The organism is Variovorax sp. Soil_C_39, assembly GCF_057656815.1.
Genome location: NZ_JBDGJQ010000004.1, coordinates 1 through 54883, shown reverse-complemented (window position 1 = coordinate 54883; position 54883 = coordinate 1). Strand labels below are relative to the sequence as shown.

Below are 54883 nucleotides of genomic sequence, written 5' to 3'. Positions count from 1 at the left end.
CTTCTGCTCCTTGTCGATGAAGCGCAGGAACTTGCCCGGAACAAGGAGAACGAGCTGATGGCAATGGCGCTGCGAACCGCCATCACCAAAAACAGTGACAAGCTGCGCGTGGTGTTCACCGGCTCATCGCGCACGCAGCTCGCCAACGTCTTCTCCAACAGCACCGCGCCGCTTTTCTCCGTGGGCGCTGCCGTTCAAGAGTTCCCGTTGCTCGGCAGGGAACTGGTCGAATTCGTCGCAAAGAAGCTAGAGGCCGCTAGCGGACGAACCCTGGACGTCGCCGCAGGGTGGGCGGCCTTCCAGGAATTCCACCAGCAACCCGAGCCATTCCTCTCGGTGGTTGTGGCCATGCTCATGGACCCATCGCTCACCCTGGATCGTGCCGTCGCAACTGAAAAGGCAGAACAGGACAAAGAAGAAAACCACGAAGGAACCTGGTCGTCGCTCGACGCGATGCAGCGCCAGCTTCTTTTGCTCTTCGCCGACGACCCACATGCCAAACCATTCGGGAAGGCAGCGCTTGCGAAACTCGCCAAGGCGCTCGGCGTCCCTTCGCTCGCGCCGTACGACGTGCAGTACTCGCTCAACAATTTGAAGTCCAAAGCCATCATTTCGAAGTCGCCAGGCGGTGTGCACACGTTCGAAAGCGCAGCGTTCGAGCGCTGGGTCAGGACGTTGGCGCCCGTCAGCCCTCGCTAACGCCTTTCCGGTGCCGGAAAGGCCTGCTGGATCAGCAGGCGCAAGGTGGCGGCAACGCCGTGGCGGCCCCCGCGGCGCCATGCCAGGTGCACCTCCACGTCCAGGCCCGGGGCATCCTGCAGCGGCCTGAAGACCACGCCTGCATAGCGCAGCCTGGTGGCGGAACGCGGCAGCAGCGCCATGCCGACGCCCGCATCCACCAGCGAGAGGATCGAGTGGGTGTGGCTCAAGGTCTGCACCGTTTCCGGAGCAACCCCTTCGGCGCGCAGCCGCCCGGCGACCAGCTCGTAGAGATAGCGCGACTCGGAGGGGCAGAATTCGATGAAGGGCTGCCCTTCGAGGGCCGCGAGCGGAATCGTCTCGTCTTGCGCCAGCGGATGTTCTGCGGGCAGCGCGAGCACGAAGGGTTCGCGGAACACGGCGGCCGATTCGGTGAAGCTGCGCGGCGCGAACGGCCGCACGATGCCCAGCTCGATGCGGTCGGTGCCGATGGCCTCGATCTGCTCGACCGTCTGCATTTCGCGCAGCACCACCTGCACGTCGGGCAGCTGCGCGCGCACGGCCGCCAGCAGCTGCGGCAGCAACGTGAAGCTCGCGGCCGGAATGAAGCCGACCGTCACGCTGCCGGCGTCGGCACGCACGGCGCGGCGCGCGGCCAGCGTGGCCGCCTGGCTGCGCCGCAGGATGTCCTCCGCCTCGCGCAGGAAGACGGCACCGGCCGGCGTCAGCCGTACGCTGCCGCCCGAACGCTCGAGCAGGCGCACGCCGACCTCATGCTCCAGCAGCTGGATCTGTCGCGTGAGTGGCGGCTGGGTCATGCTCAGTGACGTGGCGGCGCGGCCGAAGTGCAGTTCGGTGGCCACGGCCACGAAGCATCGAAGTTGGGTGAGCTGGAACACGATTCAATTCTTGAATGGCGGCATCCCGTGAATGGATTGGACGCTGTTGCCGGTGCCTCCTAGAGTAGCCGCTCCGGGTTCGCCCCTTCACACAGAAAGCAAGATGAGTTCTTTTCAAGGCCCTGCGCTGCGCGCGGCGCTCGATGGCATCTCGGGCATCCTGGTCACGCCGTTTGACGCGAACGACGCAGTGTGCGTGGCGCCGCTCAAGCCCCTGGTCGACCGCGCGGTCGCAGCCGGCGTGCATGTGCTGGTCGCCAACGGCAACACCAGCGAGTTCTACGGCCTGCAGGCGCACGAAGCGCAGCAGATGGTGCATGCGGCCGCCGAATGCGTGGCCGGACGCGTGCCGCTCTTGGCCGGCGTGGGCCGCAGCATCCACGAGGCCTGCGAACTGGCGGCCGTGTCGCGCCGCGCCGGTGCCGATGCCCTGATGGTGCACCAGCCGCCCGATCCGTTCGTGGCGCCGCGCGGTGTGGTGGCCTATGTGCAGAAGATCGCGGAGGCGTCCGACGGTCTGCCGCTTGTGCTGTACCTGCGCAACGACAACATCGGCCTGGCCGCCGTCGAGGCGTTGTGCCGCATCCCCCAGGTGGTCGGCGTCAAGTGGGCCTCGCCCACGCCGCTCGTGCTGGCCGAGGCGATCCGCCGCACCGCTGATCGCGGGCTGGCCTGGGTCGGCGGCCTGGCCGAGGTGTGGGCGCCCCCGTTCTACGCCGTTGGCGCGCGCGGCTTCACCTCGGGCCTCATCAACGTGCTGCCCGAACGCTCGGTGGCCATCTACAACGCGCTCGAGGCGGCCGACCACGCGCTGGCCATGCGCTTGATCGGCGAGATGCTGCCGTTCGAGGAACTGCGCGCCCAGGAAAACAACGGCACCAACGTCACCGTCGTCAAGACCGCGCTCCAGATGATGGGCAACGACTGCGGCGCCACCCGAGCGCCCTCGGCCTGGCCGCTGACGGACACGCAGCACACGCAGCTGCATGCGCTCATGGCGGGCTGGAGGCTGCTGCGCTGATTTTTCTCGTCTCTCTTTTCTCTTGCGCCTTCTGGTTCGAAGGCGCGATCGCTCCATAACTATCAAGGACAAAACCCATGAACCATCGCCGATCGCTGCTCGCACTGAGCCTTCTCGTTCCGCTCTGCGGCACCGCCGCCGCACAGGAGTTTCCTGCGCGGCCCGTCACCATCGTCGTGGGCTCCAGCGCCGGCAGCGCCACCGACGGGCTCGCGCGCGCCATCGGGCAGGAGCTGACCAAGGCGACCGGCCAGGCCGTGGTGGTCGACAACCGGGCCGGTGCCTTCGGCGGCATTGCGGCGCAGTTCGTGGCGCGGGCCCAGCCCGACGGCTACACGCTGTTCATGACCACGAACACGACGCAGTCGGCCAATCCGCATCTGCAGAAGAAGCTCTCCTACGATCCCATCAAGGACTTCGCGCCCGTCTCGCTGCTGACCAAGGGCTACCAGCTCCTGGTGGTGAACCCCCAGGTGAAGGCCAACAACGTGGCGGAGCTGATCGCGCTCGCGAAGGCGTCACCCGGCAAGCTCAACTACGGCTCGGGCAGCTCGTCGGCCCAGGTGGCGACCGAACTGTTCCAGCAGATGACCGGGACCAAGTTCAACTACGTACCGTACAAGGCCAATCCGCCCGCGGTGCTCGATCTCGTGTCCGGCACGACCGACCTGATGATTGCCGACCTGGCCACCACCTTGCCCCAGGTCAAGGCCGGCAAGTTGCGCGCGCTCGGCGTGAGCAGCCCCCAGCGGCTTGCGCTGGTGCAGGGCACGCCGGCCATCGCGGAATCGCTGCCGGGCTACGAGTTCGGCTACTGGAATGCGCTCTACGCGCCCGCAGGCACGCCGGCGCCGGTCGTGCAGCGGCTGAATGCGCTCATGCACCGCGCGCTCGGCACCCCCGTGGTGCAGAAGCTGGTCGAGCAGGCCGGCATGGAGGCCGCACTGTCCACGCCCGAGGAACTGGCGCGGTTCCAGCTTTTGGAGCTGAATCGCTGGGGCCAGATCATCAAGGCGGCGGGTATCGCCGCCGAGTAGGGCTGCACGCTCGGGATCACGAAGCGCCCGCGGCCGTCGGGCCGCGACTCGGTCTTTGACGAAGCAACGGCTGAGCAGCGTGCGGTGGCGCAAACAGCGGCCTAAGGGACAACCCCGAGTGACGCTGCCGCCAAAGTGCCCGAAAGTTACGGGAACGTTCCCGGTCTCTCATTCAATACCTCATGCCCAAAGCCCGCACCGCAGCAAATCGCCAGGTGACCATCCTGGACATCGCCCGTGAAACCGGGCTGTCCAAGTCGACCGTGTCGCGCGCGCTGAATGCGCCCCGGGAGGTCGCGGCCGAAACCCTGCAGAAGATCCAGGCGGCCATCCAGACGCTGAACTACATCCCCGACAGCCACGCGCGCTCGCTGGTCACTCAGCGCTCCTTCGCGTTCGCGGCCGTGGTCCCCACACTCGACAACGCCATCTTCGCCGCACTGATGCACGGCTTCCAGGCGGTGATGGCCGAGCAGGGGCGCCATGTGCTCGTGGCCGCGAACGGCTACAGCATCAAGGAAGAGCTGGACCAGCTGCGCACGCTCGCGCAGCTCAGCATCGGCGGCGTCATGCTGGTGGGCACCTCGCGCGATCCGGCCGCCTACCAGCTGCTCGACAGCCGTCGCATTCCCTACGTGATCACGTCGGCCTTTGATGGGAACGTTCCCAGTATCGGCTGGGACAACGAGACCGAAGCGCGCCGCCTGGCGGACCATCTGCTGGACCTGGGGCATCGGCGCCTGGCCGTGATTGGCGGTGTGACGCGCGACAACGACCGGGCGCTCGCCCGCGTGGTCGGCTATCACGCTGCCATGCGCGCGCGCGGCATCGAGCCCGACCCGGCGCTGACGCTCGAATGCGCCTACGACATTCCGTCGAGCCGCGCCGCGATGCGCCGCCTGCTCGATCTGCCGGAACGCCCGACCGCGGTGCTCTGCGGCAACGACGTGCAGGCCTTCGGCGCCATCCTCGAATGCCATGCGCGGCAAGTCCGCATTCCGCAGGACGTGTCGATCACCGGCTTCGACGACCTGGAGATGGCGGCGCACTTCCAGCCGCCGCTCACCACCATGCGCTCGCCGGCGGCGCAGATGGGCCGGCGCGCGGCCGACATGCTGCTGGCAGCCAACGCCGGCTTGCCGATGCCCGCGAGCACGCGGCTCGAGCTCGAACTCATCCTGCGCCGCACCACCGGGCCCGTGCCCGAACGTGCCGCGCATCCCTGACCAGACCAGAAAGGACATCCCGTGAGCGATTCTTCCGGCGAGCGAACCCCGCCCTCGATTCCCGCCCTGCAAAGTATGGCCCATGCGTTGCGTTGCGATGTGGTGCGCATGGTCGCTGCCACCGGCCAAGGCTACGTGCAGCAAGGGTTGGGTGCGGCCGACCTGTTCGCGGCGCTGTATGGCAACGAGCTTCGCTTGCGCGTGGGCGATCCGCGCTGGCCCGCGCGCGACCGCTTCCTGCTGTCGACCGCGCACAACTCGGCCGTCTTCGGCGCGGCGCTTGCGCACGCCGGGCTGATCGGTCGCGAGCTGCTCGACAGCTATTGCCATGACGGCTCGCCGTACGAGATCAATATGTCCGAGCGCCTCGGCCCCGTCGTCGAGGCCACCTGCGGCTCGCTGGGACAGGCGCTGTCGGTCGCCGTGGGCATGGCGCTTGCCGCCAAGCGGCAGGGCACGGGCGCGCGCGCCTACGTGATGCTCGGCGACGGCGAGCTGCAGGAGGGGCAGGTGTGGGAAGCGGCCATGGCCGCCGGCCACTACGGCCTGGGCAATCTCTGCATGCTCATCGACTGGAACGAGATGCAGGTCGAAGGGCACATCGACCAGGTCATGCGCATGCAGCCGGTGGCGGACAAGTTCCGCGCCTTCGGCTGGGCCGCGCTGGAGATCGATGGCCATGACATGCCCGCCATCGTCGAGGCATTGGCGCGTGCGCGCCAGACGGTCGAGCGTCCCACGGTGATCGTCGCGCGCACGCTGGTGGGCAAGGGCGCGCCGTGCCTCGAAGGCATCTTCGGCCACAACATGCGACTTCCCAGGGCAATGGCCGAGCAGGCCCTGGACGAACTCCGGGCACACGCCCCCGCGGAGGTATCGGCATGAGCGCTGCAGCCAATGAACTGAAGGTGGGCGATTTCATCTCGCGCGGCGCGGCGGCCGAGGAGATGCCGCGCGCCTACGGCGATGCCTTGCTCGAGGTTGCCGCGCGCGATCCGCGCATCGTCGCGCTCTGCGCCGATCTCACGGCCTCGACCGAGACCGACCGCTTTCGCGATGCCTATCCCGAGCGCTTCGTGCACACCGGCATCGCCGAGGCCAACATGATGGGCATGGCCGCGGGCATGGCGCGGAGCGGCCACATCGCGTTCACCCACACCTTCAGCGTGTTCGCCACGCGGCGCTCCTACGACCAGATCGCGATGCAGGTGGCCTACCCGCGCACCGACGTGAAGATGGTCGGCTTCCTGCCGGGGCTGACCACGCTGCTGGGCGTGTCGCACCAGGCCATCGACGACGTGGCGCTGATGCGTGCGTTGCCGAACATGGCCATTGCCGAGCCGGCCGGCCCGGAGCAGATGAAGGCCATCGTCGAGGCGGCCTGCGCCCGCCCGGGCCCGGTGTACCTGCGCATGCGCCGCGCCGCCTGGGCCAATCGGCCCGAGCTTCGCGACGCGCGCTTCGAATTCGGCAAGGGCACGTTGCTGCGCGAGGGCGACGATGGCGTCATCTTCGCCGCGGGACTCATGGTCGAGCATGCGCTGGCCGCCGCCGACCTGCTGGCGGCCGACGGCTTGCAGGTGGCTGTGGCCAACCTCGCGTCGATCAAGCCGCTGGACACCGCGCTGGTGCTCGCCGAAGCGCGGCGCAGCGGCATCGTGGTCACGGCGGAGAACCACTCGGTGATCGGCGGCGTCGGCAGCGCCGTGGCCGAGTGCCTGGCGGAGGCCGGGGTTCCGGCACGGCTCGCACGCATCGGCCTGCAGGACACCTTCGCCGAAGGCGGCACGTTGGCGTTCCTGCTGCAGAAGTACGGCATGGATGCCGCCGCCATTGCGGCCGCGGTGCGCCGGCTGCGTTCGGAGCGCGGCTGATGCGCATCGCCTTCCTCGGACTGGGCGCCATGGGCGCGCCGATGGCTGCGCGGCTCGCGGCAGGCGGTCACGACGTGCGCGGCTTCGACACCTCGGCTGCGGCGCGCGAGCGCCTGGCGCAGGGTGGCGGCACGCCTTGCGACAGCGCCGCGGCCGCGGCCGATGGCGCGGCCGCCGTGGTCACGATGCTGCCCGACGAGCGCATCGTCGAATCGGCGCTGTTCGGCCCCCAGGGCGCCGCGTCGACGATGAGTGGGCGCGCGTTGCTGCTGGAGATGAGCACGTCCGACGCCGACTGGATCGGCGTCTGCGCCGAGCGCCTCGCGCCCGCTGGCGTGCGCGTGATGGACGTGCCGGTGGCGCGCGGCGTGCGCGAGGCGGCAAGCGGCGAGCTGCTGGTGATGGCTGGCGGCAACCCTGACGACTTCGCGGCAGCGCGCCCGCTCCTGGACTGCTTCGCCAAGCCCGAGGACATCCTGCACGTGGGCCCGCTCGGCACGGCCATTCGACTGAAGCTGATCAACAACTACCTGTCGATGGTGAACATGGTGGTCGCGGCGGAGGGCCTGTGCTTTGCCGCCCTCGCGGGCATTTCGCGCGAGGTGGCCTTGCGCGTGTTCGGTGCCACGCCGGCCGGCAAGGGGCAGTTGACGACCAACTTTCCGCGCAAGGTGCTTCGCGGCGACATCGCACCCGACTTTCCCCTGCGCCTGGGCCTGAAAGACGTGGGGCTCGCGCTCAAACTGGGCGCGCAACTGGGCGCGCCGCTGTATTTGGGCGCCGCGGCCCGGCAGAACTTCGCCATGGCCGAGCGCTGGGGCCGCGCCGAACAGGATTGCACGGCCATGCTGCTGCTGCTCGAGGACCTCGCCGGCACCCCGCCCTTCGACCCTTCCCAACCCGCCGGCACACGCTGACCGGCCCACGACTCAGGAGACAGGAATGAGAGCTTTGAAGAAGAACTGGATCTGCGCGCCGATGGCCGCACTGGTGGCGGGCGCGACGCTCGCCTCGAGCGCATTCGCCGCCGACTACAAGAGCATGACGATCCGCGCCGCCACGTCCAGCCCCGCCGGCGGCGTGCACACCTTCGCGATCGACCGTTTCAAGGAGATCGTCGAGAAGGAGTCGGGCGGCAAGGTCAAGGTGCAGACCTTCTACGGCGGTGCCATGGGCGACGAGCAGGCCAACGTGCGCCAGCTGCGCAGCCAGGAAATCCAGCTGGCCGTGCTGGCGGTTGGCAACCTGACGCCGTTCGCGCCGCAGGCCAACATCTACTACCTGCCGTACATGTTCCCGAGCGTCGATGCCGCGCACAAGCTGTTCGGCAACGAAGCCTTCAACAGCAAGATCAACGACACCATCGCCACGCAGAGCGGGACGCGGCCGCTGGCCTGGTTGGCGGGGGGCTATCGGCACATCACCAACTCGAAGCGCCCGATCACCAAGATGGAAGACCTGCAGGGCTTGAAGATCCGCGTGCCCCCGGTGGAGGTGCAATTGGCCGCGTTCCGCAGCTGGGGCGTGGAGCCGCATCCGCTTGCATGGTCCGAAACCTTCAACGCCTTGCAGCAGGGCGTGGTCGACGGCCAGGAGAACCCCTACACGGTCAACCGCGACAACAAGTTCTGGGAGGTGCAGAAGTACGTGACCGAGCTGCCCTACATGCTGTGGGTCGGACCCATGCTGTTCAGCGAGCCCTGGTTCAAGAAGCTCGATGCGCCGACGCAGGCGCTGGTGCGCAAGGCCTCGCATGACGCCGCCAAGGCCGCCTGGAAGTATTCGCAGGAGCAGGAAGAGCAGGCCAAGAGGCAGTGCATCGAGCGCGGCATGGTCGTCAACACGCTCAGCGACGGCGGCGTCTGGCAGGAGAAGGCACGGTCGGTGTGGCCGAAGTTCCACGACAAGGTCGGCGGCAAGGCGGTGCTCGACGAGGCCATCGCGATCATGGGTTCGAAGTAACGTGACGCCCGCGACACCTGACCTCGCCAGGGGCCCGGAGCCCACGCCGGGACCGCTGCGCTGGTGCTACGAGCACTTCGAGGAACTGGTGAGCGTGGCCTGCCTGGCGGCCATGGTGGCGTGCCTGATGCTGCAGGTCGGCACGCGCTGGATCACGGGCGACGGCCTGGCGTGGAGCGAGGAGATGAGCCGCTACACCTTCGTATGGGCGACCTTCGCGGCGGCACCCATGCTGGCCAAGCGGGCGGCGCACGTGCGCATCTCCGCGCAGTTCCTGCTGATGCCGCCGCGCATGCGGCTGGGCTTTCGCATGCTGTGCGATGCGATCTGGGTCGTGTGCAACCTCGCATTCGCCTGGTGGTCGTGGCAGGTGGTGCGCGACGCGCTCGAGTTTCCAGAGATTTCGCCCACGCTCGGCTTCGCACGGGCCTGGGTCGAACTGATCATCCCGCTCAGCTTCGTCGCCATGAGCTGGCGCATCGTCGAAGACTACGTGCGCCGCTGGCGCCGTGGCGACCTGCTCGCGCTGGTGCGTGCGGATCACGCCCCAGTGGCCGAGTGAGCCTTTTTCCCGCAGAAAGCCATTCATGACGACTTCCCTGTTGGTGCTGCTGGCGCTGGGCATCCTGTTCCTGCTCGGCATGCCGATCTTCATGAGCCTGACGATCGCATCGGCGGTGGGCCTGGTCTTCGGCAGCGGCATGCCGCTGTCGATCCTGCACAACTCGATCTTCGACGGCCTCAACATCTTTCCGCTGCTCGCGATTCCGTGCTTCATCATCGCCGGCGTCATCATGGAGCACGGCAACATCACGCGCGAGATCGTGAACGTGGCCCAGCGCCTCGTGGGCCGCATGTACGGCGGGCTCGGCATCACGACGATCCTGGCCTGCACCTTCTTCGCGGCCATCTCCGGCTCGGGGCCGGGCACGGTGGCGGCGGTCGGCGCCTTGCTGATTCCTTCGATGATCCGGCAGGGCTACAGCCGCGAATATGCGGGTGCCGTGTCGTCTTCGGGCGGCACCATCGGCATCCTGATCCCGCCGAGCAATCCGATGATCATCTACGCGATCCTGGCCAACGTGTCGGTCACGTCGATGTTCGCCGCGGGCTTCATTCCCGGCTTCATGGTGGCCTTTGCCATGTCGTTCACCGCGTGGACGCTGGCCAGGCGCCATGGCTTCCGCGGCGACCCCGACACGCCGCCCTTCAGCTGGAGCGGCTTTCTGGGCGCCTGCCGCAAGGGCTTTTTCTCGCTGATGACGCCATTCATCATTCTGGGCTCGATCTATTCGGGCCTGTGCACCACGGTCGAGGCCTCGGTGCTGGCGATCGCCTATGCGCTCTTCGTGGCGGTGGTCATCAATCGCGCGCTGCGCTGGGCGCATGTGTACAAGGCGCTGCTGGAAGGCACCATGCTCTGCGGCGCGGTGCTGATCATCGTCGGCTCGTCGACGCTGTTCGGCAAGATCATGACCTACGAGGAAGTGCCGCAGCGCCTGGCCGAGTCGGTGATGGCGATTTCGCGCGATCCGCAGCACATCCTCCTGATGATCATCGGCGTGTTGATCCTGCTGGGCATGTTCATGGAGACGCTGTCGACCATCATCATCCTGGTGCCGGTTCTGATGCCCATGCTCATGCTCGTGGGCATCGACCCGATCCACTTCGGCATCATCCTGGTCGTCACCAACGAGATGGCGCTGCTCACGCCGCCGCTCGGGGTCAACCTCTTCGTGTCTTCGCGCCTGTCTGGCGTGCCGGTGGAGCGCCTGAGCCTCTCGGTGCTGCCTTACCTCGGCGCCCTCATGGTGGTGCTGCTGCTGATCACCTACTTTCCGGTCATCGCGACGGGGCTGCCGCGCATGCTGGGAATGGTCGACTGAGTGTTCCATGGGTTCGGCGCCGGGCGCCGGGCGCCGGACGCCGGTTCAGCTTTGCGTCTGCGGAACGCGCACGGTCAGGCCGTCGAGTTCGGCCGTCACCGTGAGCTGGCAGCTGAGACGGCTCGTCGCCCGCCGCTCGGCCGCCACGACCTCAAGCATTTCGCTTTCCATGTCGTCGGGCGGCGGCAGCCGCGCCGCGAAGGCCTCGTCGACATAGACATGGCAGGTCGCGCAGGCGCACGAGCCGCCGCACTCGGCATCGATGCCGCGCACGTTGCCGCGAATCGCGTTCTCCATGACGCTGGAGCCCGGCTTTGCGTCGACCTCGCGCGTGCTGCCGTCCTTGAGGATGTAGTGGATTGTGGGCATGGGTGGCTGCTCAGAACATGTCGAAGTACTCGCGGTGTTCCCACTCGCTGACTTCCAGGTTGAAACGCGCGATCTCGGCTTCCTTGATGCGGCAGAGGTAGTCGACGAAGCCGCGGCCCATCCGTTCGCCGAACATCTCGTCGGCGCGCAGGCAGGCGAGCGCTTCGGTCAGCGAGCGCGGCAATGGCTCGGCCGGGGTGTCGTAGGGCGCATCGGCCGAAGGGCCGGGGTCGGTCTTGCGCTGCATGCCGTCCAGCCCCGCGAACAGCTGCGAGGCGAGGTACAGGTACGGGTTGGCGGTCGGCTCGCCCACGCGGTTCTCGATGCGCGTGGCCTTCTGGCCCACGCCGCCGAGCACGCGCAGCATCGCGCCGCGGTTGTCGCGGGCCCAGATCGCGCGGTCGGGCGCGAGCGAGAACGGGCGGTAGCGGCGGTAGCCGTTGATGGTCGGGCTCGCGAGCGCGGCCGCGCCGCAGGCATGCGCCTTCAGGCCGCCGAGGTAGTGCAGGCCGATCTCGCTCAAGTCCTGGCCCTCGGCCTCGGGCATGAACGCATTCACGCCGTCGCTCTGGCGCCGCAGCGACTGGTGCAGGTGCCAGCCGCTCGACATCACGTTGGGAATCTTCGGGCGGCACATGAAGGTGGCGTGGTAGCCCGCGCGCTGGCAGATCTGCTTGATCGCGCTGCGCAGCAGCACCATGGTGTCGGCTGGCAGCACACCGGCGGTGGGGCCGAAGGTGAGCTCGAACTGGCTCGGGCCGAACTCGATCTCGAGCGAGCGCAGCGGCAGCCCGAGCGCCATGAGCTGCGAGCGCAGCAGCTCCATCACCGCATCGACGCGGTCGTAGCGCAGCTCGGTCAGGTACTGGTGGCCGTGCGTGAGCAGCGACACCTTCGGCGGCTCGCCGGGCTGGCCCGAGTCGCCGAGCGCCATGCGCGCATCGTCGAGCCTGAAGACGTGGAACTCCACCTCGAGCCCGGCGATGAAGTCGAGCCCGAGCGCATCGAGCTCGCGCACCGCGCGCTGCAGGATCTGGCGCGTGGCATAGGGGCATGGGCGCCCGTCGGTCATGTAGGCATCGCAGAGCACCCAGCCGGTGCGCGGCGCCCACGGCAGGATCTTGAAGGTCGACGGGTCGGCCACGATGGTGAAGTCGGCGCCGCCCTGCAAGCCTTCGATCTCGAAGCCGCCGCCGGCAGTGAACACCGGGAACACCGTCTTGTGCGAGGTGTCCTTGGCCAGCAGCGTGGAGGTGAGGTTGACGCCCTCGTACAGTGCGTCGCGGGCTTCGCTTGCCACCAGCGTCTTGCCGCGCAGCAGGCCGTGCTGGTCGGGCCAGGCGAAGCGCAGCACGTCGATCTCGCCGGCGTCGATGCGCCCGATCAATTCGCGCGCCTGGCGCTGCTGGTCGTCGGTCAAGAGACCGTGGCGTTGGGTGAACGATGTCATCGCGGCACCGTGTCCGGTCAGCGCGCGAGCCGGGCAGAGGCCCAGTCCGACTGGAGGCGCCGTTCGCGGTCGGCGCTCTGCCAGTAGCCCTCGGTGTCGCCGGTCTTGCCGATGCCGTCGATCGAGGGCGGACCCGCGAAAGCCGAAGCCTGCGTCGCGTCGATGAGCATCGGTGCGCCTTCGCCGGCCAGCGTGCTTTCGATGGCCTTCACCAGCATGCGGCGGTACGCGATGATGCCCTTGTCGGTGCTGCCCAGGTGCTCGCGCGTGCGGTCTTGAATGGGGCCTTGCGACTCCACGGCCCACTGGTCGTGCACATTGATGTCGTCGCCCATGCCGGTGTAGGTCTGGCTCAGCTGCTCGTCGACGCTGTAGCCGTAGTTGTTGCGCTTGTTCTTGCGCGAGGTGTAGCCGGGCAGCTCGTAGAGCTCGAGCCGCTGCGCGCGCATCTGTTCCTTGTCGACCGGGCCTGTGAAGCTCGTGAAGATCGCGAACCAGTAGCAGTGCGTGTCGTCCACCGGCACATGCCATTGCGAAATCGTCATCTCCGCGCTCATCGGGATCACGAAGGCCTGCGGGAAGACGACGTTGGTCACGCGCACGTGCGTGTCCTCTTCCGACAGCTGCCGCAGCGCGGTGAGGCGCAGGCCGTAGTCGGTCGGCTCGACGCCGATCTCGGGGCGTTCGAACTCGCGCAGCACCTTGGTGATCGGCATGTCGGAGTCGGCCGAGGCGCCGCGAAACTGCTTGCCGTAGCTGTCGGAAGTGTCGGCGTCCTCGAAGAAGCGGTGCAGGTACGACGCATGCGCGGGGTCGATGCCCACCTCGAGCGCCTGCAGCCAGTTGCATTCGAACAGGCCCATGAACGCGAAGGTGTGCGAGTCGGGTGCCACGAAGCAGTCGAATTCGGGAAACGCCGGCGGCTCGCCTTCGCCGATGTAAGCGAACACCGTGCCGGCGCGCTCGACCACCGGATAGGCCGACTGTTTGATGCGGCTGCACAGCTTGCTGCCCGCGGGTTCGGCCGGTGTTTCCAGGCACTGGCCCTGGCGGTCGAACAGCCAGCCGTGGAAGGCGCAGCGGATGCCGCCGTTCTCGAGCCGGCCGAATGCCAGGTCGGCGCCGCGGTGCGGGCAGTCGCGGTCGAGCATGCCGAGCTGGCCGTTCTCGTCACGGAACAGCACGAAATGCTGGCCCATGAGTTGGACCGGCCGCACCGGACGCGGGCCCGCCAGGTCCGCGGACAGTGCCACCGGCTGCCAGTAGCGGCGCAGCAGCCTGCCTGCGGGGGTGCCGGGGCCGACCCGGGTGATGAAATCGTTCTGTTCGGCGCTGATCATGGAAGCTCCATCGGGGTTGGAACATGTGTTGCATGCAATGGAATGCATTGTCTGAATGGCAATCGCCGAAAGTCAACTGAGATGCCTAACTAACGCGCACTTGGCTGCAAATATCAAGGGTAAGTACTTAGAAAAAGCGCACATTCGGCAAGCGCGATCGATATCATTGCCAGCTACGCCTCGATGTTGCATACAGCGACCAATTCTCCTCCTCCTCCGCTTCGCCGAAACCGATGGACTCCCAACAAAATCGCGTACTGGTCCAGCTTCGAGACCTGATCCTCAAGGGCGAATTCGGGCCCGGCGAACGGCTGGCCGAGATCCCGCTGGCCGAGAAGCTCGGCGCCTCGCGCACCCCCGTGAGGCTGGCGCTCACCAGCCTGGAGCACGAGGGGCTGATCGAGCCGTCGCCCACCGGCGGCTACCAGATGCGCCGCTTCACCTCGCAGGAGGTCGCCGACGCGATCCGCGTGCGCGGCGTCATCGAGGGCTTTGCGGCGCGCCTGCTGGCCGAAGACGGTGCGCCGCGCCAGCTGCTGCGTGAACTGCACGAATGTCTGGCCGAGGGCGACCGGGTGGTGAACAAGCCGGTGATGACGCTGGACGACTACGCCGGCTACGTCCAGATGAACGACCGCTTCCACACGCTGATCATGGAAGGCTGCGCCAACAGCGCGCTGCAGCGCGTGATGGAGATGCTCGACCGCCAGCCGTTCGCGTCGCCGAGCGCGATGCTGCCGATGCAGTCGTCGATGGAAGAGGGCCACCAGTGGATGAAGATCGCGCACCGCACCCACCATGCGCTGGTGCAGGCGATCGAACGCGGCCAGGGCTCGCGCGCGCAGGCGCTCGGCGAGGAGCACGTGGAGATCGCGCGCATGAACCTCGACTACGCGCTCGAGCGGCCCGAACTCGCGGCCGAGCTGATGCCGGGGCTGCGGCTGGTGGCGGGCAAGCGGCGGGACTGACTGCGATCCGCGAAGCCGTCGGTGGCTGCGCCCTGCAACGCCTTGCTAAAGTCGCAGGCATGCGCCGATCGACGAATTCAAACGCCCACGGTCCACCGAAGCGCGAGACGGTGAAGGGGGAGCGATTCGCAACGCCAGCCTCCTTCGCGTCCTCGGATTACGCGGCGGCCCACGCCGACATCGTCGCGGTGGTAGAGGCTGCCAGACACACTGCTGCGCGCAGCGTCAATGCCGTGATGACGGCGGCCTACTGGGCCGTCGGCCAGCGCATCGTCGCGTTCGAGCAGGGTGGGCGTGAGAGGGCGACGTACGGCGAAGCCCTGATCGAACGCCTCTCGACGGATCTTTCGGCGCGCTTTGGCCGCGGCTTCAGCAAGCAGAACCTGTGGCAGATGCGGGCCTTTCATCTCGCATGGTCCGCGGATCGTGGTCAGCAGAAGCGTTCCGCCGATTCTTTGTCGGTCCAGATTCTCCAGATACCGTCTGGAGAATCCGGCGCAGATCGAAATCTCCAGACGACCTCTGGACAATTGCCAGACTTGGTGACGCTGATCCGGGCCTTTCCGCTGCCTTGGTCGGCCTATGTGCGCCTGTTGTCGGTCAAGAACGTGCAAGCTCGTGCGTTCTATGAGACCGAAGCCTTGCGCTGCGGCTGGAGCATCGCTCAGTTGAATCGCCAGATCGGCAGCCAGTTCTACGAGCGCATCGCGTTGTCCAGCGACAAGGCGGCCATGCTGGCAAAGGGAAAGCAGCCCGGACCCGATGACGACATCACCCCGGAGCGGGCCATCAAGGACCCGTTCGTCCTGGAATTCCTCAACCTCAAGGACGAGTATTCCGAATCCGATCTCGAAGAAGCGCTGATTCAGCACCTGGCCGACTTTCTGCTGGAACTGGGCGACGACTTCGCGTTCGTCGGCCGCCAGCGACGCCTGCGTATCGACGACAGCTGGTTCCGTATCGATCTGCTGTTCTTCCATCGGCGCCTCAAGTGCCTGCTTGTCATCGACCTCAAGGTCGGCAAGTTCGGCTATGCCGACGCAGGCCAGATGCACCTGTATCTGAACTACGCCCGCGAACATTGGATGAAGCCCGGCGAAAACCCGCCAGTGGGTCTGATCCTGTGCGCGGAGAAGGGCGCGGCTGAAGCCCGTTATGCACTGGAAGGCTTGCCCAACAAGGTGCTGGCTGCCGAGTACCAGACCGTGCTGCCTGACGAAAAAATGCTGGCCGAGGAGTTGGACAAGACACGGCGCGACCTGGAGGCGCAGCGGATCGCTCGCAACGCCGACGCAGGGGAACGTGAATGAAGACGCGGCGCGCAACCTCGTCGGACAGCGTCCGACTTGGCAGCGCCGCAAGCCCTGGTAGAAGGTACCCATGACCTCCTCACTCGCGGCTTCGCTCATCGGGCTCTTGCTCGAATCGGAATTCGGCGGTACTAGCAGCGAACCCGGTGCGGCCGGCCACAACCGCTGCACGCTCGAGGGCATGACCTGGCAGCCCGGCGAGGGCGGCACGATCGAGCTTCGCATCCGGCGGCTCGAGGCGATGGCGTTGCGGCTCGTGTCGGGTCCATTCGTGCTGGAAATCGATCGCATCGACATGCAGGAAATCTCGGCCCGGGTATGCCTCGACAGCGGCATGCCACGCCTGGTCGCTGTCGAGGTGGCCGACATCGCGTTCTCCGGATTGGCGCTCCAGGGGCCGGTGGCGATGCCCCCGCAGCTTCAGAAGAAGATGCGCGAAGCCTCGCCGCCGCCAGCCGGCGCTGCTGCGGCGGCAGCCGGCATCGCAGCGGGCCAGGCCGCCGCCGATGCATGGCAGCTCGGCCCGTTGTCGGACGCCGAAGGCACGCTGCGCAGCCGCATCACCGATGCGCATCTGCTGTTCGATGCCGACGTGACGGTGCCGATACGCGGCGGCCGGATCGACTTCAACGATGCGACGGTCGAGCACGTGGGCCCCGACTCGCGCATGGGCGTGAGCAAGATGGGCGTGTACGTCGATGCGCCCAACGGCCGCAGCTATCTCTACCAGTTCGCGGCGGCACCGGTGGCAGGCGTGGAATTCGAGCACCGCGGCGCGTTGCTGGGGCCCTGGATCTCCGAGCGCGGCAAGCTGCAACTGCGCGAGTTCGCCGAGTCGGTGCTGCGCCAGGGCCGCGTCGGGCCGGGGCAGGGGCTGACCGAGCAGGCGCGGCTGCTGCTGGGCCGCACCGCGCTTTCAGGCGAACTGCGGCTCGGCGAAGGGCTGGTTGCCGTGCCGGGAGTGCAGTTGCATCTGGAGGGGCAGCCTGCCATCGGACTGCGCTCGCCCTCGGTCGGCCGGGGGCTGACGCTCGAGATGGCCTCGGTCTCGGCGCGCGACGCGGCAGCGGCCTGGCAGGGCGCGCGAGTGGCCGTCGAAAGCATGTCGGCAAAGCTGCAGCTCGTCTTCACTGCCGACGCCGAGGGGCTGCGCTTCGCGCTCGATCTCGCGCACGGCAAGGCCGCGGCGCTGCGGCTGGACCTTCAGCCGGGCGGCAGCACAGGCGCCTGAGGCGACGCCACGGCAGAGGGCGAGACGCAGCGCTCGACGTTGCCCCACCGCGCACCGGCACTGGGCCCGATCCACATGCGCGTCACGCCGTTGGTCCAGCCGAAGCCGTCCTGCAGCGGGTATTCGCCGCCACCGCCGCCGGCCACGTGCTCGGCAGGCATCTCGCGCAGCCGGTACTTCTCGACCAGCTTGCCTTCGCGGCGGTAGATCGTGCAGACGGTGCGCAGCCAGCGCGTGCGGATCTCCTGCGCTAGCGCGTGCTCGGCGAAAGACTCCAGCCCGACCACGGCCATCCACTGCAGCGGCGCCCAGCCATTGGGCCGGTCCCACTGCTCGCCGCTGCGCAGCTCGGTGGTCGCGAGGCCGCCGGGTGCCAGCAGGCGCTCGCGCACGGTCGAGGCCACCGCATGGGCCTGGCGGGCACTGCAGGCGTGCGCGAAGAGCGGCGCCACGGTGGCGGCCGTGAGGCAGCTGCGCTGCCGGCCGCGCCGCCAGTCGTGGTCGAAGTAGGCGCCTTCGCGCGCGTTCCACAGAAAGCGGTCCATCGCGTCGCGCCGGGCGTCGGCGCGGTGCTCGAACGCCTTCGCCGTCTGCGGGTCGTCGGCATCGTGGCTCAGGCGTGCGATCGTGCGTTCGAGCTTGAAGAGAAAGGCATTCAGGTCGACGGGCAGGATGCTGGTAGTGTCGATCTGCGACAGCAACAGGCTCTCGGGCGCCGCCGCATCGGGCGCGCGCAGCCAGCGCGTGCTGAAGTCCCAGCCCGATTCGGCCGCGGCGCGCAGGTCACGCCAGACCTCGCTGGCAGGTCGGTCGGCACCGTCGGCGGTGCCCATGTCCTCGAGCCACGATTCCTCGCGCGGCGTGTCGCGGTCGTCCCAGTAGCGGTTGAGCAGGCTGCCATCGGGCAGCCGCACGAGACGCCGCACCGCCTGGCCGGCCTCGATGCCCGATTCGCCGGCCATCCAGTACGCATGCTCGCGCAGCATCTGCGGCAGGTAGGCGGCGGCCGCCTGCACCCCGTGCGCTTCGCACAGCTCGGCCATCCATGCAAAGACGGGGGGCTGCGAGCGGCTCAGGTAGTAGGTGCGCGTGCCGTTCGGCACATGGCCGTAGGTGTCGATCAGGTACGCGAAGTTGTCGGTCATGCTGCGCAGCAGCTGCGGCTGCCCGCCTTCGGCCAGGCCGAGCATCTGGAAGTACGAGTCCCAGTAATAGAGCTCGCGGAAGCGGCCGCCGGGCACCACGTAGTCGTGCGGCAGCGGCAGCGCCGAGCCGCCGCTCGGATGCTCGACCGGGCGCCGCGTGAGCACCGGCCAGAGCCCGTCGATGTGCCGGCCGAGCGCCTGCCCCGGCACCGACTCGTATTCGTCGCGGTGCGCGGCGGGCAGCTGAAAGTGCGCATGCACGAAGCCCGCGAGGTCGAAGCCGTCGTCCCTGCAGGCCGCGCGGTAGCGCGCGAGGATCAGCTCGGGGTCGTGGCGCGGCGCGCAGTCGACGAAGGTCTTGCTGTCGTCGAAGATGCCGCCGCTCTGCACGGCGATGAACAGCTCCTTGTACCTGTCGGCGGGCGTAAGATGGTCGGCTTTTGGCCCCGCGGCCGGTTCGGCGCGCGGAAGCCCGCCGTTCATGGTGGGGTGTCGTTCCAGGGGTAGCCTCCTTCGCATCGCATGGTCTGATGGAGTGCGCGATCCCGGCCGGGTTCCCCGGCCATCGAGCAGCAGGCGACAGCGCCGATCGACGCACCGCCCTGTATTTGCATTGAACTCCGCGCCGGCATGCCGGTCGCATTGGCCATGAATGTTGCCATGACATACCTCGAGAACGTCGACTGGGCCCGTTGGAGCGGGCCTGCCCTTTCCGCTTAACGCATCGTGCTGATCATCGTGCTCGCATGGGTCGCGATCGTCGTGCTGCAGCGTGGCGTGCGGCTCGTGCGCCTTCGCGTGCAGAGCCGCCTCGGCGGTGCCGACGGCGTGAGCCGTGCAGAAACCCTTGGGCGCGTGGTGCGCTACCTGATCGCGCTGGTGGTCAGCGCGGTGGCGGTGATGCTCGTGCTGGGCGAATTGGGCGTGTCCATCGCGCCGATCCTCGGCGCGGCGGGTGTGGTCGGCCTCGCGATCGGCTCCGGCGCGCAGAGCCTCGTCAAAGACTACTTCACGGGGTTCTTCCTGCTGTTCGAAGACCAGATACGCACCGGCGACGTGGTCACGATCGCGGGCATCGGCGGCGCGGTCGAGGACGTCACGCTGCGCCATGTGCGGCTGCGCGACTACGACGGCAATGTGCACTTCATTCCTAACGGGCTCATCACCACGGTCACCAACAAGTCCCGCTCGTTCGCCCAGTCCGTGGTCGACGTCGGCGTGTCGTACCGCGAGAACGTCGATGAAGTGATGGCGGTAATGGCCGAGGTCGGCGCGGACTTCCGGAAAGACCCCGCGCATGCGGCGCGCATCCTCGACGACCTGGAGATCGCGGGCATCGAACGCCTCGACGACAGTGCCGTGGTGCTGCGCTGCCGCTTCAAGGTGGCGCCTTCGCAGCAGTGGACGGTGCGCCGCGAGTTCCTGCGCCGCCTCAAGGCGGCCTTCGACGAGCGTGGCATCGAGATCCCGTTCCCGCATCTCACGGTCTATGCCGGCGTGGGCAAGGACGGCTCGGCACCGGCCATGCCGATGCGGCTGCAGCGCGAGCCGGCCAAGCCGGCGCTGGCTGCGCAGGACGCCGCAGGCTAGAGCTGGCCCATGCGCGTGGCGCTGCTCACCGCTTGCGCGCGCGAGCGCACGCGCAGCTTCTTGCAGATGTTCTTGACGTGCGCATCGACGGTCTGCGGCGTGATGCCGAGCTGCTCGCTGATCTCCCTGGAGACGTGACCGCGCGAAACGCAGCGAAGCACCTCGCGTTCGCGCGCAGTGAGCAGCGCGTTGCCGGACACCGCGCCGGGCAGGGTGTCGGGCACCGGATCGGCCGATACCGCGTGGTCCGCGGGCCGGAGCATGCGTGGCAGCAGACGCCGCGTCAGGCTCGGCGTGATCGCGGCCCCGCCGTTGACCACCTGGAGCGCCGCCTGCGAAAAGCTCTGCATGCCTCCGCGCTTGAGAAGGTAGCCGGTGGCGCCGATCTTGAGCGCATGCAGCACGTGCGCATCGTCCTCGACCGTCGAGACCACGATGATCTCGCAGTGGCGGTGCCGCCTGCGCGCATCGCGAATCAGTCCGAGGCCGGCGCCGATCGGCAGATGCAGATCGATCATCAGCACGTCGAAGTCGAGCGACTCGATCAGCCGCCGCGCGACGGCGGCGCTGGCGGCCTGGCCTTCGAGCCGGATGCGCATGTCCGACAGCAGCTCCTGGGCAATGACACGCCGCGCAAATTCGTCGCCGTCGACCAGCAGCACCCGCACCGGGGCATGTGCCTGTCCCGTCAGATGGGGCGGCCAATCGGGCTCTGCAGGCCGGCAGACGCCCCCCGATTGCATCGCTTGGCGTGGCTCGGTTCGGCGGGAATCCAGCAGTGCCAAGGCACTCGAGACCGGACGCGGATTGGGAACGGCGGAAAGGAATTCCAAAGGGTGACCTGCAAAAGGCAATCGTGAGGGAAACGCTTAAAGGGTTATTGCTTAAGCACAATCCATCATTGCAGTGTTCTTTGTTCACCTTCGATGTAGGAGAGGGCGCCTTCCCGAAAGGCGCGGCATCGCGACCGCATGGGCTGCACGAGAAGCACCTTTTGGGTGCGCGGCCTTCGTTCAGGCGCGCAGGCAGGCCTGGATCGTGGCCTTGGCGTGGCGCACGAATGCAGCGGGTTCGCCGTGAAGATCCGCCAGGTCGTCGCTTCCGCCGCCGAGATACGCGGCTTGCGCCCGCTCAAGCACCTGCCGTCCGTCCTCGGGCAGGCGCTCGAGCGCCCAAGCGGCCGCCACATGCTTCGGCGCTATGGCGCCGGTGGCCGCGCTGAACCAGATGCGCGCGAGCGCGAGCACCACGTTGCACTCGTCGCCGTGCCAGTCGTCGGGCCCGTTCCATTGCGCGATGGTGTCCGCGAGCGCCTGCCTGAAATCGGAATCGGGCACGGCATCGAAACAGCGCGCGGCCGGCGGGCCGGCCAGCGCCACGCTGTGCTGCAACACCTTGCGCAGCAGGATGGCGATGTCGGGGTCCGTTTCGGGCGGCGGGATGTGGCCGGCCTGCAGTTCGTCGCGCAGCCACTCGCCAAACTGCAGCTCGCGCAGCGGCGGATAGCGCCACGGCACCACCTCGCGCTGCACGAGCAAGGTCGCCTCGAGCGCACGCAGCGCACCGGGCACGCCCGGCGGCGCCGAGACTTGCAGCAGCTGCATCATCAGCGCGCGCCGCACCGGCTCGGCGAGCGGCTCGCGCACCGTGACCAGCAGGTCGATGTCGCTGCGCGGCATCAGGCCGCCGTCGAGCGCGGAGCCGAACAGGTGGATGGCCCGCAGCGTGTCGCCGAGATGGTGTTCGATCAGCCTGCGTGCGGCCGCGAGCTGCGGGCCGATCTCGGAGGGCATGGTGTCGTTCATCGCGGCGATGCTATCGCCGCGCCGCCGAAGCGCTCATCGAAGCAGCGGGTGACCCAGTCGATGAACACGCGCACGCGCGGCGACAGAAGCCGGTGGTGCGGATACAGCACCGAATACAGCATCGGCGGGCACGGCGCATGCGCGAGGATCTCGACCAGCGTGCCCTTCCGCAGCCGCGCCTCGACGCCGTAGCGCGGCACCTGGATGATGCCGCAGCCCTGTTCGGCGCAGGTCTTGTAGCTGTCGGCGCTGTTCACGCTGATCCAGCCCTTCATCTGGTGTTGCTCGATGCGGCCGTCGACCTCGAACAGATAAGGAAAGACGCCGGCGCGTGACGAGGAGAAGAAGTTGACGCCCCAGTGCTGCGCCAGGTCCGCCGGCTGCAGCGGCGTGCCGTGCGCGGCAAGGTAGCCGGGGCTCGCGCAGGTGACCTGCGGAATGAGCGCAAGGCGCCGCGTGACCAGCGACGAGTCCTTCGGCTCGCCCGCGCGCACCACGCAATCGACCCCTTCGCGCACCAGGTCGACGAGCCGGTCGCCGCTGCCGATCGCGAGCTCGATGTGCGGATAGCGCGCATGGAATTCGCCGATGCGCGGCAGCACGATGTCGTTGGCGGGTGCGCCATGGATGTCGATGCGCAGCCGGCCGCGCGGGTTGATGGCGTGCTGCGCGAGCGAGGATTCGGCATCTTCCAGCTCGTGCAGCAGATGGCGGCAGCGCTCGTAGAAAGCCAGCCCGTCGACGGTGGTGCGCACCTGGCGCGTGGTGCGCTCGAGCAGGCGGACCTGCAGCCGCACCTCGAGCTGTTTGATCGCATGGGTCGCCGTGGCCCGCGGAATGTCGAGCGCCGCGGCAGCCTGCGTGAAGCTGCCCAAGTCGACGATGCGCGTGAACAGCTGCATGGTGTCGAAACGGTCCATTGGAATCGGCCTGATTGTTGATGCTGGTTGAATTGTATTGACAACATTGCTGCATTTATTCAGAGCGATTGAACAGCCAGACTCCGTGCTTGTTCCAACCCTTTGAGGAGTGCACCCGATGCAAGCAGCGATTTCGGCGCGACTGCGCAGCCTTTGCGAACGGCTCGAGCCGTGGAGTTACCTGCTGCTGCGCGCAGCCTTCGGGCTGATGCTCATGACCCACGGCATTCCCAAGCTGCTGGGCCGCAGCCACGGCAGCATGGCCGACCCGATGGCGGGCTCGGTGCATCTGATCGGCAATGTGCTGCACCTGCCCGCGCCGCTGGCGATCGGCTGGTTCATCGCGCTGCTCGAAGGCGTCGGCGGGCTGATGCTGGCGCTTGGCCTGCTCACGCGCTGGGTGGCGCCGATGGTGGTGGTGCAGATGCTCGTCATCTGCTGGCTGCTGGCGCCGACCTTTCCCTGGATCGACCGCGGCTTCGAGTACCCGCTGATGCTGGCGGTCGCCGCGCTGCTCATCGCCATGCGCGGCGGCGGCCGCGCCTCGCTCGACGGCTGGCTCGCGCGCCGCGCCTGAACGCCAACCGCAACAAGAAGGACGCCCACGATGAACCCCCTGCACATGCCGCCGGTGCGCCGGCGCACCTTCATGATGGCCACCGCTGCCGGCATGGGCGGTGCCGCCACGGGCGCGGCCAACGCCGCCGACGCTACAACCCCAGCGACCGATCCGCACGAAGGCACGCAGCCCACGCGCATCACCGTGAACGGCCAGGCGCATCAGTTGAACCTGCAGCCGCGCACCTCGCTGCTCGACATGCTGCGCGAGCAGTTGGGCCTGACCGGGGCCAAGAAGGGCTGCGACCATGGCCAGTGCGGCGCCTGCACGGTGCATGTCGATGGGCGCCGCGTGGCCTCGTGCCTGACGCTCGCAGTCAAGACCGACGGCTGCGCCGTGACCACCATCGAAGGCATCGCATCGCCCGACGGCACGCTGCACCCGATGCAGCAGGCCTTCATCGACCACGATGCGCTGCAGTGCGGCTACTGCACGCCGGGCCAGGTGATGGCAGCGATCGCCTGCGTGCGCGAAGGCAACACAACGAGCGACGCGCAGATCCGCGAATCCATGAGCGGCAACATCTGCCGCTGCGGCGCCTACGTGGCCATCCTCGAGGCGATCCGCGCCGCGGCGCCGCAGATGCAGCGCCTGGAGGGTCGCCGCCATGCGTGACTTTGCCTACCTTCGCCCGCGCGACACCGGCGAAGCCATCGCGCTGCATGCGCGCCACGCGCCCGGCGCGCGCTACTTTGCCGGCGGCACCACGCTGTTCGACCTGATGAAGCTCGGCGTGGAGGCGCCCGCCACGGTCATCGACATCACGCGCATCGAAGGCCTGCGCACCATCGACACCAGCCGCCGCGACACGCTGCACATCGGTGCGCTCGCGCTGATGAGCGACGTGGCGGCGCACGACACGGTGCGGCGCGAGTTTCCTGCGCTGTCGGAGTCGCTGTCGAAGGCCGCCTCGCAGCAGCTGCGCAACATGGCGACCGTGGGCGGCAACCTGCTGCAGCGCACGCGCTGCGCGTACTTCCGTGGCGGGCCCGAATTCGCATGCAACAAGCGCGTGCCGGGCAGCGGCTGCGCGGCACTCGGCGGGCAGAACCGGGGCCATGCGGTGCTCGGCGGCAGCGAGGCCTGTGTGGCCGTCTACCCGGGCGACATGGCGGTTGCGCTCGCGGCCTTCGATGCGGTGGTCGACACGCTGAGCCCGCGCGGCGAGCGGTCGGTGCCGGTGCGCGAACTGCACCGCGCGCCCGGCAGCACGCCGCACCTGGAAACGGTGCTGGCCGACGACGAGCTCATCGTGCGCATCCGCGTGCCGCGCGGGCCGGTCGGCCGGGCATCGACGTACCACAAGATCCGCGACCGCGAGTCGTATGCCTTCGCGCTCGCGTCGGCTGCGGTGGCGGTGCACCTGCAGGGGAACCGCGTGGCCGATGCGCGCATCGCGCTGGGCGGCGTCGCCACGCGGCCGTGGCGCGCGACCGAGGCCGAACGCAGCCTGGTAGGCCGGCCGCTCACGCGCGCGGCGGCGCGGCAGGCGGCGAAGCTGGCGTTCGCGCATGCGCAGCCGTTGTCGCACAACGCTTTCAAGGTCGCGCTCGGCATCGAGACCGTGACCGACGCACTCATGCTGGCCAAGGACAGGAGCTGAACCGATGGCAACAACCCTCATTGCACCCGCGCGCAAGCCGCGCCCCGGCATCGAACGCGTCGACGCACGCGACAAGGTGCGCGGCGCCACGCGCTACGCCGCCGACGACGTGCGCGCCGGCATGCTGCATGCGGCGCTGGTGTCGTCGCGCATCGCGCGCGGGCGCATCGTGCGCATCGACACCACGGCCGCGCTGCGCGTGCGGGGCGTGCGCAGCGTGCTGACGCACGAGAACATCGGCGCGCTCGACACCGGCGGCTTCCTGATGGCGGGGGGCTTCGGCTTCCAGAGCTTCTATCCGCTGCGTTCCGACCAGATCGCCTACCGCGTCCAGAGCGTGGCGATGGTGGTGGCCGACACGCTCGAGGCGGCACGCGAAGCCGCGGCGCTGGTGGTGGTGGCCTACGAGGCCGCACCGTTCGCCGCGACGCTCGCCACGACCGATGCCGAGCCGCTCGCGCAGTCGGCCGTGCTGCCGCAGCCGATGTTCGCCGACCGCCGCGTGGGCGACGCCGAGGCCGCGCTCGCGCGTGCCGAGGTCGGCGTCGACCTGCGCTACGAACTCCCGCCGCAGCACCAGAATCCGATGGAGATCATCGCCACCGTGGCCGAATGGAACGAGGGCCAGCTGACGGTCCAGGAGCCGACGCAGAACGCCGAGAGCGTGCGCCATGGCTTGGCGAAGCAACTCGGCATCGAGCCCGCGAGGGTGCGCGTTCTCTCGCCCACGCTCGGCGGCGGCTTCGGCCAGAAGAACTCGCTGCAGTCGCACACCGCGCTGGTGGCGCTGGCCGCGCGCCAGCTCGGCCGGCCGGTCAAGCTCGTGATGACGCGTGCGCAGCTGTTCCACAACGCCAGCTTCCGCCCCGCGAGCCGCCACCGCGTGCGGCTGGGCGCGGACCGCAGCGGGCGCCTGCTCGCGGCGGTGCACGAGATCGACCAGCAGACCTCGCGGCACGACCTGTTCCCCTCGGTCGGCACCGAGATCACCTCGCGCCTTTATGGCGTGCAGCACTTCCTGGGCCGCGAGCGGCTGGTGCGCACCGACGTGCAGACGCCGGGCTACATGCGCGCCCCATTCGAGCATCCCGCCGCCTTCGCCTTCGAGAGCGCGATCGACGAACTGGCCTATGCGCTCGACCGCGACCCGGTGGCCTTCCGGCTCGCCAACGATGCGGTGGCCGATCCGCTGACCGGCAAGCCGTTCTCGTCGCGCCACGTGCGCGAATGCCTCATGCGGGGCAGCGAGATGTTCGGCTGGCAGCGCCGCACGATGGCCCCCGGTTCGATGCGCGCGGCCGATGGCAGCCAGATCGGCTGGGGCGTGGCGCTCGGCATCTACAAGGCCGCGATGGCGCCCGCGATCGCGACCGTGCGGCTGCGCGCCGACGGCACGGTGCGCGTGGCCGTCGGCGGCCATGAGATGGGGCAGGGCTTGCGCACCGCGATTGCCGTCACCGTGGCGCGCGCGCTCGGCACGTCGATGGCGGCGGTCGAGATCGCGCTCGGCGACACCGCCGCCGCGCCGCAGCATCTGACGGCCGGCTCATGGGGCACCGCGACTGCGCTGCCGCCCGTGGCGGAGGCCATCGAGCGCCTGATGGACGACCTGCGCCAGCACGCGGGCGCGGTGGGGGCGGCGGCGCAGGCGCCGAATGCCGCGGCCGTGGCGCTGCTGCGCGCATCGGGTCGGCCCTTTGCCGAAGCCCAGAGCCGGCGCCGCGCACCGGGTCAGCCCGAGCAGGTCTATGGCCGGCTCACGGGCGGGCTGCCGGCAGCGGCGGGCCCGGTGTACCCCGACTTCGTCGCCTTCAGCTTCATCGCGCACTTCGTCGAGGTGCGCATCGAGCCGACCACGCGGCGCATCCGCGTGCCGCGCGTCGTCAGCGTGGCCGACTGCGGCACGGTCGTGAGCCCGCGCACCGCGCGCAGCCAGGTCGAGGGCGGCGTGGTCTGGGGCATCGGCGCCGCGCTGCGCGAGCTGAGCGAGGTCGATCCGCGCCACGGTGGCTTCCTGAATGCCGATCTCGCCGAATACGTGCTGCCGGTGGCGGCCGACATCGGCAGCATCCAGGTCGACTTCGTGGGCCAGCCCGACCTGCGCTTCAACGCGCTGGGCGCCAAGGGGCTCGGCGAGGTCGCGATGGTGGGCGTGGCCCCGGCCATCGTGAACGCGGTGTTCCATGCGACTGGCAAGCGGCTGCGGAGGCTGCCGGTGATGCTGGAGGATCTCTACGAGGTGTGAGGCGACTGCGCCGGGCCGCCACGCGCCACCGCATCCGTGCCGGCCTCCACCTGCCGCGCCGCATGTTCCGTGGCCTCCTGAGCCTTCGTCGCGGCCACCGATCCGTGCGCGCTCGCATAGACCTTGGTGAACTCCGCGCCGAGCAGGAAGATCTGGGCCGCGTAGTAGACCCACGCGAGCAGCACCACGAACGAGCCGGCCGCCGCGAGCGACTCGCGCACGCCGCTCTTGCCGATGTACAGCCCGATCAGCACCTTGCCGACCTCGAACAGCACCGCGGTGACGGCCGCGCCGACCCAGACGTCGCGCCAGTCGATCCGGGTGCTCGGCATCAGCTTGAAGATCATCGCGAACAGCAGCGTGAGGATCGCGAGCGACACCAGCATGTTCACCGCCTGCAGCAGCACTTCCCATCCGGGGAACAGGCCCTCGCTCCAGCTGCCCAGCGCCGCAAGCCCCGTGCTCACGATCAGCGACACCATCAGCAGGAACGCCAGGCCGAGGATCAGCCCGAACGACAGCACGCGTGCGCGCAGGATGCCCCAGACGCCCTGCGGCTTCGCGCGTTCGGGCACGTGCCAGATGCGATCGAGCGCCGACTGCAGCTCGGCGAACACCGTGGTCGCGCCGATGAGCAGCACGACGATGCTGACCGCGCCCGCGACGAGGCCGCGCGATGGCTCGCTGGCGCTGCGGATGAGTCCCTGTACCGCGACCGCGCCTTCCTGGCCGATGAGATCGGAGAGCTGCGCGGCGATCTGTCCCTGCACGGCTTCCGGTCCGAAGATGGTTCCCGCCACTGCGATCACGATCACGAGCAAGGGTGCGAGCGAGAAGGTGGTGTAGTAGGCGATCGCCGCGCCCATGCTCGGCGCGAGGTCGTCGATCCACGCCATGACCGCGTCCTTGCACAGGCGCAGGAGCTGCCCGGCCTTGGACGGCGCAGAAGAAGAGGAAGAGGACGACGTGGTCTTGTCCAAGAGATCGCTCCAGAGCACCGCCACTCTGGCACCTTGGCGGCGCGCTGTCGTGCGCGTGCGCCGTCCGAAAGGGTAGCCGCGAACCTACAGAAAGCCCGGCCACCTGCGCAGCGGCAGCGCGTGAGCGTCGTCCGCTGAATACGCATGCTGGGCCGGATCATCGCGGCGCCGCCCGACCGCCTCAACTACCTCGCAGGTCATTGCCGGCGCTGATCCGCCGGCGTAGGCCACTGCCCGCCGAGCTTGTACGATTTGCGTCACCCCAGGGACGTACGCTCCTGCGCGGCACCAGCAAGAAGGAATCCACGTTGAACCAGAGTACGGACCCTGCCGCGCGCTGTACGTCGCCAAGCGCGACGGCCGCAACCGCGTGCGCCACGTCGAGGGCTGGTCCTGATCATCGGCAGCGTATGCGCACTGACCGCTTGGAACTGGCTAATATTTCTTTCATCCTTCGACGCACTCCGAAGTCAAAGAATTCTCGGTGCACCACCTTGTTTCCGTACTTGCCCCCCATCCTCAAGAGACCTGACGCTCGACCATGACACCACAAGTATCTCGACGCCCTCAAATCTGCGTACTTGGCAGCGCCGAATCGGGCTCTTCGGCGTACGAATGCGCCGCGGAGGCGGGTGAGCTGTTGGCTTCACTTGGCATGACCCTGGTGAGCGGTTGCGGCAGCCCCGCAACGAGGGTCGCTGCAGAGCGTGCAATGGCGGCGGGCGGCCTGGTATTGAGCATCGTCCCGCCTGATCACATGCCGCCCCCGGATTGGCCTGCAACGGTGGTTGTGCCTTGCGGCATGGGTGATGCCCGTAACTTGCTGATGGCCTTGTCCGGCGATGCCTGCATCGTCATCGGCGGGAGAGCCGGCACTATTTCGGAGGTTTGCCTTGCGTGGCTGCATGGCCGTCCACTGCTGCCCCTCGTAGGTCACGGAGGATGGTCTGACGGTCTGCCGTCGAATCCGCCGGACGAGCGCAAGAAATCTCAGATCTTGCCTTGGACCAACATGGCAGAGCTCGAGGCGCAATTGCGAAACCTCGGGTTGGTGCCAGGCGCAGGGTGGCTTCCTCAAGGATAAATGAGGATGTGCAGGAGTTGACGCAGCCCCAGAGTCGCATTCAATCCAAGCACCAGAACACGTCCAACGACTTTGAATGCGAACGACATCACGGCAGCCGGCCAAAACCTGGCAACCGCAAGGCCTGATCGTCGACGTCGATTCCGAAGCCAAGGCCCAGCAGGTTCAATTCCAAGCCCTCATCGCGGGCCACCGTCACACCGACCAGCCCCGCCAGCGACAACTGCCAGCCCGTGCCGCTGGGCGCATGGTCGATGAACGTGGTCGCGCCCAGATAGTCCTTGCCGATCGCGGTGGGTGGCAGGTCCAATCGCAGCGCAGGCACCTGCCGGGCCACCCAGGCCACGAACGTATTGCTGTTGGGGCCGGGCCAAAGGCGGTAAGACTCGCGCCATGGGTAGGCCGCCACGGCCGATTCGATCTGCTCGATCATGGCTTCTGCCTGGATGCCCCGGTGGTCCGCAAGCAATTGCGGATAGGCGCCATACCAAAGCATGTCCGGCGCGTGCACTTCGCTGGTGACCAAGGCATCTCCGCCGCGGCGGGCCCGCCAGCCGACGATGTGATAGGTGGTGTAAAGCTCCGAGCCAGCGCGTTTCACCGCGATCCAGGGATGGATGCCGAAGGCGCCGCGCCATCGAACGATCCGGGCGCCGTAGACCTGCACCACCGCACCGCGCTCGACCGAAGGGTCGGGTGCTTGCCCGGTGCTGTCCCGACTCCTCATGTGCCATGGCGTGTCGAGATCCAAGCTACCGGAGGCCAGCACGCCGATCGGGCCGAGCATCAGCATCGCAAGCAGGCACAACAATCCCAGTGGCCAACGCGCCCAGCGAGGCACGCGCTTGCGGACCAGGAGAGAAGACGGTGCATCGGTCATTGCGCCAGTATGCCCGCGGCGCACCCGCCATCCAGGCGATGCGCAGCGATGAGGAGCTTGGCGACGACTTCGAGGCGCGGCTGCGCTACTTCGCCGATACGCGCGCGTTCGCGTCGTCCGCATCGAACACGATGCGTGACGGCCAAGGCGCCCACGTGGCGCCGAGCCCCGGGTGCACGGGGCTGCCGTCGCGCGCGAACGCGCCGAGGCTGCGCATCATCTGCGCAGACAGCGCCAGCCGGCCGGGCCGGTTCTGCGCCGTGAAGAGGATGTTCGCGTAGAGCGACGGCCCGAAGTTGCCGAACACGAACGGCAGGTCGAAGGTGTGGGCAGCGCCGAAGACCATGTCGAACGGCGGCGGCAGGCGGTCCCAGTCGAAGTCGTAGGCCCAGACTGCCTGCTGGCGCGAACGCAGCGCATCGAGCACGTCGTTGCGCATCGCGTCGAACCAGAGGCGGTCGAGCGCTGCGGTGCGCGCGATGAAGCCGGTGCCGGGCCGGTCGACCGGCAGGTAGGCCTGCGGAATCCACTGCCCAATCGACGTGGCGGGTGGCGCGTCGGGCGCGTAGCGCGACACCAGCGCGAACACCGCCGCATCGTCGAGCAGCCGCCCGCTCACGCCGCCGAACGCGGGGCGCATGGCGAGCAGTTGCGGGAACAGGCGGGTCTCGTCGCGCGTCTTGCCCGCGAGCACGGGCACCGCGAGGTAGCGTCCGTCGCGGATGGCGTGGATCGGGTCCTGCGCGACGACCCAGCCGTCGGGAATGGGGTTCGATGCGGCCATGCCCTTGGACGCGAGGCGGGTGCGCACGACCGACAGCAGTGCGTCGGCCGGGCGGCCGCGCAGGTGGGCGGCCATGGCGGGCGTGCCGCGCGCGGCGCTCACGCGCTCGCGGGCGGCCGCTTCATCGGCGGCCACGCCATCGGCGATGAGCGACTGCAGCAGCAGCTGTTCACCGCGCTCGGCCCAGAGGGCCCGGGGCTGGATCGCGGCGATGGCGCCCGCGGGCAGCGTGGCGGGCGTGGAGATGCCGCCGCTCAATGCGACGAGCCGGTGGAACAGCGGCGGCGCGGGGCGCGCCACGAGCATCGGCGAGGTGAGGAGCGCATACACGTTCACCGCGCCGGCGGACTGGCCCATCAGGGTGACGCGCGACGGGTCGCCGCCGAAGGCCGCGATGTGACGCTGGACGAACTCGAGCGCCTTCACGATGTCGAGCAGCGCGAAGTTGCCGGCGTCCTCCCCGGCGTTGCCGGTCTTGAGCGCGGCGAGGTCGAGGAAGCCGAAGATGCCGAGGCGGTAGTTGACCGAGACCACCACCGCGTCCTGGCCGCGCGCGAGCGCGGCGCCGTCGTACACCGGGTCGGCGGTGTAGCCCGTGATGTTGCTGCCGCCATGCACCCAGACGATCACCGGCCGCGGTGCGGCTGCGGCAGCAGCGCGCGAGGCCGGCGCCCAGATGTTCAGGTAGAGGCAGTCCTCGGCGCCGAGCGTCTGCCCGAGCGTCTCGCCGATGGTCTCGTCGTAGCGGTTGTGGCGCCCGGGGCCGTAGAGGCGGCCGGTCTGGACGCAGGCCGGTGCGAAGTCGAGCGCCTGCCGCGGCGCCGTCCAGCGTTCAGGGTCCGCGGGCGCCTTCCAGCGCAGTTCGCCCACGGGCGGCTTCGCGAACGGAATGCCCTTCCAGCTGAGCGTGCCGGCGCCGTCGTCGCGGCCCACGACCGGGCCGAGCGCGGTCTCGCGCACCACGCCTGCGGGCGCTTTTGTCGCAACGCCGACGCAACCCTGGAGCAGCACGAGCGCGATGGCTGCGGCAAGGCCGTAGTGAAATCGGTTCATGTTCGGCTGGCGTTCATTCGGCCGTGATGTTCGCGGCCTTGATGATCTGCGCCCACTTGCGCGTCTCGCCCGCGATGAAATCGGCGAAGGCCTGCGCCGTGCCGCCGCGCAGTTCCAGCCCCGCGGCCTCGGCCTTCTTGCGGATCTCGGGGTCCGCGAGCGCGGCATTGATCTCGGTATTGAGCCGCTCGAGGATGGCCGCCGGCGTGCCCGCGGGCGCCATCAGCCCGTACCAGCCATAGCCGACCACGTTGGCGAGCCCGAGTTCGCGCAGCGTCGGCGCGCTCGGGTAGACCGGCGTGCGTGCCTCGGTGCTGACCGCGAGCACGCGCAGCTTGCCGGCCTGAATGTGCGGTACCGCGGTCGACACGGCGGTGAGCGTGGCGTCGATGCGCCCGGCCAGCAGTTCAGCATAGGCGGGCGCGTCGCCGCGGTACTGCACCACGATGCCCGGCGTGCCCGATTGCCGAAGCAGCATCTCGGCCGTCAGGTGAGGGGCTGAGCCGGCGCCCGGCGAGCCGAAGGTCAGCCCCTTGGACGAGGCCTTGCCGTGGCGGATGAACTCGGCCAGCGTCTTGTACGGCGCCGCGGTGTTCGTGACGAGGAACAGCGGCGCGATGGCGGTGCTCACGATCGGCGCGAAGTTCTTCTTCACGTCATAGGGCAGCTTGGGGTACAGCGCCTCGCCGATCGCGATCGGTGCGGCCGCATGCAGCAGCGTGTAGCCGTCGGGCGGTGCGTGCGCGATGTACTCGTTGGCGATGCGCGTGCCCGCGCCGGCCTTGTTCTCGATGACCACGCCCTGGCCGAGACGGCGCGCCAGATGGTCGCCGAGCAGCCGCGTGAGGATGTCGTTGGAGCCGCCCGGGCCGTAGGGAGACACCAGGCGCACCGGCCGCGCGGGCCAGGCCTGGGCGTAGGCCGGCAGGCCGGCGATGGAAGCCGCAAGGCCCGCGGCTGCGGCGCCGAGCATCCGCCTTCTTTGGGGAATCATGGGGTGTCTCCTTCTTTTCGGGTTCGATGGTCGTCAGGCCACGGCGCCGGCGCTGCGCATCGCTGCGACCTGCGCCGCGTTGTAGCCGAGTTCGGCCAGCACCGCATCGCTGTCGGCGCCGCAGGCCGGTGCGGCCGGTGGCGCTGCAGGGGGCGCGTCGCCGAGCCGATAGGGCAGGCCGAGCGCCTGGTAGCGCGCACCGTCGGCGCCCACCGCGTCGACCAGCAGCCCGCATTCGTTGAAGTCGGGCGATGCGCGCACCTGGCTGTAGCTGCGCACCGCGCCCGAGACGATCTGCTCGCGCCCGAGCAGCGCCACGCACTGCTCGCTGCTCAGGCCCGAGAGGCACTCGCGCAGCACCGCACGCAGCGCAGGCCGGTTCGCGACGCGCAGCGCATTGGTGGCAAAGCGCGCGTCGGCCACCAGCGCCTCGCGGCCGACCACGCGGCAGAAGCGGGCCCAATGTTCCTCGGCGTAGGCCGACAGCACGATGTGGCCGTCGCGCGTGGGCACGACCTCGGCCGCCGGTGCGTTGTGCGGCTGCCCGTCGCCCCGGCGCACGGGTTCGGGCGCGCCGCCGAGGTAGTCGCTCCAGCTGGTCGCCTGCAGGTGCAGCGCCACCTCGAACAGCGAGGTCTCGAGGGTCTCGCCGATGCCGCTGCGCTCGCGACCGTACAGCGCGGCCAGCACCGCCTGCGCGCCGAGGTGCGCGGCGGCCGCGTCGACGATCGGCACGCCGACCTTCTGCGGCGGCCGGTCGGGCTCGCCCGTGACCGACATCAGGCCGCTTTCGGCCTGCGCCGCGATGTCGTAGCCCGGTCGGTCGCGCGACGGGCTGCGCGCCGGAAAGCCCGAGATCGAGAGGTACACGATGCGCGGAAAGCGCTCGCGCACCGCGCGCGGGCCCAGCCCGAGCGTGTCGACCACGCCGGGGCGCAGGTTCTGGATCACCACGTCGCTGGCAGCGACCAGGCGCCAGGCGGCTTCCTTGCCGGCGTCGCTGCGCAGGTCGAGCGCCATCGACCGCTTGCCGCGGTTGTAGGCACGGATCATCGATTCGCCGTAGCGGCCGATGTGCCGCGCCTGGTCGCCCGCGAGCGGCTCGACCTTGGTGACGGCGGCGCCGAGCTCGCGCAGCACCATCGCCGCGCCGGGGCCGGCGATGTACTGCCCGAGGTCGAGCACGCGCACGCCCTGCAGGGGCGGTATCGCGTGCGCCGTTGCGGAAACCTTGTCTTGCGCCATGTTCATGCGACGGACAATAGCGCCCGGCAGTATTCCTGAAAATTCAAAAATCGTGAGGTGGCGATCACTCAACGTGATCGCCCTGGAGACACACATGGCCCCTGGCACCGACTATCTGCTGCGCCGCCTTCGGTTGCGGCACCTCGAACTGCTGGTCACGCTCGGCGATGCCGGCACCGTGCGCGGCACCGCGACGCGCCTCAGCCTGAGCCAGCCCGCCATCAGCAAGATGCTCGGCGAGATCGAGGGCGCCCTCGGCGCGCGGCTCTTCGAGCGCAGCCACCAGGGCGTGCGTGCCAATGCGCTCGGCCTGGCGGCGATCTACCGTGCGCGCGTGGTGCTGAACGAACTCGGCCGCATCGGCGACGACCTGGCGGCGCTTGGCGACGGCGCCACCGCGGTGCTGCGCCTGGGCGCGCCGTCGGTCACGGCGACCGTGCCCGCCGCCATCGTGCAGCTGCGCGCGCGCATGCCCGGCACCGCGGTGCGCATCACCGAGGGCCGCGTGCGCGAGCTGATCCAGCGCCTGCTCGACGGCGAGCTCGACTGCGTCTTCGGCGCCATCACGCCCGAGCTCATGGCCGGCGACCAGCTGCCGCTGCTGCAGTCGGAGGTGCTGGTGGAAGACCAGCTCTGCGTGCTGGCGGCCGCGTCCAACCCGCTCGCGCGGCGGCGCGGCCTGCGCTGGTCCGAGCTGTGCGCCGCCGCCTGGGTGGCACCGCCGAAGGAGACGCTGGTGCGCCAGGCCTTCATGACCGCGTTCCTCAACGAAGGCGTCGATCCGCCCGAAGCGGCCGTCGAGGCGATGTCGTCGGTCACCATCGGCGCGCTGCTGCGCCTTGACGCGACGCTGCTCTGCGCGGTGCGCCTCGACCATGCCCGCGACGAGGTCGCGCGCGGCGACGTGCGGCGCCTGCGCGTGGGGCCGGTCGTGGCGCTGCCGTCGCTGGGGCTCTTCACGCGGCGCGGTGCGGGCCCGCAGCCGGCGGTGGTGCAGGCGTTTGCGCGGGCGGTGCGGAAGGTGGGTTGATCGCTCCAACCTTCGCATGTGCAGACTGCTAGCGCGGCTTGATGACCGCCAGGCCGATGGCGCATGCAGCCAGCACAAGAACGGCAATGGAGAGCAGCGGCGACCCCTCGTCGGCCGCCGATGCAACCGCTTTCCGGAGCTTCCCGGTGAAATAGCCGTAGAGGCCGGCCAGGGCGAGCGCCAGCACGACCTTGGCCAGCAGCCATGGCGCGGGCGGCCATTCGCCGAGCCGCGCCAGTGTCAGCCCCAGCAGCCATGCCAGCGCGAGCCCCGGCGTTGTCACGAAGCGATTCCAGCGCACAACCGACAGCACGAACCGCCTTGCCGCGGGATCGAGCGTGGCCCCAGGCTGTCCGACCCGCAGCGCCCATGCGGCCAGCAGCGTGCCGCTGAGCCAGGTGAACACCGCCGCCAGATGCGCGGCCTTCAGCGCCATGTAGTACGAACCCGCGATCATCGTTGCACCGGCGAAAGCGCCCACAGGCGTGCTCGGATGAGGCCATCGTTGAGCCACGCGCCGAACGGCAGCAAGGCCCCTGCGGCCAGGCGCCATGCTTGCCGCTTTGCCCAGAGGCCTGCCCCGATGGACTGCACCAGCGTCCAGGCGTACACGAGGAAGGCAACCCCATGCAGCGGCCCGACGAGGGAAACGAGTCGCGGCTCATCTGCCAAGTGCTTCAACGGCACGGCCAGCAGCACCAGCACGACGAGCGTGGCGCCTTCGAACAGGCCGGCCCAGCGCAATCGCGACAGCAGCGCCAGGTGGAGCTTGGCCGTCTCGTCGGCAGGGCTCATGCAGCGCTTCCTTCAGGCCAGAGCGAGCCGTCGCTGACGGCGGCCGCGAGCGCATCGCCGGCCGCATCGAGCAGGCGCTCGCCCTTTTCTGCCGAGGCCGAGCGCGGTGTGCCCACCACGCCGCTGCAGGACCAGTGCCCGATGGGCCGCCAGCGGTGTGTCCCGAGCGGCTCCAGGAAACCGCGTGCGGGCGCACGCACCGCCTGCGCCGCGGACGCATCGACCAGATCGGGGCGCAGATGCATGAGCATCGAGGTCTCTGCCTCGCAGGCATGCAGCAGGTTGTCCTGCGAGGTGAGGATGCGGCCGAACGCGGCTGCCGCCACCATCCAGTAGGTTGCGCTCGCCACGGGGAGCGAGGTCTCGATGGCCAGCAAGTCGACGATGGTGTTCAGTGCCGAGATGTTGCCGCCATGCCCGTTGAGCAGCAGCACGCGCCGATAGCCTTGCCGCTGCAGCGACACCACGACACAGCGCACAAAGGCGTGCAGCGTGGCGAAGTCGAGCGTGAGGCTGCCGGCCATTCCCATGTGGTGCTCGGCGAGCGAGATCCACAAGGGCGGAAGGACCAGCACTGGCGTGGATGCAGGCACACGGCGCGCCGTGCGCAGCGCAACCTCCGAAGCGAGCAGCGTATCGACCTGCACGGGCAGGTGCGGCCCGTGCTGCTCGGTCGAGCCGATCGGCAAGATCACCACGCAGCGCTCACGCGCTTCGGCAGGAAAGTCCGGCGTCTTCAGGTCGCTCCACAGAACCGGGCGCCCGTTCGCTGCCGCGCTCATTGGGGCTTGTACCCGACTGCGGCGATCAACTGCCGGACCTGCGCGGCGGATTCGCGGTAGCGCGCATCCATCTGCTCGGGCGTGCCCGAGCGCGGCTGCAGGCCATGGGCGCGGATCTTCTCGATCACGGCGGGCATCGCCAGCACCTGCCGGATCGCATCGTTGTAGCGTTGCACGTTGGCATCATTCATCCTGGCCGGCGCGTAGACCGCGAGAAAGTCGCTGGCCGCGAGCTCCGGCAGCCCGAGGTCGCCGAACGCCGGCACGCCCGGCAGCAACGGCGTCGGGCGGGTGACGGCCAGCGCCGTGATGCGCCCGGCCTTCTGGTACGGCAGCACATCGCCGACCGGCAACACCGCCGCGACCACCTGGCCGCCCAGCAGGTCCTGCACCGCGGGCGCCGCGCCGCGGTAGGGCACCGGCTGCACGTCGGCCTCGAGCAGCTGGGCCATGCGCCCCACGATGAACTCCGGTGTGCTGCCCGGTGCGGGCACGGCGATGAGGCGTGCGGTGGGCGTGCGGGCGAAATGCGCCATCAGGTCGCGCAGGCTTTTCGCGCCGGAGGCTGGATGGGCCACGAGCGCGAGCTCGAAGTCGGCGACCTGCGCCACCGGGCGCAGATCGGCCGCGGTGTCGAATCCGGCCGACTTCAGCACCTGGGGCACGGTGACGACCGTGTGGCCGTTGGTGAGGAAGAGCACCGATCCGTCGGGCTTCGCAGCCTTGACGTGGCGCGCGGCGATCTGCCCGCCGGCCCCGGCACGGTTGTCGACGATGACCGGCTGCCCCAGCAAGGGTGACAGCTTTTCCGCGAGGATGCGCGCGCCGAGATCGGCAGTGCCGCCGGCGGGAAAGCCGACCACCAGGGTGATCGCTCCGGTGTGCGCCTGCGCCGACGCAGGACTGTGCAGCAGCATCAGCAGCAGCGCGGTCGCGATCAGCAGGCGGGCAAGGATGGAAGTGGCGTTTAAGTGGTGCATGGAGCCTCCGTACGAGTCGCGCTGGGGATGTGTCGACTCGCGGTGGACTCTAGGTTTCGCATGCGCGGGCGCTGCCTGATGCGTGCGAAGCCGATCCGGTTTCGGCAGCGCTTTCGCTCGTTCGAAGCATGCGGCTGCCGATCGGCGGCCTTGTCTGCCGATTCGGGCATGCCCCGGCGGCAGCCGGCGCAGAATTGCGCCAGCCGCACAAGGAGTCGCGAATGCACTACCGCACTTACACCAGTTCGTCGCTCGAAGAAGGTTCGGGCATCCTGAACCGGGAGTGGTCCGCCCACTCGGTGACGCTGGCGCGTGGCGAGGCGCTGCGCCTGCGGTTCTCCATCCGCAACCTCACGGACGATGTGTCCGTGAGCCAGCTGGCCTATGGTGCGTCGGCACTCGTGCGTCCCGAGGAACGGGCCGAGGTGCTGCTGGTGCAGATGCCGCAGGCCGGCAGCGGTGTCGCCAGCTATGCATGGGGCAACAACCCGCTCGACGGGCGCCACTTCGGCCTCGTCGACGTGCGGCGGGTGAGGCAGCTGCAATGCAGTCCGCACCTGGACGCGCTGGTGCTGCGCGTGCGGATCTCCAGGCTGCTCTCCTGGCTGGAGCAAGCCCTGGGCCGCAAGCCGGTGCGCGAACTCGTGTTCCAGCCATCGATCGACGAGGGAACCCCGGCATGGGCTGCGTGGGCGCCCGTCGCCGGGGCGCTGGAGGCGCTGCAGCGCCACCCGCAGGGCGAGGTCCCCGCGCCCGCGCTGAAGGCGCTCGAGGAGATGGCGGTGGCTACCATGCTGCTGGCCCTGCCCAACAGCTACAGCGACGAACTCCGGCGGCCCGCTGCGCCTGGCGCGCCGCGGCACGTGCGTCTGGCCGAAGAGCTTGTCCAGCGCTCGCTCACGCGCGCTGTCAGCGTCGAGGAAATGGCGCGCCATTCCCAGGTGAGCGTGCGCACCCTGTTCGACGGCTTCCGGCAGTATCGCCAGACCACGCCGGCCGCCTATGTGCGGCAGGCGCGCCTTGCCGCCGCGCGGGAGGATCTCCGCAAGGGCCACGACAGTGTGGGCGACGTCGCACGGCGCTGGGGCTTCCTCCATGCGGGGCACTTCGCCGCGCAGTACCAGCGCCAGCACGGCGAGACGCCGGCGCAGACGCTGCGATCGTTTTTTTCCACCCTCTAGAAACCTTCACCATGCCAACCATCGAGTACTTCCCGGCTGCGGCCGACATGCCCACGCCGCCCCTGTCCGCTGCCGCGCGGGTGGGCGACCTGTTGTTCGTCTCCGGCACGCCCGGATACCACCCGGGAGGCGGCATCGACACGGGCGACTTCGGCAAGCAGTTCGATCAGGCGGTAGCGAACCTGCACCAGATCCTGGCGCGCGGCGGGGCCTCGATGCGCTCCATCGTCAAGGTCAACATGCTCCTGACGCGCGCGGAGGATGTGCAGGAGATGAACGAGCGCTACGCGAAGGCGTTCGGCCCTGCACCGTACCCTGCGCGCACCACCTGCGTGGTGGCGGCGCTGCCCGATCCCAGGATGCTGCTCGAGATCGAATGCGTGGCTGCGGCGGAGGGCGCGTGAGCAGCGAGGCTCACCAGCCGGGCGCCGGGTCCGCGGCATTCCAGATCGGCATGGTGATCTTCGAGGGCATGACGGCGCTCGACTTCGCGGCGCCGCTCGATGTGTTCGCCCGCATGCCGGGCGCACAGGTCCATGTCATCGGCAAGACGCTGGCACCGGTGAAGACCGATCTCGGCTTTCAGGAAACGCCCACGACCACGCTGGCCGGCGCGCCGAAGCTCGATCTCCTGTTCATCGGCGGCGGGCCGGGCGTTACTGCGCTGATGGAGGACGAGGAGGTGCTGCAATTCTTCGCCAGCCGGGCGTCCGAGGCGCAATGGGTCACTTCGGTGTGCACCGGCGCGCTGGTGCTCGGGGCGGCCGGGCTCCTGCGCGGCTACAAGGCCGCCACCCACTGGGCTGCGATGGAGGTGCTGCCCCTGCTGGGCGCCGAGCCGGTCGACGAGCGCGTCGTGATCGACCGCAACCGCATCACGGGCGGCGGCGTGACCGCGGGCCTGGACTTCGGCCTTGTGGTAGCCGAGCAGCTGCATGGCAGCGGCCTTGCGAAGGCCATGCAGCTGGCGATGGAATATGACCCGCATCCGCCCCACAACGTCGGCTCGCCGAGGCTTGCGCCGCCCGAACTGGTTGCCGGCGTCCGCGAGAAGCTGAGGCCCGCCACGCAGGCGAGGCTGGCCGCGGCGAGGCGTGCGGTGCAGAAGGCGGGCTGGGCGGCGTGATGCGGCCGGGCGCGTCAGCCACTTTCTGAGGATCACCTCTTTCGGGATCCTCGAATGCCCAGCGCGCGCGGAGCCGGGCAGGCGGAGAAGCATAGCAATTGCTATACAATCTGCCGATGAAGACCGCTCAACTTCCTCCGGTTCGCGTGACGGCTGCGGTTCGAGCAGAGATCGAGGGCGTGCTGCTCGAAGGCGAAACGCTGTCGCATTTCGTCGAGCAGGCCGCGACGGATGCCGCTCGGCGTCGCAAGGCACAACAAGATTTCGTGGCGCGTGGCCGTGCCTCGCTCGCCCGCGCACTCGAATCGGGCGAGTTCTATGCGGCAGACGAGGTTCTCGAGGCGATGAAATCCCGGCTCGATACCGCGCGCGAGGCGACCGGGCAGAGCGGCAGTGATCTCTCCAAACGGGCCGCGTGACTTATGCCGTGCGCTTGACGCGCGAGGCGTTGGAAGACCTCCAGCGTCTTGAAGCCTTTCTCCTGGAAGCTGCTCTCAAGCACGCAGACTGGGATCTGCCGGACCGCGCACTGCAGGCCATCCGAAGAGAGTTCCGCATCTTGGAGTCCAACCCTTTCACGTGTCGAATTGCCTTCGACGACCGCTTGGAGCGAGAACTCGTGATCCCATTCGGCGCCTCGGGCTACGTCGCCTTGTTCCATATCGTCAGTGAGCGGGAGATCGTGGTGTCGGCCATCCGGCATCAGCGAGAGGACGACTATCACTGAGGGAGGCCGGAGCGAGGGCCCGGCCCGATGGAACACGGGCAGAGAAGTGCCGCCTGATCGCCGGATCCGATGAAATCCCGAGTCGCGCAATATAATTGCAAACGATTCTCATCCACTTTCACGGGACCGCCTCGCGGAACCCCTCCATGTCCGCGGCGCGCCCACCCCTCGAGCCCATCGAAGTTCTCTACAGCGACCACCATGGCTGGCTGCTCGCGTGGCTGCGCCGCCGGCTCGGCGATGCGTGCGATGCGGCCGACCTGGCGCACGACACCTTCGTGCGGCTGATGGCGTCCTCGCGCAGCAGCGCGAGCCTCGGCGATGAACCGCGCGCCTTCCTGACCCATGTCGCCAAGGGGCTGGTGGCGGACCACTGGCGCCGCCGCGAGGTGGAGCGGGCGTATCTCGAAGCGATTGCACACCTGCCCGAGCCCGAGGCGCCGTCGCCCGAGGCGCGGCTGCTGATCGTTGAATCGCTGCTGCGCATCGAGGCGATGCTTGCGAGCCTGCCGGAGCGCACGCGCCAGGTCTTCCTGCTCGCGCAGTTCGACGGACTCACGCTGCAGCAGATCTCGGAGCGCATGGCCATGCCCGTGATCACGGTGCGGCGCCATGTCCACAAGGCGCTCGTCGCCTGCATGTCGGTCGCGTGAGCGCCGGCCGCATTGCGCGATGAAGGACCCGCAGCCGTCGAACGCGCCGGACCCTGCGCTCATCGGCGAGGCCGCCGACTGGGTGATGACGCTGCGCTATGGCGGCGATGCCGCGAAGGTGAACGGCGACTTCGAACGCTGGCGCCGGCAGAGTCCCGCGCACGCCGAGGCCTGGTCGCGGGCCGAGGCGACGCTCGGGGTGTTTGCGCAAGTGCCGCCGGCCATCGGCAAGGACGCGTTTCGCGCATTGCAGCGGCCCGGACGCCGCCGTGCGCTCGGCGTGCTGGGGCCGCTGCTGCTGCTCGCCGTGCCGGCCGGCTGGCTCGCGTGGCAGCGCATGCCCTGGCAGGAGTGGGCGCCGGATGTCGCCACGGCCCGCGGCGAGCGCCGGTCGATGACGCTGGCGGATGGCTCGCGGCTGGTGCTCAACACCGCGAGCGCGGTGGACATCGTCTTCTCGGCTGCCGAACGGCGCATCCGGCTGCATGCGGGCGAAGTGCTGGTCAGCACGCATGCCGATCCGTCGCCAGTCACGCGGCCGTTCCTGGTGCAGACGCCGCAAGGCACGGTGCGCGCGATGGGCACCCGCTTCAGCGTGCGCCGGCTCGACGACAGCACCACACGCGTGGCGGTGTTCGAGAAGGCCGTCGAGATCCGCGCCGCGGATGGCGCGACGCGCGTGCTGCGTGCCGGCGGGCAGGCCGACTTCGATGCCGGGCGCATCGGTACCGAAGCGCCCGTCGACGACAACGCCGCGCTCTGGGAGCGCGGCATGCTGCTCGCCAGGAACATGCGGCTGGCCGATGTGCTGGCCGAGATGAGCCGACACCGCAGCGGCGTGCTGCGCTGCGACCCGGCGGTGGCCGAGCTGCGAGTGTCCGGTGCCGTGTCGCTGGCCGACACCGACGCCGGCCTGGACCTGCTCGCGCGCTCGCTGCCGCTGCGCATCGAGCGGACCACGCGCTATTGGGTCACGGTGGGGCCGCGCCCGGCGCCGTTCGAATGAATGAAAGCGCGGCAGATAAAAAAATGCCGCGAGGGTGATCACTTTTCCTGTCTCGTCCGGTGAGTGAGGGAATGACGCATCGAGGCCGATGCGTCTCACCACCACCGCAGACATCGTTACAGGAGTCAGACGCCATGGGAGCGCAGCACGCAGGCCGCAAGCGGCACATCGAGAAATTCACAGCCGCCATCGCGGGCACGGCCTTGCGCGCGGTGGTGCTGGGCGCGGCCGGTGCGGGCGCGCTGGCGGTGGCACCGGCCGTGCTCGCCGCCGAGCCGGCGGGCGCTGCCGCGCGGTCGTATGCCATTGCAGGCGGCATGCTGGCCGACGTGCTGGCGCAGTACGCCGCCGACACCGGCGTGCAGCTGGTCTTCGAGCCCGGCATGCTCGCCGGGTTGCGCAGCAATGGCCTGCGCGGGCGCTACACGGTGCAGCAGGGCTTCGCGCAGGTGCTGCGCGGCAGCGGCTACGAAGCGGTGGGGCAGGGCAGCGGCGCCTACGCCCTGCGCCCATCGGCCGCACCGGTGGCGCGCGACGCCGCTGTCGGCGCGGCCACGCTCGCACCTGTCACGGTGACCGCCGCGGTCGAGCGCGAGACCCCCACCGGCCGCGTCGACGGCTACGTGGCCAGGCGCAGCGCGACCGCGACCAAGACCGACACCGCGCTGATCGAGAACCCGCAATCGGTCTCGGTCATCACCGCCGACGAGATCGGCGACCGCAAGGCGGAGTCGCTCGACGAAGTGCTGCGCTACACCGCCGGCGTCACGCCGAACCTGAAGCCGTGGGCGGTCGACGAGTTCTCGCTGCTGCGCGGCTTCGAGCTCGGAACGGGCGGCGTCTTCCTGGATGGGCTGCTGACCTCCGGGCGCTCGTATGCAGCGCCGATCGAGCCCTACGGCCTCGAGCGCCTCGAAGTGCTGCGCGGCCCCGCATCGGTGCTCTACGGCAAGATGCCGCCCGGCGGCATGGTCAACGCCGTGAGCAAGCGGCCCACGGCCGAGACGCTGCGCGAGATCGGCGTCGAGTACGGCTCGTACAACCGCAAGCAGCTGAAGGCCGACCTCGCGGGCGCGTTCGATGCCGAGGGCGAATGGACCTACCGCCTCACGATGCTGGGCCGCGAAGCGGGCACCCGGCTTGACGATGACCGCGACAACCGGCTCTACATCGCGCCGGCGCTCACCTGGCGGCCCAGTGCCGACACCCGCCTCACGCTGCTCGGGCGTTACCAGAAGGACAACCAGGCCTATGCCTGGCAGAACCAGTTCGAACAGCCCGGCGTCTTCGGCCAAGCCAGCCCGCGCGTGAACGTCGGCGGCCACGACAACCGCTGGCGTCGCGACAACAAGATGCTCGGCTACGAGTTCGAGCACCGCTTCGACGACACCTGGACGGTCCAGCAGAGCATGCGCTACAGCGACTTCGAACGCGCCGAGACCAACGTGTTTCCGCGAGGGCTGCGTGCCGACGGCTACACCCTCGAGCGCAGCTTCTCGCCGCGCGAGACCCACTGGAAGGGCCTGCAGCTCGACACGCGCGTGCAGGCGCGCTTCGACACCGGCGCGCTGGCGCACACGCTGCTCGCGGGCGTCGACTACACGAGGGCGCGCACCACCGACGAATTTCCCTATGCCCGCCCCGCGCTCTCGCCGCTGAACCTGCTGGCGCCCGCGTACCTGCACGAGCGGCCCACGCCCTCGAACAATCCGTATGTCTACCGGGTGCCATCGAAGCAGCTCGGCCACTACCTGCAGGACCAGGCCAAGTGGAACCGCTGGGTCGTCACGGCTGGCGTGCGCCACGACAAGGCTGATGCGTCCGGCACGAGCACGTTCGGCCTCACGGGCAGGCGCAGCACCGACTACGACACCTCGGCCAGTGCCACCACGGGCCGCATCGGCGTGGTGTACCTCTTCGACAGCGGATGGGCGCCCTATGCGAACTACGCGACGTCGTTCTCGCCGGAGATCGGCAACGACCTGAACGGCAACCCGCTGAAGCCCTCCAAGGGCCGGCAGGTCGAGGCGGGCCTGCGCTTCCAGCCGGCTGCGGGCGACGCGAGCTACACCGCGTCGGTGTTCGACATCGTGCGCAGCAACGTCACCACGGCCGCGCCGAATGCGCCCGGCGAGGTGATCCAGACCGGCGAGGTCCGCGCGCGCGGGCTCGAGCTCGAGGCGCGTGCCGAACTGACGACCCGGCTCAGCATGGTCGCCCAGTACACCTACCTCGACACCCGCATCACGCGCAGCAACGACGGCGACCTGGGCCTTCAGCAGATGAGCGCGCCGCGGCACAGCGCCTCGGTGTGGGCGCGCTACGCGTTCCCGGTCGGCGAGTCGGCGCGCGGCTTTGCCGCGCTCGGCGTGCGCCACCTCGGCAAGTCCCGCTCGGCCTGGGACACGGGCAATGCCAACCTCATGAACCCCGGCATCACCATGGTCGACCTGGCGCTCGGCTTCGACCGCGGTCCGTGGCGCTTCACGTTCAATATCAACAACCTGCTCGACAGGCAGGTGCTGACGGATTGCAACGGCGGCCTCTGCTACCGCAGCGCCGAGCGCACGGCCAACGTCAGCGCGCTCTACCGCTTCTGATGCACGCAGGCATCGGCCAGTGACCGGCGAAGCGCCCCGGCGCTTGCGGCCGGCCATGGCCCGGCTCCACACCTGGACCGGGCTGTTGTTCGGCTGGGTGCTCTACGCGATGTTCCTCACCGGCGCCGTGAGTTACTTCCGCGAAGAAATCTCGCAGTGGATGCGGCCCGAGATCCTCACGCTTGCGCAGCCGCCCGACAGCGCCACGAGCGCTGCGCTGGCCATCGCTGGCTTGCAGCAGCTCGCGCCCGGCGCGTCGCAGTGGGTGATCGACCTCGTCGACGAACGCGACAACACCGTCGGCGTGTCATGGCGCGCGGGCGACGCGCAGGGTCGCGCGATGCTGGACCCGCTCACCGGCAAGCAAGTGCGCGCGCGCGAAACTCACGGCGGCGAGTTCTTCTACTACTTCCATTTCTCGCTGCACTACCTGCCGCGCACGGCAGCGCGCTGGCTCGTGGGGCTGGCAACGATGTTCATGCTGGTCGCGATCGTCAGCGGCGTGCTCACGCACAAGAAGATCTTCGCCAGCTTCTTCACCTTCCGTCCCGGCAAGGGCCAGCGCTCATGGCTGGATGCGCACAACCTGCTGTCGGTGACCGCGCTACCGTTCTACTTGATGATCACCTACACCGGCCTGGTCACGCTGATGACGCTGTACATGCCTTGGGGTGCCGACAGCGCCTCGGCGTCGCAGCCGATGCAGCGCCAGCTGCTGCGCGCGGAGATGACGGCGCTGGTGCCGCCCGCGCCGGCGAGCGGCATCGCGGCGCCGCTGCCCGAGGTGGCGCCGATGCTGCACGAGGCCGAGCGGCGCTGGGGCACCGGGCGCGTGGCGCGGCTGATCGTCGACAACCCCGGCGACGCCGCATCGCGTGTGCGCGTGGTGCGCGGCGACGAGGGCCGTGTCTCCGTCAGCCCGCGCTACCTGGTGTTCGATGCGCACAATGGCGCCTTGCGCGAGGCCAGGGATCGTTCGCCGCCCGTGGCCGAGACTTGGGGCGTGCTCTATGGCTTGCACGTGGCGCGCTTCGCCGGTCCCGCGGCGCGCTGGTTGTTCTTTCTGTCGAGCCTGGCGGGTGCCGCGATGGTCGCGACGGGGCTCGTGCTGTGGACGACGAAGCGGCACGAGAAGCAGGCCCGCGATGGGCGGCGTTCATGGTTCGTGCTGCTGGTTGCACGACTCAACGTCGCGGCCGTGGCGGGGCTCCCCGTGGCGATGGCCGCGTTCCTCTGGGGCAACCGGCTGCTGCCGGTCGGGTTGGCCGATCGCAGCGCGTGGGAGGTTCACGTGTTCTTCATCGCCTGGGGGCTCATGGTGCTGCATGCGATCGCGCGCCCCGTCCATCGCGCGTGGCGCGAGCAGTTCTCGATCGCCGCTGTGCTGTGCGCGGCGCTGCCGCTGTGGAACATGCTGGCGGGGCATCGTCTTGCGGGCTTCGAATTGACGCTGCTTGCAGTGGCGGCGGTCCTGGCCTTCGTGGCATTCAAAGCGCGACGGCACGGCGCATGACGCCCTGGCGGTGATGCGCCGCCGTGCAATGTCGCCATCGGCATGGGAGCGGACTATTCTGCACCCGATCCGGATTGGGAAGAGGCCGCAGCCTGTGTCTTCTGCGCGAGATCGCGCCACGACACCTGCTCGTCGCTGTGGGGCACGAAGCCGACATGCAGCCCGAAGATGTGCGCGATCTTGTTCAGTGTGTCGACGGTCGGGTTGGCCTTGTCCGCTTCGATCAGCCGCAGGCTCTGCACGCTGAGGCCACGATGCTTCGCGAACTCCGGTTGCGTCAGCTTGCTGATGCGGCGCATCGCCGCGACGGCCTGGCCCACGGACATGCTGCCCGAGGCGATGGCCGCGTAGAACTCGCCGCGGAGCCGGCGCTCGAGCTCGGGGTCGGTATGCCTGCGCCGTTTATCCACGACCGCGCTCCCTCGTTGGGTTGCGGGGGACGAGATCGGCAAGCGCCAGCAGCTGGTCAGCCTGTTTGTCGATGGTCGCGCGACATGCCTCGATCACGTTGGACTCGATCCCGCAGTCCCGGGCGAACTCGGGCAGGTTGGCGACGATCGGCGCAAAGTCGTGCAGGGCCGTGGCAATGGCGCCGCGCTCGGGGTCGTCCACCTCGAGGCTTTCCAGCACGGCCGTCCAGTTGTCCTGGGTCTTTCCGACGGCATCGCGCCAGTGGCAGCCGCGGACGACGACCTCGCTGTCGAGGAACATGGGTGCAAAGTCGAACACCGGCGTGAGCTGCACGGTGCCGTCGACGAGCCGCTGCACGGCCGTGTTGCGCGCGTGGTTGTCGGTGTTGCGCATCGCCAGGTTCAATACGTCGCGCCGGATGAACTCGATGGTCTCGCCGAGCGGATCGAAGACGACGCGGCGCAGCCCCTTCAGCAGCGCTTGTTGGCTTCTGGGGATGCCGAATCCCCGCAGATCGCAGAGGCTCGCGAGGCTCTCCTGGTGAAGCCTGTGGACATGACCGTCGATGACCTGGCGATCGAAGCGCCGGACGAACAGGAGCTCGCCATGCAGGTCGGGTGCCGCGAAGGTTCGCATGCCGCAGGCGGCGGCGAGCCGCAGGTAGCCTGCCTCGTTGCGGAGGACGGCACGGTCTTCTTCGCTCCTGCCGCGGGGAAGCTTCACGAGCCAGTGGGCCTGGGCGCGGTCGTCGGCCAGCGCCATGTCGGCAAACCATCGTTCATCATGGTCGACGCTCAGCAGGAACTTCGGCGCGACCCCCTGCACACCCGTCGTGCCCGACGCGAGCATCGCGTGCAGTGAAAGGTGGTCGAGAAAGTCCTGACTGCGCTCGAGCACGTCGCCGATGTCGAAACCCCGAGCCGTTGCGGGGTCGGGATTCTTGCGGGCCTGGTCCACGAAGAAGGCGAGGGCGCTCTCGAAGCGCAGGCTGCCGATCGGGTTGAATGCGCCGGCCATCACCAGCGGCACGACCAGGTTGTCGCTGTCCGCGAGGCTCAGCGCCTCGAGCAGGTACCTGCGGCCCTTGCCCTGCGGCACGAGGTCATAGAGAAACGCCGGCGCGCGACGATCCACCTCGCGGCCGGTAGGCCCTTCGATGAACCGGTCCGGCGCCATGCCGATGGGCAAGCCCAGCGCGACCGGCCAGGGATCCGGCGCACCGAAGACATATTCGGGCAGGTACTCGAAGCGGCATTTGTCGGCGCCGAGCGGCTGGAGGGTCGCAGCGGGATGCCACGCGCCATCGCGGTGGATCTGGATGGTGGTGGCGGCCGAAGTGGTCATGAATTGACCATCATGGTACCCAAAAAGCCAGCTTGTAGGTCGCTATTTGGTTAGTTTGATAGACAGATCGACGGACGCCCTCGCACCGCTCCTCAGAAGTCGATGCTCGCCGAAAGGCTCACCGTGCGCGGCGACCCGACGAACAGGTAGCCCGCCGTCGACGTGCCCCAGTAGTTCTTGTCGAGCAGGTTCTCCACGTTCATGCGAAAGGTGACGGGCTTTCCGCCGATACGCGTCGCGTAGCGCGCACCCGCGTCGAAGCGGTTCCAGCCGGGGATGTGCAGCGTGTTGGCGGGATCGACGGCACTCCTGCCGGTGTGGATCATCCGGCCCGTGAGCGTCAGCCCGGGCGCGAACGGCAGGTCCCATTCGGCGCCGAGATTCAGTTGCCAGTCGGGCACGCCGATCGCCTTCTTGCCTTCGAGTGCAGCCGTCGCCGCCTTGGTGATCTCGCCGTCGAGGTAGGTGACGCCGCCCAGCACGCGCACGCCGCGCGTTACCTCGCCGGCCAGCGTGGCTTCGACGCCGCGGTTGCGCTGCTCGCCGAAGACACCGAAGGTCGAACCCGAAACGCCTGCGCTGGGCTTTGTCAGCTCGAAGAGGCTGACCGCCGCCACCATGCCGCCGTCGAGTTCGAACTTGACGCCGACTTCCTTCTGCTTCGACTTGTAGGGCGGCATGACCGCGCCCGGGTTGCTGATCGCCGCGCTGACGGGCGCGACGTCGCCGCGCGACAGGCCCTCGATGTAGCTCGCATAGAGCGAGATGTCGGGCCGCAGTTTGTAGACCACGCCGGCCACGGGCGTGACCGCGCTCTCGTCGTAGGCGTCGCCGCTCGGCCTGCCGGTGGAGAAGTCGTAGTCCTGGCCGGCCACCTGCTGCCGGCGCAGGCCCAGCGTCACGCGCAGCCGGTCGTCCATGAACGACAGCGTATCGGCGAGCGCTACGCTCGTGAGCTTGGTGTCGAGGTACGGGCGCAGCGGGTTGCTGATGCCGGCGGTGGATGGCGTCGGGAACAGCAGGCCGGCATAGAGGTTCGAACTGCCGCCCGGGTAGCCCGTGTAGAAGCCCAGGCCCTGTTCCTGTTCGAGGCGCGAGAGGCTCAATGCCACTTCATGCTTTACGGGACCGGTCGAGAACCTGCCTCTCAGGCCCGCGTCGAGCGACTTGCTTTCCACCGACATGCGCTGCCAGCCGCCGAAGAAGGCGTAGTCGCCCGCGGTGTTCAGGATCACCGGGTTCGACGCGATCGCGTCCCAGTTCAGCTTGCGCTGGCCGTAGCTTGCATAGGCGGTGAGGTTGTCGCTGAAGTCGTACTCGGCCTTGAACACTGCCGAGCCGTTGCGCCCATTGGTCCAGCCCAGGCCCGGGTACGGGTAGGTGTTGTCCGGCGCGCGCGGCACGGCAGTGAGCGCCGGACTCGCCTGGAACTGCCGCACCACGTTGTCGATGCGCTCCTTCTGCGCCAGCAGGTCGAGCGAGGCGCGCAGCGCGCGGCCGCGGTAGTCGAGCGCGACGGCGCCCAGGCTCTCGCGCGTGGACTGGCCCTTGATGGCCGTGTCGCCTTCGCGCTGCACCGCATTGACGCGCACGCCGAAGGCGCCGTCCGGCCCGAAGCGGCGGCCGATGTCGACATGCGCGCCGAAGACCGCGTCGGACGAGAAGCTGCCGGTGATGCGCGTGATCGGTTCGCTTTCCGCGCGCTTGGGCACGAGGTTGACCACGCCGCCCACGCTGCCGCCGGGCGTCATGCCGAACAGCGACGCCGACGGCCCCTTGATCACCTCGACGCGCTCTACCGCTTCCAGCGGGGCGCGCCAGTAGGGTGTGACGCCGAACACGCCGTTCAGCGCGAAGTCGCTGCTGGGCACGCTGAAGCCGCGGATCGTGATGTCTTCGTTGATGTTCGATCGCGCACTGCCCATGCGCACCGATGGGTCGGCCGCCAGAACGTCGGCGACCGAACGTGCCTGGTCGTTCTCGATCGTTTGCGCGGTGTAGCTGGTGACGCTGAAGGGCGTTTCCAGGACCGCGGCATTGCCCAGGATGCCAATGCGCGCGCCGCGGCCCACCTGTCCGCCCTGGATCGCGGGCGGCGGCGCGTCGATCGCGTCACGCTGCTCGGTGGCCGTGACGAGCGGCAGCGTCTCGGCGGCCTGAGCAGGGTCGTTCGCCGCTGCATTCGAACCCCCGGTTTGCGCCAGTGCAGCGCCTGCCCCCCACACCGCACTGGCTGCAAGCGCCGCCTGCACCGCGCCGGCCAGCCTGGTCTTCTCCCTCGCCCCGCGCCGGGCCTTCCACTGATGGTCTGTCATAAGCACCTGATCGTTGATGTAATGAGAATTGTTTGTATTTACATCGGTGAATGTCAAGTGCGGGATGGCGAGGGGCGGGGAAAGGCACAGGTGTCGGCGGACGAGTCCCCTGCTCGCGCAGCGCCTTCAGCTAGCTTTGACTCTCGATCATCTGCTGTCGACGAGCTGTTCGTTCGCTGAGCCACTGGCGCAGCCTGCGTGCATCTTCGCTCCTGTGTTGAATGCTGCCGGCGTCGAGCAGAAAGACGACGACCGAACGACCTGCGGCTCGCATCCTCATCGCCAGACATTGACCCGCCTCCACGATGTAGCCGGTCTTTGCAGCGCAACAGGCCAAAACGCACCGAGCAGAAGTCGCCTGCGGCGGCGCCTTCGCAGAGAGGACAGCGGTCCGACCATGAGGGTCGCGGCATCGGGAAGCCAGCGCATGCGCGGGCAACATGTCGTGGAGGATGACTGCGGTCGCCCATGCTTCTAGCCTTGAGTCGCCGATCGCGGTTCGATCCCGCGATGCGTCAGCGCCAGGCGTTCGCGCCTCGCCCGGCGGCAAAGCGCGGCCTTGAAAAAAAATGCATCTGAGAATGGCTCGCCATGGTGCGGGTATGGGTTCATCGTCTCGACATCACGCGTCCGGCCCCTGCGGAGCGGCTCGGTGCCGGTACGCGCAGGCACCTTCGCAAGCGCGCGTCGCTGCCGGTGATGCACACCTGGCTGATGCCGTCGTTGCCGGTCGATCGACCACAGGTAGGCTGCGCGCAGGCGTTGGTCTCTGGTGGTACTTGACCGACGGCATCCGGCAGCGACGGTGCCGCATGGGACGCGCAGATCAGCGCATGCCTACAAGCCAGAGGTTCGTCATCCTACCGGCATTTTTTCGACGGCGGACAGCATGGGAGGACTTGTTACTTGCACACTTTCACTCTACGAACAGGGGCGGCGAATGAAGATTGTTCTTTGGATTGTCCTCATCATTTTTCTCATCGGTCTCGCGGTGGTGCTGGGCCTCGGAAAGCTGATTTTCTAGCCACAGCGAGCTTCGGGCGGGCGGCTGTGGCCCGTACGGCCGGGGACCGGCTTAGCGGCTGTGCGTGTGGTCCGGCCGGCGCAGAAGAACATGAACAATCGTGAATTGGCCGCGAGGACACTGGTGCAATCGGCAGTGGTGGCGCTCGTGGCGGCTGCCTGCCTTGTCCTCTTGTTCGGTGCGCAGGTATGGTTCGTCGTCTTTGCCGGCATTCTTTATGCCGTGCTGCTTGGCCGGATGTCGAGGTGGCTGTCGGACCGGCCGGGCATGAACTACAAGTCGGCAGTGGCACTTTCCGTCCTGCTGCCGTTGCTGGTCTTCGGTGGCGTCGCTTGGTTCGTGGCGCCAGACGTTGCCGACCAGGCGTCTGAACTGGCAGACCGTCTGCCTCGGGCCGTGGATCGACTGCGCGATGATCTGCTGGAATACAGCTGGATTGCGCGGCTGGTCGAGCAGGTCGAGAACTACCGGGACGCGCTTCCGGACGGTTCACGGGCGCTGGATTTCTTTGCTGGCGCATTGTCTTCAACGCTGGACGCGTTTGGAAACATTCTTCTGGCGTTCGTGCTTGGCGTCTTCATCGCGATGAGCCCGCAGATTTATGTGAACGGCTTGATGCGCCTTGTTCCGATGCACAGAAGGGCGCGGTTCGGGGAGGTTCTCGGCGCCACGGAGTCGGCACTGGCATCCTGGTTGATCACCAAGCTGATCACGATGATGGTGATCGGCGTGCTGACATGGCTCGGCCTCTGGGCCATCGGGATCGACCTCGCGCTGCTGCTGGCATTGATCGCCGCCGTGTTGTCGTTCATTCCGAATGTCGGCCCCGTGGTCGCACTCGTACCGGCTGTCCTGATTGCCTTGGTCGGCGATCTCAACCAAGTCCTTATCGTCGTCGCTCTATACCTTGCGGTTCAGACCATCGAGAGCTATGTGCTGACGCCGCTGCTGCAACAACGCATGATCGACCTGCCACCGGCACTCACGATCAGCATGCAGGTTTCGCTGGGGGTTTTCGGTGGGGTCATGGGCGTCATCCTTGCCACGCCGCTCACCGCAGCTGCCATTGTGATGACGCGCATGTGGTACGTGGAAGATCTGTTGGAAGACCGTTCCGATTCAGCCCGGACGTGAGTCGAGATCGGACGGCCTACCTCCCCGGCAGGTACAGCCTGGGATCGACGGCCTTGCCGCGGTAGCGGATCTCGAAGTGCAGCTTGGCGCGGCCGCCCTGTGCAGGCCCGATCTCCGCGATCTTCTGGCCGCGCCGCACGCGCTGGGCCTGCTTCACGCCCACGGCGCCCACATTGGTGTAGATCGACATGTAGGCGCCGCCGTGGTCGACCAGGATGACGCTGCCGTAGCCGCGCATGTTCTCGACCGCGGCCACCGTGCCGGCACCGATCGCGTGCACGGCCTCGCCGGGGCTGCCCCCGATGTCCACGCCCTTGTTGCTGTTGCCGTTGAAACCGGCGATGACCGGGCCCTGCGACGGCCAGCCCCAGTCGCCGCGCCGCGAAGCAGGCGGCACCACGGGGTCGCGCTCGCGGGGGGCGGGCGCAGGCCTGGTCTTTTGGGCACTGCTGTCGCTGCGCGGCGGAGGCGCCGCCACGGCCGAATCGGCACCGCCCGGCGGCACCAGGCGCAGCACCTGGCCCGTTTCGAGTCGGTCGGGGTTGCTGATCTGGTTCCAGCGTGCGATCTCGGCAATGGTCCGGCCGGCACGCTGTGCGATGCGGTAGAGCGTGTCGCCCGGCTGCACGACGTACTCGCCGGGCCCCGCCACTGGCGTGCCGGGTGTGGTGGAGCATCCGACCACCAGCAATGCCGCCATCAACGCGGCGCATGCGCCCCTCCTTCTCCCGATCAAAACCACGCGTTGGTCCTTTCCTGAATCATCCGAATCGCGCCACCTCGCAGTCCGAGGCGCGCATCGACAACCCGGCAAGGCTACCAGCCTGCCTAGCGTGGATCGGCCCGGTCCTCGCGCGGCAATCGGGCGTCGGAGGCCGCATGCTGCGAAATGAGCTGCGGCTTGCCGCATTTGCCGCAGCGGTAGAAGCGCAGCCAGGGCAGCAAGCGCATCCAGGGCCGGCGACGCACGCGCGCCAGGTGATGAGCGTCGCAGGTACACGCGGAAAAAAGGGATGGCATGGGTTCGTCCGATTCGATAGGCGTCGTTCGTGCCCCGCTGCCAGTCGCCGCGTGGGGTCTTGCATCGAGGATGCAAGGTGCAATTTTGTCAACGAATTGTGACCAGCGCATTCTTTGGCTCGAAAAATAGAACTTACGAACTGCTTCTTGCTGCACCTGAGAGCCCGAAGAGCACAAGCACAAGAAAATCGCGCGACGTTGCGCCGAATTCCATCGACTTGTCACAGTGGGATCTGAACATCGCCTCTCCAAGCCGCCCGCCGGGCCGCAACAACTGAGGAACGATCCATCATGGCAGTAGACATGTTCATGCGCGTCGAAGGCGCGAACGGCGAATCGAAGGACGCGAACCACAAGGAGTGGACGGACATCAGGACGTTCGCCTGGGGCGCCACGCAGCCCGGCAACATGGTCAGCGGCGGCGGCGGCGGGGTGGGCAAGGCCAGCTTCAACGACCTTCAGGTGCTCGCGCGCATCGACAAGGCCGCTCCGCCCGTGCTCAAGAACTGCGCGAGCGGCAAGCACCTGAGCAAGATCGAAGTGTCGGTGTGCAAGGCCGGCGGCGCGCAGGTCGAGTACACGCGCATCACGCTCGAGGAAGTGCTGGTCACCTCGGTGCAGTACACCGCCGACCAGGACAGCGACGCCGTGCTGGTGCAGTACACCTTCCAGGCCGCCAAGGTCAAGCAGCAGTACTGGGAGCAGACCGACAAGGGCGGCAAGGGCGCCGAGACCGTGCTCGCCTGGAACATCAAGGAGAACAAGGAAGGCTGATCCCGATGCTTCCGGGCGCTGCGCTTGCGCGCGTGTTGAGCGTCTCCTCGCCGGCCATGCCCATGCTGGGCGGCGAGCCGGCGCTCGAGCCCGTCGCGATCGAGGGCGACGAGGGGCTGAGCACGCTGTTTCGCTACACCCTCACCCTGGCCACCCCCGAGCAGCCCGGCTACAACGAGCGCCAGGCCGCCAACGTCGCCATCAAGCAGCTCGTGGGCGAGCCGCTCACCGCGCACATCGTGCTCGACG

53 protein-coding genes and 1 pseudogene (1 of these 54 cut by a window edge) are annotated in these 54883 nt (G+C 68.6%); 33 read left to right on the top strand and 21 right to left on the bottom strand.

Annotated elements, in window-relative coordinates; genetic code table 11:
• A protein-coding gene (locus AC3A6J_RS11720) for an AAA family ATPase (protein WP_487860113.1) crosses the window boundary here: on the top strand, positions 1-699 show its 3' portion. It extends 438 nt beyond the left edge of the window; only the last 699 of its 1137 coding nucleotides appear in the window; its start codon lies off the left edge, out of view; the stop codon is at positions 697-699.
• Here AC3A6J_RS11720 and AC3A6J_RS11715 read toward each other — a convergent pair.
• Positions 696-1598, bottom strand: coding sequence for a LysR substrate-binding domain-containing protein (locus tag AC3A6J_RS11715; protein ID WP_487860112.1), 903 nt, complete (start codon positions 1596-1598; stop codon positions 696-698). The genes AC3A6J_RS11720 and AC3A6J_RS11715 overlap by 4 nt on opposite strands.
• A 103-nt stretch (positions 1599-1701) precedes the next feature.
• On the opposite strand from AC3A6J_RS11715, the gene AC3A6J_RS11710 reads away from it, so the two are divergent.
• The 9 genes from AC3A6J_RS11710 to AC3A6J_RS11670 all read left to right on the top strand — a co-directional run bounded on the left by AC3A6J_RS11710 (position 1702) and on the right by AC3A6J_RS11670 (position 10604).
• The gene (locus AC3A6J_RS11710) at positions 1702-2619 is read left to right on the top strand and encodes a dihydrodipicolinate synthase family protein (protein ID WP_487860111.1); all 918 of its coding nucleotides are present in this window, start codon (positions 1702-1704) and stop codon (positions 2617-2619) included.
• Between the two features lie 77 nt (positions 2620-2696).
• Positions 2697-3656 carry a Bug family tripartite tricarboxylate transporter substrate binding protein gene (locus AC3A6J_RS11705; RefSeq protein WP_487860110.1) on the top strand — a complete coding sequence of 320 codons (960 nt, stop codon included), beginning with the start codon at positions 2697-2699 and terminating at the stop codon, positions 3654-3656.
• Between the two features lie 215 nt (positions 3657-3871).
• Positions 3872-4882 (top strand): LacI family DNA-binding transcriptional regulator, encoded by a 1011-nt coding sequence (locus tag AC3A6J_RS11700; RefSeq protein ID WP_487860109.1) that lies wholly within the window; start codon positions 3872-3874, stop codon positions 4880-4882.
• A 21-nt stretch (positions 4883-4903) separates the two neighbouring features.
• On the top strand, positions 4904-5767 hold the full coding sequence (locus AC3A6J_RS11695) for a transketolase (RefSeq protein WP_487860108.1): 864 nt from the start codon (positions 4904-4906) through the stop codon (positions 5765-5767).
• A complete protein-coding gene (locus AC3A6J_RS11690) occupies positions 5764-6756 on the top strand; it encodes a transketolase family protein (protein WP_487860107.1) in 993 nt (330 codons plus the stop codon). The genes AC3A6J_RS11695 and AC3A6J_RS11690 overlap by 4 nt, the downstream gene beginning before the upstream one ends.
• Positions 6756-7673, top strand: coding sequence for an NAD(P)-dependent oxidoreductase (locus tag AC3A6J_RS11685; protein WP_487860106.1), 918 nt, complete (start codon positions 6756-6758; stop codon positions 7671-7673). The genes AC3A6J_RS11690 and AC3A6J_RS11685 overlap by 1 nt, the downstream gene beginning before the upstream one ends.
• A gap of 25 nt (positions 7674-7698) precedes the next feature.
• On the top strand, positions 7699-8718 hold the full coding sequence (locus AC3A6J_RS11680; RefSeq protein WP_487860105.1) for a TRAP transporter substrate-binding protein: 1020 nt from the start codon (positions 7699-7701) through the stop codon (positions 8716-8718).
• 1 nt (position 8719) lies between these two features.
• Positions 8720-9280 carry a TRAP transporter small permease gene (locus AC3A6J_RS11675; protein ID WP_487860104.1) on the top strand — a complete coding sequence of 187 codons (561 nt, stop codon included), beginning with the start codon at positions 8720-8722 and terminating at the stop codon, positions 9278-9280.
• A gap of 25 nt (positions 9281-9305) precedes the next feature.
• A complete protein-coding gene (locus AC3A6J_RS11670) occupies positions 9306-10604 on the top strand; it encodes a TRAP transporter large permease (protein WP_487860103.1) in 1299 nt (432 codons plus the stop codon).
• Between the two features lie 45 nt (positions 10605-10649).
• Here AC3A6J_RS11670 and AC3A6J_RS11665 read toward each other — a convergent pair whose 3' ends face one another.
• The 3 genes from AC3A6J_RS11665 to AC3A6J_RS11655 are packed head-to-tail and all read right to left on the bottom strand — an operon-like array spanning position 10650 to position 13763.
• Positions 10650-10973, bottom strand: coding sequence for a 2Fe-2S iron-sulfur cluster-binding protein (locus tag AC3A6J_RS11665; protein ID WP_487860102.1), 324 nt, complete (start codon positions 10971-10973; stop codon positions 10650-10652).
• Between the two features lie 10 nt (positions 10974-10983).
• Positions 10984-12423: a glutamine synthetase family protein gene (locus AC3A6J_RS11660; protein WP_487860101.1), complete on the bottom strand. Its 1440-nt coding sequence runs from the start codon at positions 12421-12423 to the stop codon at positions 10984-10986.
• A gap of 17 nt (positions 12424-12440) precedes the next feature.
• Positions 12441-13763 (bottom strand): aromatic ring-hydroxylating dioxygenase subunit alpha, encoded by a 1323-nt coding sequence (locus AC3A6J_RS11655; protein ID WP_487860100.1) that lies wholly within the window; start codon positions 13761-13763, stop codon positions 12441-12443.
• A gap of 233 nt (positions 13764-13996) precedes the next feature.
• On the opposite strand from AC3A6J_RS11655, the gene AC3A6J_RS11650 reads away from it, so the two are divergent.
• From AC3A6J_RS11650 to AC3A6J_RS11640, 3 genes are all read left to right on the top strand, one after another.
• Positions 13997-14731, top strand: a complete 735-nt coding sequence (locus AC3A6J_RS11650) for a GntR family transcriptional regulator (RefSeq protein ID WP_487860099.1) — start codon at positions 13997-13999, stop codon at positions 14729-14731.
• Between the two features lie 59 nt (positions 14732-14790).
• Positions 14791-16041: a PDDEXK nuclease domain-containing protein gene (locus tag AC3A6J_RS11645; RefSeq protein WP_487860098.1), complete on the top strand. Its 1251-nt coding sequence runs from the start codon at positions 14791-14793 to the stop codon at positions 16039-16041.
• A gap of 70 nt (positions 16042-16111) precedes the next feature.
• The gene (locus AC3A6J_RS11640; protein WP_487860097.1) at positions 16112-17272 is read left to right on the top strand and encodes a hypothetical protein; all 1161 of its coding nucleotides are present in this window, start codon (positions 16112-16114) and stop codon (positions 17270-17272) included.
• Here AC3A6J_RS11640 and treF read toward each other — a convergent pair.
• Complete coding sequence (gene treF / locus AC3A6J_RS11635; protein WP_487860096.1) at positions 17245-18900, bottom strand: alpha,alpha-trehalase TreF; 1656 nt, start codon at positions 18898-18900, stop codon at positions 17245-17247. The two genes, AC3A6J_RS11640 and treF, sit on opposite strands and share 28 nt — an antisense overlap.
• Before the next feature lie 243 nt (positions 18901-19143).
• Between treF and AC3A6J_RS11630 the strand changes: the two genes are divergently transcribed.
• The gene (locus AC3A6J_RS11630) at positions 19144-20007 is read left to right on the top strand and encodes a mechanosensitive ion channel family protein (RefSeq protein ID WP_487860095.1); all 864 of its coding nucleotides are present in this window, start codon (positions 19144-19146) and stop codon (positions 20005-20007) included.
• Here AC3A6J_RS11630 and AC3A6J_RS11625 read toward each other — a convergent pair.
• From AC3A6J_RS11625 to AC3A6J_RS11615, 3 genes are all read right to left on the bottom strand, one after another.
• Positions 20004-20750 carry a LuxR C-terminal-related transcriptional regulator gene (locus AC3A6J_RS11625; RefSeq protein WP_487860094.1) on the bottom strand — a complete coding sequence of 249 codons (747 nt, stop codon included), beginning with the start codon at positions 20748-20750 and terminating at the stop codon, positions 20004-20006. The two genes, AC3A6J_RS11630 and AC3A6J_RS11625, sit on opposite strands and share 4 nt — an antisense overlap.
• Positions 20751-21020: 270 nt before the next feature.
• Positions 21021-21812 (bottom strand): aminoglycoside adenylyltransferase family protein, encoded by a 792-nt coding sequence (locus AC3A6J_RS11620; protein WP_487860093.1) that lies wholly within the window; start codon positions 21810-21812, stop codon positions 21021-21023.
• Positions 21809-22732 carry a LysR family transcriptional regulator gene (locus AC3A6J_RS11615; RefSeq protein ID WP_487860092.1) on the bottom strand — a complete coding sequence of 308 codons (924 nt, stop codon included), beginning with the start codon at positions 22730-22732 and terminating at the stop codon, positions 21809-21811. Before AC3A6J_RS11615 ends, AC3A6J_RS11620 begins: the two co-directional genes overlap by 4 nt.
• Positions 22733-22850: 118 nt before the next feature.
• Here AC3A6J_RS11615 and AC3A6J_RS11610 point away from each other — a divergent pair, with 118 nt between their 5' ends.
• Genes AC3A6J_RS11610 through AC3A6J_RS11595 form a run of 4 tightly spaced genes read left to right on the top strand, consistent with a single transcriptional unit; the run spans position 22851 to position 27199 of the window.
• On the top strand, positions 22851-23309 hold the full coding sequence (locus AC3A6J_RS11610; protein ID WP_487860091.1) for a DoxX family protein: 459 nt from the start codon (positions 22851-22853) through the stop codon (positions 23307-23309).
• Positions 23310-23339: 30 nt separating this feature from the next.
• Positions 23340-23966 carry a (2Fe-2S)-binding protein gene (locus AC3A6J_RS11605; RefSeq protein ID WP_487860090.1) on the top strand — a complete coding sequence of 209 codons (627 nt, stop codon included), beginning with the start codon at positions 23340-23342 and terminating at the stop codon, positions 23964-23966.
• Positions 23959-24954: an FAD binding domain-containing protein gene (locus tag AC3A6J_RS11600; protein WP_487860089.1), complete on the top strand. Its 996-nt coding sequence runs from the start codon at positions 23959-23961 to the stop codon at positions 24952-24954. Before AC3A6J_RS11605 ends, AC3A6J_RS11600 begins: the two co-directional genes overlap by 8 nt.
• 4 nt (positions 24955-24958) lie before the next feature.
• Positions 24959-27199: a xanthine dehydrogenase family protein molybdopterin-binding subunit gene (locus tag AC3A6J_RS11595; RefSeq protein WP_487860088.1), complete on the top strand. Its 2241-nt coding sequence runs from the start codon at positions 24959-24961 to the stop codon at positions 27197-27199.
• Here AC3A6J_RS11595 and AC3A6J_RS11590 read toward each other — a convergent pair.
• Positions 27187-28179: a YihY/virulence factor BrkB family protein gene (locus tag AC3A6J_RS11590; protein ID WP_487860087.1), complete on the bottom strand. Its 993-nt coding sequence runs from the start codon at positions 28177-28179 to the stop codon at positions 27187-27189. The two genes, AC3A6J_RS11595 and AC3A6J_RS11590, sit on opposite strands and share 13 nt — an antisense overlap.
• Before the next feature lie 541 nt (positions 28180-28720).
• On the opposite strand from AC3A6J_RS11590, the gene AC3A6J_RS11585 reads away from it, so the two are divergent.
• Positions 28721-29263, top strand: a complete 543-nt coding sequence (locus AC3A6J_RS11585; RefSeq protein ID WP_487860086.1) for an SLOG cluster 4 domain-containing protein — start codon at positions 28721-28723, stop codon at positions 29261-29263.
• Positions 29264-29351: 88 nt separating this feature from the next.
• Here AC3A6J_RS11585 and AC3A6J_RS11580 read toward each other — a convergent pair whose 3' ends face one another.
• The 4 genes from AC3A6J_RS11580 to AC3A6J_RS11565 form a co-directional block, all read right to left on the bottom strand.
• Positions 29352-30143, bottom strand: a complete 792-nt coding sequence (locus AC3A6J_RS11580; protein WP_487860085.1) for a DUF3750 domain-containing protein — start codon at positions 30141-30143, stop codon at positions 29352-29354.
• A gap of 85 nt (positions 30144-30228) precedes the next feature.
• Complete coding sequence (locus tag AC3A6J_RS11575; RefSeq protein ID WP_487860084.1) at positions 30229-31980, bottom strand: carboxylesterase/lipase family protein; 1752 nt, start codon at positions 31978-31980, stop codon at positions 30229-30231.
• Positions 31981-31993: 13 nt separating this feature from the next.
• Positions 31994-32974 (bottom strand): Bug family tripartite tricarboxylate transporter substrate binding protein, encoded by a 981-nt coding sequence (locus AC3A6J_RS11570; protein WP_487860083.1) that lies wholly within the window; start codon positions 32972-32974, stop codon positions 31994-31996.
• 33 nt (positions 32975-33007) lie between these two features.
• Entirely contained in the window at positions 33008-34225 is a 1218-nt protein-coding gene (locus tag AC3A6J_RS11565; protein WP_487860082.1) for a CaiB/BaiF CoA transferase family protein, read from the bottom strand.
• A gap of 88 nt (positions 34226-34313) precedes the next feature.
• Here AC3A6J_RS11565 and AC3A6J_RS11560 point away from each other — a divergent pair, with 88 nt between their 5' ends.
• A complete protein-coding gene (locus AC3A6J_RS11560; protein WP_487860081.1) occupies positions 34314-35249 on the top strand; it encodes a LysR family transcriptional regulator in 936 nt (311 codons plus the stop codon).
• 28 nt (positions 35250-35277) lie between these two features.
• Here AC3A6J_RS11560 and AC3A6J_RS11555 read toward each other — a convergent pair whose 3' ends face one another.
• The 4 genes from AC3A6J_RS11555 to AC3A6J_RS11540 are packed head-to-tail and all read right to left on the bottom strand — an operon-like array spanning position 35278 to position 37806.
• Complete coding sequence (locus tag AC3A6J_RS11555; protein ID WP_487860080.1) at positions 35278-35706, bottom strand: hypothetical protein; 429 nt, start codon at positions 35704-35706, stop codon at positions 35278-35280.
• Positions 35703-36044 carry a DUF3817 domain-containing protein gene (locus AC3A6J_RS11550; protein WP_487860079.1) on the bottom strand — a complete coding sequence of 114 codons (342 nt, stop codon included), beginning with the start codon at positions 36042-36044 and terminating at the stop codon, positions 35703-35705. The genes AC3A6J_RS11555 and AC3A6J_RS11550 overlap by 4 nt, the downstream gene beginning before the upstream one ends.
• A complete protein-coding gene (locus AC3A6J_RS11545) occupies positions 36041-36826 on the bottom strand; it encodes a creatininase family protein (RefSeq protein ID WP_487860078.1) in 786 nt (261 codons plus the stop codon). The genes AC3A6J_RS11550 and AC3A6J_RS11545 overlap by 4 nt, the downstream gene beginning before the upstream one ends.
• A complete protein-coding gene (locus AC3A6J_RS11540; RefSeq protein ID WP_487860077.1) occupies positions 36823-37806 on the bottom strand; it encodes a tripartite tricarboxylate transporter substrate-binding protein in 984 nt (327 codons plus the stop codon). Before AC3A6J_RS11540 ends, AC3A6J_RS11545 begins: the two co-directional genes overlap by 4 nt.
• 221 nt (positions 37807-38027) lie before the next feature.
• Between AC3A6J_RS11540 and AC3A6J_RS11535 the strand changes: the two genes are divergently transcribed.
• The 9 genes from AC3A6J_RS11535 (at position 38028) to AC3A6J_RS11495 (ending at position 46612) form a co-directional block, all read left to right on the top strand.
• Positions 38028-38987, top strand: coding sequence for an AraC family transcriptional regulator (locus AC3A6J_RS11535; protein WP_487860076.1), 960 nt, complete (start codon positions 38028-38030; stop codon positions 38985-38987).
• An 11-nt stretch (positions 38988-38998) separates the two neighbouring features.
• Positions 38999-39391, top strand: a complete 393-nt coding sequence (locus tag AC3A6J_RS11530) for a RidA family protein (protein ID WP_487860075.1) — start codon at positions 38999-39001, stop codon at positions 39389-39391.
• Positions 39388-40113: a DJ-1/PfpI family protein gene (locus tag AC3A6J_RS11525; RefSeq protein WP_487860074.1), complete on the top strand. Its 726-nt coding sequence runs from the start codon at positions 39388-39390 to the stop codon at positions 40111-40113. Before AC3A6J_RS11530 ends, AC3A6J_RS11525 begins: the two co-directional genes overlap by 4 nt.
• A gap of 116 nt (positions 40114-40229) precedes the next feature.
• Complete coding sequence (locus AC3A6J_RS11520) at positions 40230-40532, top strand: YlcI/YnfO family protein (protein ID WP_487860073.1); 303 nt, start codon at positions 40230-40232, stop codon at positions 40530-40532.
• Complete coding sequence (locus AC3A6J_RS11515; protein WP_487860072.1) at positions 40529-40840, top strand: type II toxin-antitoxin system RelE/ParE family toxin; 312 nt, start codon at positions 40529-40531, stop codon at positions 40838-40840. Before AC3A6J_RS11520 ends, AC3A6J_RS11515 begins: the two co-directional genes overlap by 4 nt.
• 146 nt (positions 40841-40986) lie before the next feature.
• Positions 40987-41493, top strand: coding sequence for a sigma-70 family RNA polymerase sigma factor (locus AC3A6J_RS11510; protein WP_487860071.1), 507 nt, complete (start codon positions 40987-40989; stop codon positions 41491-41493).
• Positions 41494-41512: 19 nt separating this feature from the next.
• Complete coding sequence (locus AC3A6J_RS11505) at positions 41513-42499, top strand: FecR domain-containing protein (protein WP_487860070.1); 987 nt, start codon at positions 41513-41515, stop codon at positions 42497-42499.
• 134 nt (positions 42500-42633) lie between these two features.
• Entirely contained in the window at positions 42634-45099 is a 2466-nt protein-coding gene (locus AC3A6J_RS11500; protein WP_487860069.1) for a TonB-dependent siderophore receptor, read from the top strand.
• A 55-nt stretch (positions 45100-45154) separates the two neighbouring features.
• The gene (locus AC3A6J_RS11495; protein WP_487860068.1) at positions 45155-46612 is read left to right on the top strand and encodes a PepSY-associated TM helix domain-containing protein; all 1458 of its coding nucleotides are present in this window, start codon (positions 45155-45157) and stop codon (positions 46610-46612) included.
• A 53-nt stretch (positions 46613-46665) separates the two neighbouring features.
• Here AC3A6J_RS11495 and AC3A6J_RS11490 read toward each other — a convergent pair whose 3' ends face one another.
• The 3 genes from AC3A6J_RS11490 to AC3A6J_RS11480 all read right to left on the bottom strand — a co-directional run bounded on the left by AC3A6J_RS11490 (position 46666) and on the right by AC3A6J_RS11480 (position 50682).
• A complete protein-coding gene (locus tag AC3A6J_RS11490; protein WP_487860067.1) occupies positions 46666-47022 on the bottom strand; it encodes a helix-turn-helix domain-containing protein in 357 nt (118 codons plus the stop codon).
• Positions 47015-48367 carry a type II toxin-antitoxin system HipA family toxin gene (locus tag AC3A6J_RS11485; RefSeq protein ID WP_487860066.1) on the bottom strand — a complete coding sequence of 451 codons (1353 nt, stop codon included), beginning with the start codon at positions 48365-48367 and terminating at the stop codon, positions 47015-47017. Before AC3A6J_RS11485 ends, AC3A6J_RS11490 begins: the two co-directional genes overlap by 8 nt.
• 92 nt (positions 48368-48459) lie before the next feature.
• Entirely contained in the window at positions 48460-50682 is a 2223-nt protein-coding gene (locus AC3A6J_RS11480) for a TonB-dependent receptor (RefSeq protein WP_487860065.1), read from the bottom strand.
• An 889-nt stretch (positions 50683-51571) separates the two neighbouring features.
• Between AC3A6J_RS11480 and AC3A6J_RS11475 the strand changes: the two genes are divergently transcribed.
• Both AC3A6J_RS11475 and AC3A6J_RS11470 read left to right on the top strand, forming a co-directional pair.
• Positions 51572-51706 (top strand): small membrane protein YohP, encoded by a 135-nt coding sequence (locus AC3A6J_RS11475; protein ID WP_487860598.1) that lies wholly within the window; start codon positions 51572-51574, stop codon positions 51704-51706.
• Between the two features lie 90 nt (positions 51707-51796).
• Positions 51797-52840, top strand: a complete 1044-nt coding sequence (locus AC3A6J_RS11470) for an AI-2E family transporter (protein WP_487860064.1) — start codon at positions 51797-51799, stop codon at positions 52838-52840.
• A gap of 16 nt (positions 52841-52856) precedes the next feature.
• Here the strand turns inward: AC3A6J_RS11470 and AC3A6J_RS11465 are convergent, their stop codons facing one another.
• Positions 52857-53540, bottom strand: coding sequence for a peptidoglycan DD-metalloendopeptidase family protein (locus AC3A6J_RS11465; RefSeq protein WP_487860063.1), 684 nt, complete (start codon positions 53538-53540; stop codon positions 52857-52859).
• A 611-nt stretch (positions 53541-54151) separates the two neighbouring features.
• On the opposite strand from AC3A6J_RS11465, the gene AC3A6J_RS11460 reads away from it, so the two are divergent.
• Together AC3A6J_RS11460 and AC3A6J_RS11455 are read left to right on the top strand one after the other, a co-directional pair.
• A complete protein-coding gene (locus tag AC3A6J_RS11460) occupies positions 54152-54634 on the top strand; it encodes an Hcp family type VI secretion system effector (RefSeq protein ID WP_487860062.1) in 483 nt (160 codons plus the stop codon).
• Between the two features lie 5 nt (positions 54635-54639).
• Positions 54640-54883 (top strand): annotated as a pseudogene (locus tag AC3A6J_RS11455) (type VI secretion system Vgr family protein); the annotation flags it as partial.

What these genes read in the sequence shown, in the direction of transcription:
- AC3A6J_RS11710 (WP_487860111.1), top strand. Translation starts at nt 1,702, where the DNA reads ATGAGTTCTTTTCAAGGCCCTGCGCTGCGCGCGGCGCTCGATGGCATC.
- AC3A6J_RS11705 (WP_487860110.1), top strand. Translation starts at nt 2,697, where the DNA reads ATGAACCATCGCCGATCGCTGCTCGCACTGAGCCTTCTCGTTCCGCTC.
- AC3A6J_RS11690 (WP_487860107.1), top strand. Translation starts at nt 5,764, where the DNA reads ATGAGCGCTGCAGCCAATGAACTGAAGGTGGGCGATTTCATCTCGCGC.
- AC3A6J_RS11685 (WP_487860106.1), top strand. Translation starts at nt 6,756, where the DNA reads ATGCGCATCGCCTTCCTCGGACTGGGCGCCATGGGCGCGCCGATGGCT.
- AC3A6J_RS11680 (WP_487860105.1), top strand. Translation starts at nt 7,699, where the DNA reads ATGAGAGCTTTGAAGAAGAACTGGATCTGCGCGCCGATGGCCGCACTG.
- AC3A6J_RS11670 (WP_487860103.1), top strand. Translation starts at nt 9,306, where the DNA reads ATGACGACTTCCCTGTTGGTGCTGCTGGCGCTGGGCATCCTGTTCCTG.
- AC3A6J_RS11665 (WP_487860102.1), bottom strand. Translation starts at nt 10,973, where the DNA reads ATGCCCACAATCCACTACATCCTCAAGGACGGCAGCACGCGCGAGGTC.
- AC3A6J_RS11660 (WP_487860101.1), bottom strand. Translation starts at nt 12,423, where the DNA reads ATGACATCGTTCACCCAACGCCACGGTCTCTTGACCGACGACCAGCAG.
- AC3A6J_RS11655 (WP_487860100.1), bottom strand. Translation starts at nt 13,763, where the DNA reads ATGATCAGCGCCGAACAGAACGATTTCATCACCCGGGTCGGCCCCGGC.
- AC3A6J_RS11650 (WP_487860099.1), top strand. Translation starts at nt 13,997, where the DNA reads ATGGACTCCCAACAAAATCGCGTACTGGTCCAGCTTCGAGACCTGATC.
- AC3A6J_RS11645 (WP_487860098.1), top strand. Translation starts at nt 14,791, where the DNA reads ATGCGCCGATCGACGAATTCAAACGCCCACGGTCCACCGAAGCGCGAG.
- AC3A6J_RS11640 (WP_487860097.1), top strand. Translation starts at nt 16,112, where the DNA reads ATGACCTCCTCACTCGCGGCTTCGCTCATCGGGCTCTTGCTCGAATCG.
- treF (WP_487860096.1), bottom strand. Translation starts at nt 18,900, where the DNA reads ATGAACGGCGGGCTTCCGCGCGCCGAACCGGCCGCGGGGCCAAAAGCC.
- AC3A6J_RS11625 (WP_487860094.1), bottom strand. Translation starts at nt 20,750, where the DNA reads ATGCAATCGGGGGGCGTCTGCCGGCCTGCAGAGCCCGATTGGCCGCCC.
- AC3A6J_RS11620 (WP_487860093.1), bottom strand. Translation starts at nt 21,812, where the DNA reads ATGAACGACACCATGCCCTCCGAGATCGGCCCGCAGCTCGCGGCCGCA.
- AC3A6J_RS11615 (WP_487860092.1), bottom strand. Translation starts at nt 22,732, where the DNA reads ATGGACCGTTTCGACACCATGCAGCTGTTCACGCGCATCGTCGACTTG.
- AC3A6J_RS11610 (WP_487860091.1), top strand. Translation starts at nt 22,851, where the DNA reads ATGCAAGCAGCGATTTCGGCGCGACTGCGCAGCCTTTGCGAACGGCTC.
- AC3A6J_RS11605 (WP_487860090.1), top strand. Translation starts at nt 23,340, where the DNA reads ATGAACCCCCTGCACATGCCGCCGGTGCGCCGGCGCACCTTCATGATG.
- AC3A6J_RS11600 (WP_487860089.1), top strand. Translation starts at nt 23,959, where the DNA reads ATGCGTGACTTTGCCTACCTTCGCCCGCGCGACACCGGCGAAGCCATC.
- AC3A6J_RS11595 (WP_487860088.1), top strand. Translation starts at nt 24,959, where the DNA reads ATGGCAACAACCCTCATTGCACCCGCGCGCAAGCCGCGCCCCGGCATC.
- AC3A6J_RS11585 (WP_487860086.1), top strand. Translation starts at nt 28,721, where the DNA reads ATGACACCACAAGTATCTCGACGCCCTCAAATCTGCGTACTTGGCAGC.
- AC3A6J_RS11580 (WP_487860085.1), bottom strand. Translation starts at nt 30,143, where the DNA reads ATGACCGATGCACCGTCTTCTCTCCTGGTCCGCAAGCGCGTGCCTCGC.
- AC3A6J_RS11575 (WP_487860084.1), bottom strand. Translation starts at nt 31,980, where the DNA reads ATGAACCGATTTCACTACGGCCTTGCCGCAGCCATCGCGCTCGTGCTG.
- AC3A6J_RS11570 (WP_487860083.1), bottom strand. Translation starts at nt 32,974, where the DNA reads ATGATTCCCCAAAGAAGGCGGATGCTCGGCGCCGCAGCCGCGGGCCTT.
- AC3A6J_RS11565 (WP_487860082.1), bottom strand. Translation starts at nt 34,225, where the DNA reads ATGAACATGGCGCAAGACAAGGTTTCCGCAACGGCGCACGCGATACCG.
- AC3A6J_RS11560 (WP_487860081.1), top strand. Translation starts at nt 34,314, where the DNA reads ATGGCCCCTGGCACCGACTATCTGCTGCGCCGCCTTCGGTTGCGGCAC.
- AC3A6J_RS11555 (WP_487860080.1), bottom strand. Translation starts at nt 35,706, where the DNA reads ATGATCGCGGGTTCGTACTACATGGCGCTGAAGGCCGCGCATCTGGCG.
- AC3A6J_RS11550 (WP_487860079.1), bottom strand. Translation starts at nt 36,044, where the DNA reads ATGAGCCCTGCCGACGAGACGGCCAAGCTCCACCTGGCGCTGCTGTCG.
- AC3A6J_RS11545 (WP_487860078.1), bottom strand. Translation starts at nt 36,826, where the DNA reads ATGAGCGCGGCAGCGAACGGGCGCCCGGTTCTGTGGAGCGACCTGAAG.
- AC3A6J_RS11540 (WP_487860077.1), bottom strand. Translation starts at nt 37,806, where the DNA reads ATGCACCACTTAAACGCCACTTCCATCCTTGCCCGCCTGCTGATCGCG.
- AC3A6J_RS11535 (WP_487860076.1), top strand. Translation starts at nt 38,028, where the DNA reads ATGCACTACCGCACTTACACCAGTTCGTCGCTCGAAGAAGGTTCGGGC.
- AC3A6J_RS11530 (WP_487860075.1), top strand. Translation starts at nt 38,999, where the DNA reads ATGCCAACCATCGAGTACTTCCCGGCTGCGGCCGACATGCCCACGCCG.
- AC3A6J_RS11520 (WP_487860073.1), top strand. Translation starts at nt 40,230, where the DNA reads ATGAAGACCGCTCAACTTCCTCCGGTTCGCGTGACGGCTGCGGTTCGA.
- AC3A6J_RS11510 (WP_487860071.1), top strand. Translation starts at nt 40,987, where the DNA reads ATGTCCGCGGCGCGCCCACCCCTCGAGCCCATCGAAGTTCTCTACAGC.
- AC3A6J_RS11505 (WP_487860070.1), top strand. Translation starts at nt 41,513, where the DNA reads ATGAAGGACCCGCAGCCGTCGAACGCGCCGGACCCTGCGCTCATCGGC.
- AC3A6J_RS11500 (WP_487860069.1), top strand. Translation starts at nt 42,634, where the DNA reads ATGGGAGCGCAGCACGCAGGCCGCAAGCGGCACATCGAGAAATTCACA.
- AC3A6J_RS11495 (WP_487860068.1), top strand. Translation starts at nt 45,155, where the DNA reads ATGGCCCGGCTCCACACCTGGACCGGGCTGTTGTTCGGCTGGGTGCTC.
- AC3A6J_RS11485 (WP_487860066.1), bottom strand. Translation starts at nt 48,367, where the DNA reads ATGACCACTTCGGCCGCCACCACCATCCAGATCCACCGCGATGGCGCG.
- AC3A6J_RS11480 (WP_487860065.1), bottom strand. Translation starts at nt 50,682, where the DNA reads ATGACAGACCATCAGTGGAAGGCCCGGCGCGGGGCGAGGGAGAAGACC.
- AC3A6J_RS11475 (WP_487860598.1), top strand. Translation starts at nt 51,572, where the DNA reads ATGGGAGGACTTGTTACTTGCACACTTTCACTCTACGAACAGGGGCGG.
- AC3A6J_RS11470 (WP_487860064.1), top strand. Translation starts at nt 51,797, where the DNA reads ATGAACAATCGTGAATTGGCCGCGAGGACACTGGTGCAATCGGCAGTG.
- AC3A6J_RS11465 (WP_487860063.1), bottom strand. Translation starts at nt 53,540, where the DNA reads ATGGCGGCATTGCTGGTGGTCGGATGCTCCACCACACCCGGCACGCCA.
- AC3A6J_RS11460 (WP_487860062.1), top strand. Translation starts at nt 54,152, where the DNA reads ATGGCAGTAGACATGTTCATGCGCGTCGAAGGCGCGAACGGCGAATCG.